The 56,371-nt window shown below is 69.2% G+C and carries 50 protein-coding genes, 1 tRNA gene and 6 pseudogenes (1 of these 57 only partly in view); 26 read left to right on the forward strand and 31 right to left on the reverse strand.

Annotated elements, in window-relative coordinates:
- Positions 1–266: pseudogene (locus P3H78_RS16290) on the reverse strand (ISAzo13 family transposase); its annotated part reaches 680 nt to the left of the window's first position; the annotation flags it as partial.
- 384 nt (positions 267–650) lie between these two features.
- Between P3H78_RS16290 and P3H78_RS16295 the strand changes: the two are divergent.
- Positions 651–1,229 (forward strand): GNAT family N-acetyltransferase, encoded by a 579-nt coding sequence (locus P3H78_RS16295; RefSeq protein ID WP_276109706.1) that lies wholly within the window; start codon positions 651–653, stop codon positions 1,227–1,229.
- A 136-nt stretch (positions 1,230–1,365) separates the two neighbouring features.
- Here the strand turns inward: P3H78_RS16295 and P3H78_RS16300 are convergent, their stop codons facing one another.
- From P3H78_RS16300 to P3H78_RS16310, 3 genes are all read right to left on the reverse strand, one after another.
- Positions 1,366–2,091, reverse strand: a complete 726-nt coding sequence (locus P3H78_RS16300; protein ID WP_276109707.1) for a dienelactone hydrolase family protein — start codon at positions 2,089–2,091, stop codon at positions 1,366–1,368.
- Between the two features lie 398 nt (positions 2,092–2,489).
- The gene (locus P3H78_RS16305; RefSeq protein ID WP_276109709.1) at positions 2,490–3,146 is read right to left on the reverse strand and encodes a class I SAM-dependent methyltransferase; all 657 of its coding nucleotides are present in this window, start codon (positions 3,144–3,146) and stop codon (positions 2,490–2,492) included.
- A 433-nt stretch (positions 3,147–3,579) separates the two neighbouring features.
- Entirely contained in the window at positions 3,580–4,461 is an 882-nt protein-coding gene (locus tag P3H78_RS16310) for a polysaccharide deacetylase family protein (protein WP_276109710.1), read from the reverse strand.
- A gap of 155 nt (positions 4,462–4,616) precedes the next feature.
- Between P3H78_RS16310 and P3H78_RS16315 the strand changes: the two are divergent.
- Both P3H78_RS16315 and P3H78_RS16320 read left to right on the forward strand, forming a co-directional pair.
- Positions 4,617–4,856 (forward strand): annotated as a pseudogene (locus tag P3H78_RS16315) (helix-turn-helix domain-containing protein); the annotation flags it as partial.
- 101 nt (positions 4,857–4,957) lie between these two features.
- Complete coding sequence (locus P3H78_RS16320) at positions 4,958–5,770, forward strand: IS5 family transposase (protein ID WP_438827981.1); 813 nt, start codon at positions 4,958–4,960, stop codon at positions 5,768–5,770.
- Positions 5,771–5,964: 194 nt separating this feature from the next.
- Here P3H78_RS16320 and P3H78_RS16325 read toward each other — a convergent pair whose 3' ends face one another.
- Positions 5,965–6,672 carry a hypothetical protein gene (locus tag P3H78_RS16325; protein ID WP_276109711.1) on the reverse strand — a complete coding sequence of 236 codons (708 nt, stop codon included), beginning with the start codon at positions 6,670–6,672 and terminating at the stop codon, positions 5,965–5,967.
- Positions 6,673–6,803: 131 nt separating this feature from the next.
- On the opposite strand from P3H78_RS16325, the gene P3H78_RS16330 reads away from it, so the two are divergent.
- From P3H78_RS16330 to P3H78_RS16350, 5 genes and pseudogenes are all read left to right on the forward strand, one after another.
- A complete protein-coding gene (locus tag P3H78_RS16330) occupies positions 6,804–7,403 on the forward strand; it encodes a hypothetical protein (protein WP_276109712.1) in 600 nt (199 codons plus the stop codon).
- Between the two features lie 410 nt (positions 7,404–7,813).
- Complete coding sequence (locus P3H78_RS16335; RefSeq protein WP_438827978.1) at positions 7,814–9,619, forward strand: PP2C family protein-serine/threonine phosphatase; 1,806 nt, start codon at positions 7,814–7,816, stop codon at positions 9,617–9,619.
- 183 nt (positions 9,620–9,802) lie between these two features.
- Positions 9,803–10,171: pseudogene (locus P3H78_RS33530) on the forward strand (MBL fold metallo-hydrolase); the annotation flags it as partial.
- Positions 10,172–10,297: 126 nt separating this feature from the next.
- Entirely contained in the window at positions 10,298–10,693 is a 396-nt protein-coding gene (locus P3H78_RS16345; protein ID WP_276109714.1) for a rhodanese-like domain-containing protein, read from the forward strand.
- Positions 10,690–10,953: pseudogene (locus P3H78_RS16350) on the forward strand (TSUP family transporter); the annotation flags it as partial. The gene P3H78_RS16345 and the pseudogene P3H78_RS16350, both read left to right, overlap by 4 nt.
- A 261-nt stretch (positions 10,954–11,214) precedes the next feature.
- Here P3H78_RS16350 and P3H78_RS16355 read toward each other — a convergent pair.
- From P3H78_RS16355 to P3H78_RS16380, 6 genes are all read right to left on the reverse strand, one after another.
- Positions 11,215–11,979, reverse strand: a complete 765-nt coding sequence (locus P3H78_RS16355) for a hypothetical protein (RefSeq protein WP_276109859.1) — start codon at positions 11,977–11,979, stop codon at positions 11,215–11,217.
- Between the two features lie 56 nt (positions 11,980–12,035).
- A complete protein-coding gene (locus P3H78_RS16360; protein ID WP_276109715.1) occupies positions 12,036–13,463 on the reverse strand; it encodes a selenium-binding protein SBP56-related protein in 1,428 nt (475 codons plus the stop codon).
- Positions 13,464–13,979: 516 nt separating this feature from the next.
- Positions 13,980–15,002, reverse strand: a complete 1,023-nt coding sequence (locus P3H78_RS16365) for a metallophosphoesterase (RefSeq protein WP_276109716.1) — start codon at positions 15,000–15,002, stop codon at positions 13,980–13,982.
- A gap of 726 nt (positions 15,003–15,728) precedes the next feature.
- Positions 15,729–16,151, reverse strand: coding sequence for a hypothetical protein (locus P3H78_RS16370; protein ID WP_276109717.1), 423 nt, complete (start codon positions 16,149–16,151; stop codon positions 15,729–15,731).
- Positions 16,152–16,339: 188 nt separating this feature from the next.
- Positions 16,340–16,753, reverse strand: a complete 414-nt coding sequence (locus P3H78_RS16375) for a hypothetical protein (RefSeq protein ID WP_276109718.1) — start codon at positions 16,751–16,753, stop codon at positions 16,340–16,342.
- A 678-nt stretch (positions 16,754–17,431) separates the two neighbouring features.
- Entirely contained in the window at positions 17,432–17,692 is a 261-nt protein-coding gene (locus P3H78_RS16380) for a YciI family protein (protein ID WP_276109719.1), read from the reverse strand.
- Between the two features lie 410 nt (positions 17,693–18,102).
- On the opposite strand from P3H78_RS16380, the gene P3H78_RS16385 reads away from it, so the two are divergent.
- The gene (locus tag P3H78_RS16385; protein WP_276109720.1) at positions 18,103–18,558 is read left to right on the forward strand and encodes a GNAT family N-acetyltransferase; all 456 of its coding nucleotides are present in this window, start codon (positions 18,103–18,105) and stop codon (positions 18,556–18,558) included.
- A gap of 105 nt (positions 18,559–18,663) precedes the next feature.
- On the opposite strand, the gene P3H78_RS16390 is transcribed toward P3H78_RS16385, so the two are convergent.
- Both P3H78_RS16390 and P3H78_RS16395 read right to left on the reverse strand, forming a co-directional pair.
- A complete protein-coding gene (locus P3H78_RS16390) occupies positions 18,664–19,881 on the reverse strand; it encodes a serine hydrolase domain-containing protein (protein ID WP_276109721.1) in 1,218 nt (405 codons plus the stop codon).
- Between the two features lie 256 nt (positions 19,882–20,137).
- On the reverse strand, positions 20,138–20,683 hold the full coding sequence (locus P3H78_RS16395; RefSeq protein ID WP_276109722.1) for a GNAT family N-acetyltransferase: 546 nt from the start codon (positions 20,681–20,683) through the stop codon (positions 20,138–20,140).
- A 227-nt stretch (positions 20,684–20,910) separates the two neighbouring features.
- Between P3H78_RS16395 and P3H78_RS16400 the strand changes: the two genes are divergently transcribed.
- Positions 20,911–21,540, forward strand: a complete 630-nt coding sequence (locus tag P3H78_RS16400) for a hypothetical protein (RefSeq protein ID WP_276109723.1) — start codon at positions 20,911–20,913, stop codon at positions 21,538–21,540.
- Here the strand turns inward: P3H78_RS16400 and P3H78_RS16405 are convergent.
- Positions 21,538–21,611, reverse strand: a tRNA-Met gene (locus P3H78_RS16405). The genes P3H78_RS16400 and P3H78_RS16405 overlap by 3 nt on opposite strands.
- 648 nt (positions 21,612–22,259) lie before the next feature.
- On the opposite strand from P3H78_RS16405, the gene P3H78_RS16410 reads away from it, so the two are divergent.
- Positions 22,260–23,018 (forward strand): MerR family transcriptional regulator, encoded by a 759-nt coding sequence (locus P3H78_RS16410; RefSeq protein WP_276109724.1) that lies wholly within the window; start codon positions 22,260–22,262, stop codon positions 23,016–23,018.
- 397 nt (positions 23,019–23,415) lie between these two features.
- The gene (locus P3H78_RS16415; protein WP_276109725.1) at positions 23,416–23,760 is read left to right on the forward strand and encodes a hypothetical protein; all 345 of its coding nucleotides are present in this window, start codon (positions 23,416–23,418) and stop codon (positions 23,758–23,760) included.
- Between the two features lie 373 nt (positions 23,761–24,133).
- On the opposite strand, the gene P3H78_RS16420 is transcribed toward P3H78_RS16415, so the two are convergent.
- Positions 24,134–24,493, reverse strand: a complete 360-nt coding sequence (locus P3H78_RS16420; protein WP_276109726.1) for a hypothetical protein — start codon at positions 24,491–24,493, stop codon at positions 24,134–24,136.
- 534 nt (positions 24,494–25,027) lie between these two features.
- On the opposite strand from P3H78_RS16420, the gene P3H78_RS16425 reads away from it, so the two are divergent.
- Positions 25,028–25,744: a polysaccharide deacetylase family protein gene (locus P3H78_RS16425; protein WP_276109727.1), complete on the forward strand. Its 717-nt coding sequence runs from the start codon at positions 25,028–25,030 to the stop codon at positions 25,742–25,744.
- Between the two features lie 529 nt (positions 25,745–26,273).
- Here P3H78_RS16425 and P3H78_RS16430 read toward each other — a convergent pair.
- Positions 26,274–26,804, reverse strand: coding sequence for a transglycosylase SLT domain-containing protein (locus P3H78_RS16430; protein WP_276109728.1), 531 nt, complete (start codon positions 26,802–26,804; stop codon positions 26,274–26,276).
- A gap of 1,216 nt (positions 26,805–28,020) precedes the next feature.
- On the opposite strand from P3H78_RS16430, the gene P3H78_RS16435 reads away from it, so the two are divergent.
- Positions 28,021–28,971, forward strand: a complete 951-nt coding sequence (locus P3H78_RS16435; RefSeq protein WP_276109729.1) for an SDR family NAD(P)-dependent oxidoreductase — start codon at positions 28,021–28,023, stop codon at positions 28,969–28,971.
- Positions 28,972–29,309: 338 nt separating this feature from the next.
- Here P3H78_RS16435 and P3H78_RS16440 read toward each other — a convergent pair whose 3' ends face one another.
- The 5 genes from P3H78_RS16440 to P3H78_RS16460 are packed head-to-tail and all read right to left on the reverse strand — an operon-like array spanning position 29,310 to position 34,678.
- On the reverse strand, positions 29,310–31,685 hold the full coding sequence (locus P3H78_RS16440; protein WP_276109730.1) for an NACHT domain-containing protein: 2,376 nt from the start codon (positions 31,683–31,685) through the stop codon (positions 29,310–29,312).
- A complete protein-coding gene (locus tag P3H78_RS16445; RefSeq protein ID WP_276109731.1) occupies positions 31,682–32,095 on the reverse strand; it encodes a hypothetical protein in 414 nt (137 codons plus the stop codon). The genes P3H78_RS16440 and P3H78_RS16445 overlap by 4 nt, the downstream gene beginning before the upstream one ends.
- A 26-nt stretch (positions 32,096–32,121) precedes the next feature.
- A complete protein-coding gene (locus P3H78_RS33535) occupies positions 32,122–32,682 on the reverse strand; it encodes a hypothetical protein (RefSeq protein ID WP_276109732.1) in 561 nt (186 codons plus the stop codon).
- Positions 32,679–34,016, reverse strand: a complete 1,338-nt coding sequence (locus P3H78_RS16455) for an MFS transporter (protein ID WP_276109733.1) — start codon at positions 34,014–34,016, stop codon at positions 32,679–32,681. Before P3H78_RS16455 ends, P3H78_RS33535 begins: the two co-directional genes overlap by 4 nt.
- Positions 34,013–34,678, reverse strand: a complete 666-nt coding sequence (locus P3H78_RS16460) for an ArsR/SmtB family transcription factor (RefSeq protein ID WP_276109734.1) — start codon at positions 34,676–34,678, stop codon at positions 34,013–34,015. Before P3H78_RS16460 ends, P3H78_RS16455 begins: the two co-directional genes overlap by 4 nt.
- A 192-nt stretch (positions 34,679–34,870) precedes the next feature.
- Here P3H78_RS16460 and P3H78_RS16465 point away from each other — a divergent pair, with 192 nt between their 5' ends.
- On the forward strand, positions 34,871–35,284 hold the full coding sequence (locus tag P3H78_RS16465) for a cytidine deaminase family protein (protein WP_276109735.1): 414 nt from the start codon (positions 34,871–34,873) through the stop codon (positions 35,282–35,284).
- 861 nt (positions 35,285–36,145) lie between these two features.
- Here the strand turns inward: P3H78_RS16465 and P3H78_RS16470 are convergent.
- A complete protein-coding gene (locus P3H78_RS16470; RefSeq protein ID WP_276109736.1) occupies positions 36,146–36,868 on the reverse strand; it encodes a dienelactone hydrolase family protein in 723 nt (240 codons plus the stop codon).
- A gap of 390 nt (positions 36,869–37,258) precedes the next feature.
- Here P3H78_RS16470 and P3H78_RS16475 point away from each other — a divergent pair, with 390 nt between their 5' ends.
- From P3H78_RS16475 to rodA, 3 genes are all read left to right on the forward strand, one after another.
- Positions 37,259–38,179 (forward strand): aminoglycoside phosphotransferase family protein, encoded by a 921-nt coding sequence (locus tag P3H78_RS16475; protein ID WP_276109737.1) that lies wholly within the window; start codon positions 37,259–37,261, stop codon positions 38,177–38,179.
- A 398-nt stretch (positions 38,180–38,577) separates the two neighbouring features.
- Positions 38,578–38,859: a Sec-independent protein translocase subunit TatA gene (gene tatA / locus P3H78_RS16480; RefSeq protein ID WP_276109738.1), complete on the forward strand. Its 282-nt coding sequence runs from the start codon at positions 38,578–38,580 to the stop codon at positions 38,857–38,859.
- A 113-nt stretch (positions 38,860–38,972) separates the two neighbouring features.
- Entirely contained in the window at positions 38,973–40,169 is a 1,197-nt protein-coding gene (gene rodA, locus P3H78_RS16485; protein ID WP_276109739.1) for a rod shape-determining protein RodA, read from the forward strand.
- Between the two features lie 569 nt (positions 40,170–40,738).
- Here rodA and P3H78_RS16490 read toward each other — a convergent pair.
- Entirely contained in the window at positions 40,739–42,043 is a 1,305-nt protein-coding gene (locus P3H78_RS16490; protein WP_276109740.1) for a peptidoglycan glycosyltransferase FtsW, read from the reverse strand.
- Positions 42,044–42,825: 782 nt separating this feature from the next.
- Between P3H78_RS16490 and P3H78_RS16495 the strand changes: the two genes are divergently transcribed.
- From P3H78_RS16495 to P3H78_RS16505, 3 genes are all read left to right on the forward strand, one after another.
- Complete coding sequence (locus tag P3H78_RS16495; protein ID WP_276109741.1) at positions 42,826–44,751, forward strand: ArnT family glycosyltransferase; 1,926 nt, start codon at positions 42,826–42,828, stop codon at positions 44,749–44,751.
- A 144-nt stretch (positions 44,752–44,895) separates the two neighbouring features.
- Complete coding sequence (locus P3H78_RS33540; RefSeq protein ID WP_498073046.1) at positions 44,896–45,411, forward strand: GNAT family N-acetyltransferase; 516 nt, start codon at positions 44,896–44,898, stop codon at positions 45,409–45,411.
- Positions 45,412–45,551: 140 nt separating this feature from the next.
- Positions 45,552–46,163, forward strand: a complete 612-nt coding sequence (locus P3H78_RS16505) for a hypothetical protein (RefSeq protein WP_276109742.1) — start codon at positions 45,552–45,554, stop codon at positions 46,161–46,163.
- 235 nt (positions 46,164–46,398) lie between these two features.
- On the opposite strand, the pseudogene P3H78_RS16510 reads toward P3H78_RS16505, so the two are convergent.
- Positions 46,399–46,586: pseudogene (locus tag P3H78_RS16510) on the reverse strand (mobile element transfer protein); the annotation flags it as partial.
- A 77-nt stretch (positions 46,587–46,663) separates the two neighbouring features.
- Positions 46,664–47,221, reverse strand: a complete 558-nt coding sequence (locus tag P3H78_RS16515; protein WP_276109743.1) for a DUF3291 domain-containing protein — start codon at positions 47,219–47,221, stop codon at positions 46,664–46,666.
- 305 nt (positions 47,222–47,526) lie between these two features.
- Between P3H78_RS16515 and P3H78_RS16520 the strand changes: the two genes are divergently transcribed.
- Positions 47,527–47,910, forward strand: a complete 384-nt coding sequence (locus P3H78_RS16520) for a helix-turn-helix domain-containing protein (protein ID WP_276109744.1) — start codon at positions 47,527–47,529, stop codon at positions 47,908–47,910.
- Between the two features lie 69 nt (positions 47,911–47,979).
- Here P3H78_RS16520 and P3H78_RS16525 read toward each other — a convergent pair whose 3' ends face one another.
- The 4 genes from P3H78_RS16525 to P3H78_RS16540 all read right to left on the reverse strand — a co-directional run bounded on the left by P3H78_RS16525 (position 47,980) and on the right by P3H78_RS16540 (position 51,501).
- Positions 47,980–48,738 (reverse strand): DUF899 family protein, encoded by a 759-nt coding sequence (locus P3H78_RS16525; protein ID WP_276109745.1) that lies wholly within the window; start codon positions 48,736–48,738, stop codon positions 47,980–47,982.
- Positions 48,739–48,975: 237 nt separating this feature from the next.
- Positions 48,976–49,845: an META domain-containing protein gene (locus tag P3H78_RS16530; RefSeq protein ID WP_276109746.1), complete on the reverse strand. Its 870-nt coding sequence runs from the start codon at positions 49,843–49,845 to the stop codon at positions 48,976–48,978.
- A 478-nt stretch (positions 49,846–50,323) separates the two neighbouring features.
- Positions 50,324–50,926: a hypothetical protein gene (locus P3H78_RS16535; protein ID WP_276109747.1), complete on the reverse strand. Its 603-nt coding sequence runs from the start codon at positions 50,924–50,926 to the stop codon at positions 50,324–50,326.
- A gap of 152 nt (positions 50,927–51,078) precedes the next feature.
- Positions 51,079–51,501 (reverse strand): hypothetical protein, encoded by a 423-nt coding sequence (locus P3H78_RS16540; RefSeq protein ID WP_276109748.1) that lies wholly within the window; start codon positions 51,499–51,501, stop codon positions 51,079–51,081.
- A 156-nt stretch (positions 51,502–51,657) separates the two neighbouring features.
- Between P3H78_RS16540 and P3H78_RS16545 the strand changes: the two genes are divergently transcribed.
- From P3H78_RS16545 to P3H78_RS16560, 4 genes and pseudogenes are all read left to right on the forward strand, one after another.
- A complete protein-coding gene (locus P3H78_RS16545) occupies positions 51,658–53,208 on the forward strand; it encodes a N,N-dimethylformamidase beta subunit family domain-containing protein (RefSeq protein WP_276109749.1) in 1,551 nt (516 codons plus the stop codon).
- A 199-nt stretch (positions 53,209–53,407) separates the two neighbouring features.
- Entirely contained in the window at positions 53,408–53,707 is a 300-nt protein-coding gene (locus P3H78_RS16550; RefSeq protein ID WP_276109750.1) for a type II toxin -antitoxin system TacA 1-like antitoxin, read from the forward strand.
- The gene (locus P3H78_RS16555) at positions 53,704–54,090 is read left to right on the forward strand and encodes a fic family toxin-antitoxin system, toxin component (RefSeq protein WP_276109751.1); all 387 of its coding nucleotides are present in this window, start codon (positions 53,704–53,706) and stop codon (positions 54,088–54,090) included. Before P3H78_RS16550 ends, P3H78_RS16555 begins: the two co-directional genes overlap by 4 nt.
- A gap of 41 nt (positions 54,091–54,131) precedes the next feature.
- Positions 54,132–54,254, forward strand: a pseudogene (locus P3H78_RS16560) (diacylglycerol kinase family lipid kinase); the annotation flags it as partial.
- 20 nt (positions 54,255–54,274) lie between these two features.
- Here P3H78_RS16560 and P3H78_RS16565 read toward each other — a convergent pair.
- The gene (locus tag P3H78_RS16565) at positions 54,275–54,844 is read right to left on the reverse strand and encodes a dihydrofolate reductase family protein (protein WP_276109752.1); all 570 of its coding nucleotides are present in this window, start codon (positions 54,842–54,844) and stop codon (positions 54,275–54,277) included.
- Positions 54,845–55,260: 416 nt separating this feature from the next.
- Positions 55,261–56,091 (reverse strand): ZIP family metal transporter, encoded by an 831-nt coding sequence (locus P3H78_RS16570; RefSeq protein WP_276109753.1) that lies wholly within the window; start codon positions 56,089–56,091, stop codon positions 55,261–55,263.
- Positions 56,092–56,371 lie beyond the last annotated feature (280 nt).

The raw sequence follows: 56,371 nt of genomic DNA on the forward strand, positions 1-56,371 counted from the left end.
GGATCGAGATCCGCGGCCTTCTTCCGACCACCACCGGGCCTGCGTACCCGGTCCGAAGGCTCCTGCCCGGCGTCCAACTAGTCCCCGCCCTTGCGGACCGTCGTCTCGCTGACCTGGGCCGCCCGCGCGACCGCCCGGATACCACCGTGTCCCAGGATCCGGGCCTCGGCCCCCATCATCAGCCGCCGCTGTCGCTCATCCAGATGTGAGAACAACACCCCCAATCTGACGGTGAGTTGACCACAAACTTCGTCGGAGACGCTCATACCACAACGACGAGCCGCATCAGGGGAAGCAACACCTTGATTCTCTGCGAGCCCTTAGGGTTGCTCGTGATCGCTGATTCGGGGGGTATGGATGGGGCGGGGACGGCTGTTGCGTTGGACTGCCTGTGCTGGGCTGATGGGTGTTCTTGTCGCGGGGACGGGATGCACGGACCGGCCTGATGGGGCGGAAGAGCCGGGCATGTCGGGCCATGCCCGGTCCTATCTGTCGAAGGTGTTGGACCTCATGGAGAAGAATGCTCTCGTTCGCCATCAGGTCAAATGGGCAGGGGTACGCCGCCAGGCGTTCTCAGCCCGCCGAGAAAACCCGTTGCGAGTGACCCGCACCGGATGTCTGATTGGTCGGCCACCGACCAGGGAGGGAACATGAGGGCGTCGCTGCCTACCCCCTCGTTGCACACCGCTCGCCTTCGACTGCGTGCCTTCGAAGACGCGGATGCGAACAACCTCTTCGCACTGCACAGCAGCGCCCACATCCTGCGTTACTGGGACTCACCACCGTGGACCGAACGCTCGCGCGCCGAGAAGTTCATCACCGCTTGCCGGCAGATGGAACAGGAAGGCACCGGGGCACGGTTGGTCGTGGATCGTGTCTCCGACGGGGCGTTCATCGGCTGGTGCACCCTGAACAGGTGGAATCCGGAGTACCACAGCGCGTCGCTCGGCTACTGCTACGACGATGCAGCGTGGGGCCACGGCTACGCGACCGAGGCCGCGCGTGCTCTGCTGCGGTGGGCGTTCGACACGCTGGACCTAAATCGCGTCCAAGCCGAGGCCGATACGCGCAATGTGGCTTCTGCCCGCGTGCTGGAGAAGCTCGGCTTCGTGCGGGAAGGGACGTTGCGGGAGGACTGCGTCGTCAACGGCGACGTCTCCGACTCGTGGGTCTACGGGCTGCTCAGGCGGGAGTGGCAGCCGTCGTCCGAGCCGGTTCCCACCCACTGAGTTCCGTCGCTCGGCACCCGGTATCGGCTAACCCCACCAACTGATCACTGCGCCTCATCCACACACAACGGCGAGCCGGACAAGGGCTTACATACCGTCCTCTCAGAGCCTGTATACAAACCCCAGGCTGCCCAGATCAGTCCGCTACGGGCAGGCACTCGACGAGCAGGTCGACGACGTCCCGCCAAGCTCGCTGAGCGTGCTGAGGGTGATAACCAACCCCGGGAAGCACGATGTGGTCGACCGGTGGGTGATGGAAGGCGTGCAAGGCGCCGCCGTAGACCACGAGGCGCCAGTCGACGCCCGCAGCCTGCATCTCGGCGATGAATGCGTCCCGTTGCGCGGGCGGCATGATCGGGTCTTCCGACCCGACCCCGGCCCACACCGGGCAGTGAATGCGCGCCGTCTCGCTTGGTCGGCCCGTAGTCAGTCCGTTGACTGTCGCGATCGCGCGCAGGTCGACGCCGTCGCGCCCGAGTTCCAGCGCGATTGCGCCCCCGGTGCCGTAGCCGACGGCGGCGATCCGGTCCGGGTCGGTCCGCGGCTCGGCGCGGAGCACGTCGAGCGCCGCGTGGCCGATTCCTCGCATCCGGTCGGGGTCGGCGAGCAGCGGCATGCAACGGGCCAACATCTCCTCAGGGTCACCCATATAACGCCCGCCGTGGAGGTCGAAGGCCAGCGCCACGTATCCCAGCTCGGCGAGCGCATCGGCCCGGCGGCGCTCGACGTCGCTGAGCCCCACCCCCTCGGGCCCGACCAAGACCACGGGCCGGCGATCGACACCGGCCGGGAGCGCGAGATGCCCGAACATCGTCAGGCCGTCGGCCGCGTATTCGATCGTGCGCGTCGTAACCGTCGTCATGAGCCTGGACTGTAGCGATCGTCGAGCCCGGTCGGGCCGGTGTTCTGCCGCTGGCAGAAGGCAGGTCTCTGGCACATTCCGGAACCACCCCGTCAGCGGTTCAGCTCAGAGCCTGCGAACAAGCCGCCCTCCGCCCGAAGGGCGGGCGCACCGGACGCCGCTGCACGCACACGGGTTTTGTTCACAAAGATCACCGCCAAGGGCGGGGCGACGGAGCGGATCCACTGACAGTCCGGCACCGCCCAGCTGCTGGCCAACCTGCTCGCCGCACCCGAGGACAATGAGCGTCTGGACGGCTGAACCCTGCGCTGACTGCGGCACGCCGCGCTTACGCACGACGCAGCGAACGGCACTTCGACCCCGATGTCCTGGCCGGCTTCGCCGACTCTCGTTCCCGGCTACACCGGCTTTCGGGCCAGGAGGTACGCCTGCTGACCTTGCCGGGGCTTCTCCTGCTCATTCGGCTCACGGATCAGCCGGGCGTCTACCGTCAGTCCGGTCTGACTCAGCAGCTCGGCGATGCGGTCGGGAGAGACCCAGTAGACGTCGAGGGACAGCTCATGCCCATATGCATTCTCCAGGTGTCGGAGCCTGTCACCGGCCTTGAAGGCGATCAGCAGATGGCCGCCTGGAGCCAGCACGCGGTGGAACTCTGCGAACACGACCGGCAGCAGCTCCGGAGGGGTGTGCACGATTGAGTACCAAGCGATGACGCCGCCAACGCTGCCGTCAGCCAGGTCCAGATCGGTCATCGACCCTTCGTCGAATCGCAGGTCCGGATGTCTGCGCCGGGCAACCGCAACCGTCTCGGGAGACAGGTCGATGCCGAACGCGGTCACCCCGAGGGACTGAAGGTGTGCTGTCACGTGACCGGGCCCGCAGCCGAGGTCAGCGACGGGCCCAGCGTCGAGGGCCCGCGTGAGTTCGGCGAACGTGCTTATCATCGCGCGACCGTACAGGTCGCCCCCGAATGCAGGGGGCACGAGCTTGGCGTAGTTTTCGGCAACGGTGTCGTAGGCCACCCGGGTGGTATGCAGGTAGGTCAGTTCGGTCACAGCTGGAGACACTAGTGGCCGCCTGCCCTGATTGGTTGTCCTGACCAAACGTCGGCTCGCTCCACTTCGTGGCACTGCGATGAAGACGGCGGCAGCGTGTCAGTCAGGGATTACGCAGGCGGGCCTTGATGCCGAGATGTGACGGTTCAGACCCGCAGTCGCTCCGCGAACGCCGCAGGACGCGGCTCCTTTGGAAGGACCACCGCACCCTTTTCCACCTGCGACTTCGCAATGAGCCGATCGTGCCGGGCTTATGGGGGCGTGATCCGCCCTGCTGCTCCTCCAACGTGATCTCTGCGCCATGACTCCGGCCACCTGCGAGGGCACCTCGGCAGGCGGTGAAGACTCAAGTGATCAAACTGGCGAACTCCCAGGTCACGGCGTCCGTGTGGAGGAGCCGCACCGAACCTGACAAGGAGGGCGGCCTACCACTTCAGCGACCGGCCGGCGGCTGGATGTAGTCCTCCAGCCGCGCCACGGCGAATCCCTGCTCCTGGATGTGCTTGAGCAGGTTCGCGAACATCTCCGTCATGGTGGTGCCTTTGAGTTCCTTTGGCCCGCGGAAGTGGGCGAGGATGATGTCGCCAGGGCGCAGCTTCCGGTCAGGTGCCTGGTACTGGAGGTTGCGGATCTCCATGGACTCCCGCCACCAGACGATCGCGTGGGGCCCGCACTCCCCCACCGCGATCTTGGTGTTGGCGTTGTACGCGCCATAGGGCGGACGAAACAGCAGCGGGGCGGTGCCGTACTCCTTGGTGAGGACCTTCTGGTCGCCACACACCTCCTCCTTCTGGCGGGCCAGAGGGATGGTGTTCATCGGGGGGTGGCTCAGAGTGTGGTTCTGGATATGGTTACCCATCGCCTGCAGCGCCTTGAAGTACCCGTAGTCCGACTTGATGGCGTTGTTCATCAGGAACATGGTGATCGGGATCTTCAGGTCCCGCATCATCCGGACGAACCTGGGGTCTTTCTCCAGTCCGTCGTCGACGGTGATGAAGACGACTTTCTGCGAGGTCGGTATGTGCGTGAAGACCGGGACCGGACCGGTGGTGGAGAGCTTGACGGGCTTGTCGGCCGGAGATTCAGGGGCCGGGCGCAGCGGCCTCAGGCTCCACCTGCGCCAGGCGGCAGCGTCGGCCGAGAGGCGCGAAACGCTTCGAGGAGCGCTGCCGGTGGAGGCGGCCTGGCTCGGCGAGGTTGCGGCCGGGCCGGATTCACTGCGATCGCTCGCCTGGCAGCCACCAACGGCCAGGGCCGCTATGACCGCACCGGCCAGTGGTATGTAGAACCCGCCACGCCCGTCGCGTCGCTTCACCGTACTGGTCTCCTCTGGCTGCCATGCCGTTCTTGACTCTGCTGGGAAACGTATCTCGCAAGCGCGAAGGCGCGTTCGATGCTGGGTAAGGATCGGGTGCGGCTCTTTCGGAGGGGTCAACGCCGCCACCAAGGCCACCGCTCGCTGACCAAATCATGTCGGTTCAGGAACGCAAGGGGCGTGAACGGGCGGTCCGCGAGCGCCTCATCGTGGCGACGGCCGGCGAACTCGCCGATCAGCAGGGCTGGGACGCGGTCACCACCCGCCAGCTCGCCGAGCGCACCGAATGCAGCCAGCCCGTCCTCTACAGTCACTTCCGTGGCAAGCGCGAGATCATCGGCGCCGTCGCCCTCGAGGGGCCCCACCCCGGAGCCGCTGAAGGACGCCTTACGACTCCTGACAAAAGACGGCTTGTGGATCTCCGGGGATGACGGCGTGTCAGTTTTCGTTGATACTGACCGAAGGGTGTGCGAGCCAGTCGAGACCAGGAAGACCGCTGCCAGGCCCTGGGAGATCGAAGGAGTTGTGGGCGCGCATCGAGCCGCTGCTGCCGGTCGTCCCGCGCAATCCGCGGCGTCCAGGTCGTAAGCGTCTGGATAGTCGCAAGGTGCTGTGCGGGATCCTTCTAGTGCTGCACACCGGGATCCGCTGGGAGTTTCTGCCCCAGGAGCTGGGCTTCGGCTCGCGGATGACCTGCTGGCGACGGCTGCGGGACTGGAACGAGGCCGGGGTCTGGCAGCGTCTGCACGACCTGCTGCTCGAGCTGCGAGCCGCAGACCTGCTGGACTTCTCCCGTGCAGCGGTCGACTCCAGCCACATCCGCGCGATGAAGGGCGGGCCGGCCACCGGTCCGTCCCCGGTGGACCGGAGCAAGACCGGCAGCAAGCACCACCTGATCGTCGAGACACACGGCATCCCGCTCGCGACGATCACCACCGGCGGCAACCGCAACGACAACACCCAACTGATCCCGCTGATCCAGGCCGTCCCGCCGATCCGCGGCAAGCGCGGCCAGCCACCGCGCCGCCCCAAGCACCTCTACGCCGACCGCGGCCATGACCACGAGGACTACCGGGACAAGGTTCGCCGCTTCCAGATCACCCCGCACATCGCCCGGCGCGGCACCGGGCACGGCTCCGGCCTGGGCGTCTACCGCTGGGTCGTGGAAGGAGCGATCGCGCTGCTGCACTGGTCCCGTCGCCTGCGTACCCGCTGGGAGATCCGCGACGACATCCACCACGCGTTCGTCACCCTCGGCTGCGCCGTCATCTGCCGGCGACGACTGCGCACCGCACTTTGCCGGGAGTGAGGGCAGGCGATGTGCTTGAGGAGATGGCCCGCGCGATGCGTCAGAACGCGCACTCGTAGCCGCCGAGCCCGCGCAGCCTCACAGCCTCACAGCCGGGATTTCAGCACGTCGACCTCACATCGTCCGCAGGGCCCGCTCGGACGCCGCGTCGCGGCCCGGTTTGCACTCGATGCATGCCGGCTCGGTGTTGCGCGTCAGCGGTGGTCGACGTAGGCGACGAATCCGCCTGCTGTCAGACCCACCGCGCATCCGCGGCGGAAGGCCTCGTAGCGCATGCTCGCGGTGTGCTGCGCCTCGGTCATCGCATACGGTGCACGGATCCCCAGTTCCACGCCGCACAGGCACACGACGTAGCCGTGACGCAGGGCGGCGGCCGCCCACTCGGGGTCGTGCGCGACCCAGGTCCGGGAGTAGATCTCACCGTCGGGCGTCCGCAGTTCCAGCCGGGAGTAGGTGTACCCAAGGCACCGATCCAGTTTTGGCTGTTCATCGGGTATCTCGTGAAGCTCCCATCCAGGGATCAAGCGCAGGTCGGAGAACTCGGGCGACAAGCGCCTCATGCCGAACAGGATGGCGCCTTCGGTCTGCGGTTCCTCGGGCATGTCGTCGCGCGAGGCTCCCCTCGGCATGACGAACCCGAAGTCGCCCACGCCCACGGCGCGACGGAACTCGAAGAGAGCAGTGGGCATGTGACGTGTCTGCATGTGATCGAGGGTGACCGTGCCCTCCGCGGTGTCCAGAACCATCAGCACGCGCTCGAGCCGCAGCGCGGGGTCGTCGCTGAACAGGATCCGCCCGTGGTCGTTGACCTGTTCGAACTGATGCCAGCTCATCTCCTGCAGCCCTCCGGTTGGTTGCCGCCGTTCCGTGTCCGCGAGGCAGACGATGGGATGTTGAATCATCCTATTGAAGGATTGTTCAACAATCCATACATTGGAACGCGTGCACCACCAGGCCGGCGGTTTCGTCGAAAGCAGGGGTGAGGGTGAGCGCGGACGAAGCAGGCAAAGGGCGGACAGGCGTGGGCCGGCGGGTGCTGGTAGGCGCCGCAAGCACCGGCGCGGCGTTGGCGCTGTGGACGGTCGTCCGTCTGATCGTGCGCATGGCCTTCGTCGCGCACGCCCTGTGGATCGACGAGCTGTGCGCGCTGGCGCTCCTCCTCGCCTGCGTGTTCCTGTGCACGTGCTGGTACTTGGACATCCGGTGGCTGCTGTGTGCGGTGTGCCTCCTCGGGGTGCTGTTCCTGCAGAACAAGGAGCTGGCTCAGCAGGTACTGCACCAGCACGGGCGTACCGAACACGTCAGGGTCCGACAGATTCAGTGGTCCGCCGGCGACGGCATGGGTGACAGCGCCCACCTCTACATGGTCACCGTCCTCGACGGCCCACCGCTGGCTCCGATCGAGGAGAAGGGGCTCACGGGCTGGAAGTGGGTGGTAGGCGGCACTTACACGGTGACCGTCGATCCGCAGGGCCGTGCCCCGCTCAGGCGGGGGGACAAGCCCGGGCCCCCGGTGATCCAGCAGTTCCTGCAGATCCCGCTCGGCCTCGGCCTGGCCTTCGCCCTGTGGCGGCCCACAGACCTAATCCTGCGCCGACAACGCCTCCCATCAGCCGGACCCGCCCAGCCATAGGGGGCTGTGATTGAGCAGCGCCAGGACGGCAACGATCTCACCGGCGGTGCCCTGCGGCGTCAGACAGGCCGCGATGTCGGCCCCTCGGTCGCCTGCCCCGCCCATTCCTCACCGAAGATAGGGGCGCCCGGTCCATAGGCCGAATGGCCGTCACGTCCACACCTCACATTAGATCGGCTGTTCGTATGCCGACCACCTCGCCACGGCGAGGCCGACGGACTCATGGTCCCGACGCCCTGAGCCCCAGGACAAACTCTCCGCTTCTTTGCGGGACGCGCCGTCTCGGTCACCACACGTCACCAGCCCCGGAGCAGAAGAACGGCACCCCTGCTCGCCGACAACGTGATCAACGTCTTGGCAACAGCTGGAGCGCCCACCTGCGTCCCGGTTAAGTTGAATCGAGAATCATAATGCTCCTCCTCACTGCGGATATCACCTGTGACGGCAGGGAACCCAGAAAGCAGGCATGGTCAGGCATTCCCTTCGGTGTCGGGAGGCATGCCGTGACGGGTTCGTGTGGTCCTCCGGAGGCGGTTGCCAAAGCCCTGGATGCCCTCGGCACGGGTGCCTACCTGGTGGACGAGCGGGGCTCGATCGTCGCCGTCAACACACACGGCGCACAGCTCCTGGGCCGTCCGGCCTCGGATCTGGTCGGCCAGGACGCACACGACCTGATGCATCGCAACAAGTGTGGCGAACCCGTGCCCAGGGCTCAGTGCCGGATGCGGGAGAGCATCCTCGCCGGGCGCACCGAACAGGGCGGCGACGAATGGTTCGAGCGCGGCGACGGCACGCTGCTACCGGTGGCATGGCTGGTCACCCCCTGCGACATCGGCATGCGCCCCTCAGCCACGCTCGTCCTCTTTCACTCCGCCGGACACTCCAGGCAGCCCGCCCAACGATCACCGGCCGGCGGGCGGATGTCGGAACTGGAACGGCTCGCGCTGCTCGCCGAGACGACCACCCTGCTCACCTCCACCCTGGACATCCACGAGGCACTGCGCCGCCTGATCGACCTCGTCCTGCCCCGTGTCGCCGACTGGGCGGTCATCGACCTGATCCGCGAACGGGACGAGGTGCATCGCTTCGCTGTCGCCCACGCCGAGGGCGGCACCGTGATCTTCCGGGAGGACCTCCAGGGGCCCATGCCACCAGTGCCGCAAGAGTCCCCTCTCCCCCTCTCCCGCGCCCTGCGAGGCGTCGCATCCTCCTTTGCCGGTCCCGAGACCTATCAGGGATCGCCCGACTCCGGCATCGCGGTGGAGCAACAACACCTGTTCGAGGTGACCGGCATGCACTCTGCGGTCATGGTCCCCCTCCGCAGCCTGCACGAGGTACTGGGCGCCCTCACCCTCGGCCGTGCCGACCAGCCCGAACCGTTCACCGGGAGTGAGGTCGCCCTCCTGGAGGACATCGCCCGGCGAGCCAGCTTCGCCCTGGAGAACGCCCGCCTCTACCAGCGCCAGCGCACGGTCGCAGAGACCATGCAACGCCATCTGCTGCCCACGCTCCCGCGCACACCCGGCCGCGACATGACCGCCCGCTACCTGCCCGCCCCGGACGCCTCCCAGGTCGGCGGCGACTGGTACGACGCCTTCACCCTGGCCGACGGCGCCACCGCCCTCGCCATCGGCGACGTCGTCGGCCACGACCTGGACGCAGCCGCCGGCATGGCCCAGCTGCGCAACATGCTCCGCGCGTACGCCCTCTCCGAACAGAAACCGCCCAGCAAGATTGTGCAATGGCTCGACCAGGCGACGGAGGACATCGCAGAGGTCTCCCTGGCCACACTGGTCTTCGCCCGCATGAGGGAGAACGACACTGGCGGATGCGAGCTGTCCTGGACCAACGCAGGCCATCCTCCTCCGCTGCTGGTCACCCGCGACGGCGTGACACGCTTTCTCACCGAAGGCCACGGAGTCTTGCTGGGCGTCACGCCCGACCAGCCCCGCCCCGACGCGACCGTTGAACTGCCGCCCGGCGCGACCCTGCTCCTCTACACCGACGGCCTCATCGAGTCTCCCGGCCATGCTCTGGACGAGGGCCTGGAGCGCCTGCGCCGACACGCCGCCTCCCTGGCCCACCGCCCCCTGGAACCCTTCACTGACCAACTGCTGGCACGGGCACGCCCCCCGGACAACGACGACGACGTCGCCCTCCTGGCCGTGCGATACGTGCCTGGCTCCCCACCCTGCGGCAAGCGCAGAAGGCGGTAAAGGATTTCGCGGCAGTGTGGCGGCGCGGCTTTGGCCGGGGACGTCATTTGCGTATCTGGCCTCACGGGCGCGACGTCCCCGACTCCCGCGTCCTGCTTGCACCACCAAAATACCCTGGGGGGTAACTGTGTTACGTTGACTCCAGATACCCCGGGGGGTAAAAATCTGCGAAGGGAACCGAGCGTGTTCTTCATCGACGCCATCCAGCTCACGGGTCTGGGAAACCACAGTTACCTGGCCGGCGGCGCCCCAGCACGGCGGTGGCGGTGGACCCGCCGCGGGACATGGACCAGGTGATCGCGGCGGCTGCTCGCCGGGGCGTGCGGATCTCGCACGTGGTGGAGACACACCTGCACAACGACTACGTCACCAGCGGCCTCGATCGAGCCGTCGGAGGGCGCTCAACGACGGCCAGCACTGACAGCCGTCGACAGCTCAACCGCCGGTCGCAACGCTGCCGAGGCCTCCTTCCCGCGCCTTCCCATCGCCGGCGGTGACACGCTCTTCGTCGGCCAGGGCCTGGTGCCCAGGGCCATCTCCACACCCGGGCACGCGGTGGGCCGCGAGGTAGTGGCCATCGATGACGGCTTCGACGCCGCAGAGGACGCCAGCCTGCCCCTCACCACCGACCGCTGATCTCAACTGCCCTCGTCGGCGACCACACCTGGAGTGCTCCTGATGTTCTCCCGCTTCTTCTCCCGCTCGTCCGACCGCTCGTCCCGCCCCGGCCGGGTCAGCGCAGCCGAGGCCCACCGGCGTACCAGCGCTTCCTCCCCCGAGAGCCCCGTGCTGCTCGACGTGCGGGAACCGCGCGAATGGGTGATCGGACACGCGCCCGATGCCGTGCACGTCCCGCTGTCCCAGCTGATCTCCGGTGCATCCCCGCTGCCCGAAGTCGTGCAGGGGCGCCCGGTGGTAGCCATCTGCCGCTCCGGAAACCGCTCGCAGAAGGCAGCACAGTTGCTGGCCGAACAGGGAATCGACGCGGTCGACGTCAAGGGCGGCATGGAGGCCTGGCAATACGCCGGCCTGCCGATCGTCAACGGCCGTGGCGGACGCGGCATGGTGGCGTGACCCCGCTGACCCTCGCGCTCGTCGCGGGTGCCGTGGTGGGCCTGGCACTCGGCGGCTTGGGCGGCGGCGTACTGGCCGTCCCGGCGCTGCTCTACCTGCTGCACTTCAGGCCGCTCGCCGCGACGACGGCCAGCCTTCTGATCGTCACCGCCACCTCGATGACGGCGCTGACCACCCACGCCCGCGCCGGGAATATCCACTGGAAGTTCGGAGCCGCCTTCGGCGCCGCCGCCGTTTGGTTGCCGCAGAACATTCTGACCACCGGCGTTCGCGGCGAGGAAGTCAAAAGCCACCGATCCGATGCCGACTCCCCCGGGCCACCGATGAAGCGGTCGGCGGCGGTGGCCCAAGCCTCCGAGGACGCGTCTCGCCTTGCTGGCGCGTTCGACGCACGCGCCAGGCCGGCGAGGCAGGCTCCACCACTTCGCCGGCCCGGGGCATGGCGCCATGGTGCCGCGCCCGCCGCCTGCCGCGCCCGCCGCCTGCTGCGGCCTTCGTCGCCCTCGTGCGACCGGTCGGGTTCAGCGGTTGACCGGCTCGAGAAGGAGGACGAGCGAGGTGAGGACGGCCGCGAGAGTCATCGCCGTCGCCGCCGGCACCGCGAGGACGCGCCGGTGAGCGGGCTGAAGCTGATGGGCGAGTCTCAGTGCAACCCACGCGGCCTGCGCGAGTACGCCGCCGACGCAGGCGAGCAGCAGTGGCATGAGGGTGTCCGGAATGGGCAGGGCGCCCGTGAGAAGGGCTCCCGCGACCGGGCTCAGGCAGGCCAGTGCGATCCATGGAGCTACGCGCCTCCCCGGTTGCACCGCCAGCAGGGCGGCCAGAGCCAGGCCCTCGCCGGCTGCGTGTACCAGCAGTGCCGTCAGCACGGCGAGTGAGGCGGTCAGCGCCAGGGTCGCCCCTTCCAGAAAGCGGTGCACGGCGAGCGCGGATGCCGCGCCGATGCCGCCCGCACGGCTGCGGTCGCACGGGCAGCCGATACGCATCACGGCCCCCATCACCCCGTACGAGGCGAGAGCGGTGAGCGGAACTGCCCAAGGTGGCACGCCGGCCTCATGGGCCCCCTCCCACGCGCCGGGCAGAAGATCGAGGACCGCGATGACCAGCAAGATGCCTGACGCGGCGGCCAGCATGAGCGTCGACCGGCCGGATCCGCGCCGCGCCAGCCAGGCGCCCACCACAGTGGCCACGGCGACCAGGGCCACAGCCACCAGCGTTTCGGTGGAGGGCAACTGCCAGCCGGTCCCGTGAGGGTGCGCGCCTGCTGCGCAGAGCACGGAGAGCATGTTCCCTCCCCGCGGGGTGGCGGGCCATGGTGTCGTGGCCGGGTGAACCGGCTGTGTCAGCGGCGGTAGCAGTACGAATCGGAGGAGGCGTCGCCCCCTTGCAGGTGCGTCTGGTGCACGCGCAGGCCGAGGAAGTCCGGGCCGTGGGGGAAGAAGCGGCTGTCGACCGTGAGCCCGCCGTGCGAGATGTCGGCGTCGAGTTTGACCATCCACGGGTCGATGCCCGCGGGGTAGAACTGTGCGTCCCAGGCGGCGTACAGGGAGTTCGTCAGGTAGGCGCGGCGCCCGTCGCGGCTGAGCTCGACCATCTGCGCTCCGCCGGTCAGGGGAGTGTCCGGCTCGGCGGGGTGCGGCTGCCGGCCGACGATGCCGCCGAGGCGTACGGACGCGGTCTGCCTGGGATGGAACGGGTCGCTGACGTCGTACTGGAGCAGGTCGCCGGTCCCCCATGCGGATACGTACAGCCACTGGTCGTCCACCGACAGGTCGATGTCGGTGATCAGTGGAGGCACGGCGCCGAACGGCTGCAGCAACGGGGGCAGGTCCTCCGTTTCCGCGGGCTCGGCCGGGACGGTGATCACCTTGCGGACCACGAAGTTCTCGCCCTCCCGGTTCCACAGCCAGATCGATGCCGAAAGGTCCTCCACGCTGACCACGGTGTTGGTGAAGCCCCACGTGGCCTCGGGGTCGTGCGCGGGGCGCAGCTCCAGCACCATCTGGTTCTCGTCCCCCAGGTCGACGCGTTGCAGGTGCCGGCCGGAGTCCAGCTCCCAGAAGTGCAGTGAGTGGCCGTACTGGCGGTCGAGCAGCCGTTCGGGGACCAGGCCGTCCTCGATCAGCGCAGGGGTCCCCCACTCGCTGGTCACGGCGATGTTCTGGCGCAGATGCCACCAGACGTCGTAGGCCATCCGCTGGGGTCCGTGGTCGCTCTCCCAGGACCGCAGCACTTCGAAGCTGTCGTGGTCCAGCAGGGCGACGCCGCCCGGCCCTTCCGCGCCGTCCGCGCCGCCCAGGCAGGACAGGAACATTCCGTCGGGGCCGCAGTGGAGTGTGTGCGGACGCGAGTATCCGGCCTTGGCGGCCAGCTCCTCGGGCTCGACCACCTTGACCAGGCGGGGGCGGGCGGGGTCGGGGCCGGTGTCGAAGACGTGCAGCCGGGAGGAGCGCAGGCCCGGGACGATGAGGTAGCGCCGCGCCGCGTGGTGACCGGCATGGGCCAGCGCGCTCGAGCAGGCGTTCCAGCCGAAGTGGTGCAGTTCGTTGCCCAGGTCGGGCAGCTCCGCGTGGGAGATCACTCGGCCGTATTCGGGGGATTCGGGGTCCGTGCAGACCGTGAACAAGGCGTCCGCGCGCTGTGCGGTCGGGTCGAAGCCGACGACGTAGGCGAGGTTCTCCGGGGGCGCGGCGACGGCGTCCGCCGGGGTGCGGTACAAGGTGGGATCACTGGGCTCGTCGCGGTCGAGAGCGTGCTCGGTCGTCGTCATGGCTGTTCCTCACTCCCGAACGGGAGCCTGGATCCGGGTGGACTTCCGACGGGCAGCCGGGCTCACTCGTTCGAGATCAGCGTGCAGACGGGAGACGGACATGCCATAGGACGAGCGTTTCACAACCCCTGGAGCCGTGCCAGGGCGACAGCGCGGCGGTGCGGTCGGCCGCCGCGTCGGAGCGGGCGTCGGCCGTGATCGATCGGCTGGAATCCGCGGTCGGGGTATCCAGGTGGTGCGGTCGCAGAAGAAGTCGCTTGATCGACTGCCGGTGGGTCGTTGCCGCGCGGTGGGTCCGGTGCCGGCCTCCGGGTTCGATCCGGTTTCCGAGCGCTGCGCGAAGTCCAGGTGGCAGGGCCCGTAGCGGCGGCTCCCCGACGTGGGCGGGCTCCCTGGGCTCGGGGACGGCCGCGCCACCGAAGCACTGTGGCTGTCCGATGGCGCGGCCGTGTTCCCCGGCTTGCCGGGGAACACGGCTTCCTCGGTGAGGAAGTCAGCGTTCGCGGGGGACGAAGCTCACTGCGCGGGGGCGAAGGGCACCCGGGTCCAGCTCAGGACCTGCTTGCTGCCGGGGTCGACCGTGACCTTCAGCCAGTCGTCGACGTTGGTCGAGCCGTCGATGGTGACCCGGGTGAGGTTCGGCGCGGCGGTCTTGACGCCGTAGAAGGACAGCCACTTGGAACCGGTGTCCAGCGGCTTGTCGCTGTTGTAGACGTGACTGTCGCCGTTGAACAGGTACACCGAGCCGTGGAACCCGGCCGACTCCTCGGCGATCGCCTTGACGATCGGCTGGAAGGCGTAGTTGTCCGCGTACGACGGGTCGGTGACCGTCGGGTCGAACATGTCGGCCTGAGTGAGCAGGACGACGGACTTGTTGCGGTCGTGCTCGGCGGCCGCGAAGGTGTCGCGGATCTCCTGCACCACCGCGGCCGTACGGCCGACGACCTCGGCCGCCTGTTCCGGCGTGGCCGAGGTGTTGCCGGTCCACGGCGCCATGCTGTTGTTGCTGCCGACGATGTGCAGTGCGGCGAAGGCGACGTCCGCCCGGGTGTACCGGACGTCCTCCGGGTATCCCTGGTCGGCCTGCGAGGTCACCCGGACGCTGTTGCGGCCCAGGGTCCGGTCCGGCTGGGGGAAGAAGACCTTGCGGATGGCGGCCAGACGCTCCAGCGGGTTGTAGCTTCCGTTGTTGGGCCGGTGGCAGTCGGTCCACTCGTTGTCGCCCACCGTGTAGACCAGCGGGTCCTCGAACGTGTCGAAGTCCGACTTGATCTTCTGGAAGTAGGCGTCGCTGCAGACGGTGGAGCCGTTCTTGATGTCGCCGAGATGGTCGACGAACCGCACGTCGGGGTCGGCGTTGATCTGGCGGATGACGTTCGGGAAATCGGCGATCTGGGAGTCGCCGTAGGGAATGTCGCCGATCACGGCGAAGCTGAAGGGGCTGCTCCCGGAGTCGGCCGTCGCCGACTGGTCCGTCAGCGCGAAGCTGAGGGCGCTCAAGGACACCGCGACGGATGCCGCGCGACGCCAATTTCTCATGGAAACCTCCTGTGGTGTGCGGGAGCACTGTTCTGCTCACGTGTGAATTTCACGCCGAACCGGGACGAGTCAGGGGTGAACAGCCGCTGTCCACCCAGGGCTTCCGGTGACCTTCCGTCAACCTTCCTGCGGGAGGCCGCCATACGCACTTCCGTGAGCGCTGCGGACAGACGCTCGGCCACGCTCCGCTCGAGCTCGAGAACGCCGGGACGCACGCAGTGCCCCCGGCAGCCGCAGGAGGTCAGGCGAGGGCGAGGGCATCACGGAACCCCTACGTTTGAACTGGCCGTTCACCAGGCGGAGTTGGACGGTGATCTGCCTCGTGGGCAGGGAGGAGCCGCCACCGGTCGTGGAAGCAGGCATTGCACGGGGTCCGGCTCGTACGGTGCACCGGCATCCTTTGGTGACGGCAGCGTCAGGTTCAGCATGTCCGATCCGTCAGTAGACCACCGTCCGCATGGCCATGCGGTGCTGACATATCCACGTAGAGCACACCAAAGGCGAGTACAAGCAGTGGCGGTCGCTGCAGCGGTTCACCGGACGGCGCGAGACCTACCCCGAAACCCACCTCGCCATCGCCGGCCTCGTCTTCGGCCAATCCGCCAAGAGGACGACCCGACGCCGCACGAGCATCGCACTGGTGCTCGTCCGACCGGCCGCCTGCTGATCGCCCAACAGCCGGTCCGCCGAGCCGGCACGCTCAGACCTCAATCGCTCGCAAGGTCGTTAGCCCGGGTGAGGGTCTTCCTCAACACCGTCCACGTTGGTGACGCCGTGGGGGTGCCTGCTGAGAGCTTGGGCGAGGGCGACGACCGCGATGAGTCCGGGGACGAAGAGGAGCAGCTGGGCCGCGCTGTAACGGCGAATTTCCGTGGGGGTATCCACGCCTTCCAGCTCGGCCTCCAGACGGTGCGAGGGGTAGAGCCCGACCGCGTGTACGGCAAGGGCGCCGTAGCTCAGGCCGCACCCGAGCAACCACGCTCCCCAAAACCAGCCGCCGTGCATCGTGAAGACCACACCGAGCACGACGAAGCAGGCAGTTCCCAGGACGAACTCCGCCAGGACGAGCCTGCGTCGCCTCAGCGTGCCGGTTGTTCCATACATGTCGATGGCCGCGAACCTGCGGACACTCCATCTCGCTCCCGCCATCCCGTCAGGATGCATCCGTCTGGCGACGGGAGTCCCAGCAAATCGTCGGGAACACGGTCTGTCAGCGGGGACCCGGAGCCAACCTTGCGCAGGCAGTAAGTGATGCGAACCGGGGATGCGGGTCGTGGTCGCCGGCCCGGATCTGTGGAGTCCGTCCTCCGCTCGCCCCCACCGCGACCGGCGGAGCATCACAGCGAGGTGTCGCCCTCAGCGGCTCCTGGCGGCGCGGCCGTCCTCCGGTCCCTCATGCGTGTGCGGAAGAGCCACCAGAGGAACAGGATCGCCGCCAGAGCATTGAGGTAACCCAAGAGCGAGGCCACGAACAACACGAAGTCGTCGGTGGGAAGGTCGCGCCCAGCAGCCCCGGACAGATTGTGCACGAGGTAGAAGAGCGCCTCGACCACGAGGAAGGACGCCATGACTAGGACCCCGCCGCGGCGTCGAGTCACCAGGAGCGCTGTGCCAACGAGGAACCAGACGAAGGTCAGCAGAAGGAGCACGGTCAGGCCGCCCGGACCCCGGCCGAAGCGTCCGTAGAAGTGCAGGTAGTACGGGACCTGCCACACATAGTTGGCTACCGTGACCACGATCAGGGCCGCCACCTGCCACGGCGCCCAGCACGACGCCCCCCTGAACTGAGCGCCCTCGACCGGGCGTATGCGCCTGGCAAACCCCATGTGTCCCCCTATCTCCGCGGCCCTTTCAGACAGCCAATGCGCGCGACGATGCGCGCGTGGAGCGCAGCCTCGGACTGACAAGTCGCAGCCGGCGGTGCTGGTGTTGAACTGGAGCCAACCGATGAGAGCGCGAGCGCCTCCGCGTGGGAGGTTCCTCTGTATTAGGCCACAGTCCTGATGACCTCGCACCTCAATTGCCAGGCCGCGTAAGTTGGGCAGGACAGATTCGCGCGCATCCAGCGTTGGTCGGCATGAGCTGGGCCAGATGGTGTGCGACAGATTTGCGCCACCCGACGCGCGCCACTCGGGCGAATGTGAACCAAAGCCCGGTCACCGCTCCGCGTCTTGAGCGGATGTCTCATCGAGGCAAGGGCCTGCCAGCCGGCTGGCGGAGTTGATACCGACGGGGAGCTTGGTTCGTCCGGGGCGAGCACGACCTGGACAGCGGTGACCCTGTCATACCAGTCCGCGCGCAGCGGTCACCCACCCGTCGTCGTGCACGACCAGACCCTATGCATGCCCACCGACCCTGCCCAGGACGGACTTATCGACGTGTGCGTGCACTTCGCATCCCGTGTGCCGCGTGCAAAGGACGTGGCTCGGTCATGCGCACCAGGCCACCGGTTCACTCGGCTTCACCAGACCCTCGGTGACGAACGGGTCTCCAGCGACGAATCGTTGAGCGGCATCAAGCGTGGCAAAGATCGCCATTGACCCATTGGTGAGCGGGTCTTCGAAGGTGCCGATGCCGACGATGTCCGAGGGCGGCTCGAACGCGTCAAGGTACGCCTTGTGAAGGGCGTAGACCTTGTGCAGGTCAGCCGCCCGCTCGGGGACGGTCGAATAACGTACTACGAACTTCATGCGTCGACTCTAAGGGACCGGCTGAACGGAAACGGTCAAGTCCCGCGGAGTGGTGTACGGCGGTGATTCGTCTGGCTTGCCTGGAGGGCGGCCTGGAGAGATGTTGCTGTGCCTGTTCCCTGCCCGAAGAGTTGGCCGGTCTCGGATCAGACTCGCGGGACTGGCATTGATCAGGGAATATCACGGTGGACCGGCTGTGGGGCGCCGATCTGGCTCCTCGGCGCGGACACAGCCCGGGGTGCCAGTCCCGCTCCAGATCCTCTGCGTCGAATACTCTGCGGAGACGTCCGACCTGACATCCTTAGCTATTGCATGCACATAACGGTCTGTCGCACGGCGGCGGCTCTTCACGTCGGCCCGGATGGCGCTGCCGCCGGATGAGGAAGGGGTGTGGCATGAGGTCCCCAGACGTGCACCTGCGGGAGATCACCGACGCCAACCGGGATGCCGTTCGTGCCCTCCGCGTCCGACGCGACCAGAAACAGTTCGTCGCCTCGGTGTCCAAGTCGCTCAAGGATGCGACGAAGAGCCCGGAGGCCAATCCCTGGTACCGCGCCGTGTACCGCGGCGACGAGCCCGTCGGCTTCGTAATGCTGTCGTGGAAGCCGCCGGCTGGTCCTTACCAAGGGTGCCATTTCATCTGGCGCCTCCTCGTCGACAAGCGGCACCAGGGGCAAGGGATCGGCCGAGAAGCTCTCACGCAGATCGCCGCGCTGGTTCGCGCGGACGGCGCCACCGAATTGCTGACCAGCTACGATCCCGGCGACGGCGAACCATGGCCCTTCTACCAGAAGTTCGGATTCGAACCCACCGGCGAGATCGACGACGGCGAGATCGTTCTGCGGCTCGCCTTCCCCAGTCAGTGATCTCACACGGGGGATCTGTGTGTCGGCCCAGCCCCTGGCGCGGCAGGTCAGGGCTATCCGGTGCTCGGCGCCGCCATGAGGTGAGGTGTGGTGCGCCGCGGGGGATCAGCGCTGGCCGGCGGCGGGTGCTACGACCGCCGTCAGCAGACGGTTGGCCAAGGCGGCCGGAGCTCCGAAGTCGAGGCTCAGGTTGGAGACCGAGTAGACACCGCGTACGGACAGGTCACGAGTCGCGAACATGCCATTTGCGTAGCCGAAGTCGTGACCGGTCTTGCCCCAGAGCACGCCCCCGTTGAGCAGCGGGGTGGACATCAGGGCGGCGCCGAAGCAGGCCACCTTGTTGCAACTGGTGCCGATGAACGGTACGAGCTTGCCCTCCGCGTCCCTGGGCAAGGTGAACATCTCGTTCAGCTGCGCGGGGGGCAGCAGGCGGCCCTGGAACAGAGCGTTGATGAAGCGGTCGAGGTCCGCCGGGGTGGAGATCATGTTGGATGGGTCACCGCCCTGCTCGCTGACGTCCACTGCCGTGCCGCGGCTGTCGGTCACGTAGCCGTGGAGATAGGGCCGGGGCATCACGGGGTCGCCCTCGGGAACCGAGGTCTGTTCGAGGCGCAGTGGTTTCAGGATGCGTTCGATGACCTCCTCCTTGAACGAGTGGCCGGTGATCTGCTCGATGAGCCTGCCCGCGATCCGGAAACCGAGGGAGTTGTACTCCTGCTCGGTGCCGGGCGCGAAGTGCGGACCGGGCCAGGGACGACCGACGGGCCGAAGGGTGGAACGGATGATGTCGTCGAAGGTGCGGTAGTCGTAGCGGTTGGCGATCGTCTCGTCGGGGCTCTGGGCCGGCTTGCCTTCGTCCACGTCCGGGAGCCCGCTGCTGTAGTTGATCAGCTCACGGACGGTGATCGGCTGGAACGTGTCCGGGAGCAGGCCCGGTATGTACTGCTGGACGGTCCGGTCGAGGTCGATCCGGCCCTCGGCTGCGAGTTGCAGGACGACGGTGGTCTCGAAGACCTTGGAGATGCTGCCGATGTGGAAGTGCGCATTCGCCGGGATCTTCCGCCCTGTCTGGCTGTCGATGGTCGACCCCTTCCACAATTGGCCCGGCTCTCCGACCCGGGCGATCGCACCTGAGACGCCGTCGGCCGGCCGGGTCTCGATGGCGGCTTGGAGCGCAGGCGGGTCCAGCGCCGGCAGGACACCCGAGGTGCCCGGACGAGCGCCGCTCGCGGCGAAGGCCTGCGCGCCCGAACCGGCGCCGAGTGCGACAAGGGCGGCGCCGACGAGGCCGAGGGCGGCGACACGGCGAGCTATCAGCTTCATATGAGACTCCGTGAGATCCGTTGTGCTGAGCGGCCCGTATCAACGTGATCAATCCTGCTCGTCAACCGACCGCCGAGGCATGGGGATCAACCCTGATCCGACCCCGAGCGCATCCCGGAGCCGTCCCGGAGCCGGCGCCTCGCATCCCGCGCGGCCTGCACCATGACCCCGCACTGTTGTCACGGGTCAGCCGTCGCGGCCGGCTTGCTGTCCCTGTCGTCGTGCCCTACCTGTGCCAAGATCAGGTTGCTGGGTGTCACAAGGGCGACAACATCATGAGGACCTCATCGCGATCGTCGTCGGAGGCCAGCCGCAGAGCGCCGGGCCACCTGCCGATCTCCTTCCAGCCGAGTCGCCCATAGAACTCTTCGAGACCGACACCGCCGCGGGCGGCAAGGTGCAGCTGCTCCAGGCCCATCTCGTCGCGGGCGACCTCACGGACCCGGCTCATCAATGCCGCGCCGACCCCCTGGCCCCGGACACCGAGACGGGTTTGCACGTGGTGAATCGTGCCCCAGTGCGCGACGGGCGGGTGGGGATCGCAGCGGATATTCAGCCAGCCCGCGACGGTGCCATGGGCCAGGGCGACCAGAAGGCGGCTGGCCGTTGGGGCAAGCTTCTCGATGATGCGGTCAAGGACAGCGGTGACCTCGACGGCGTCCACCGGCGGAAAGGGGAACCCGGCCGCCCCACCCGCATTGCTCACCTCGGTCCAGCAGTCCACGAGGGTCTGCTTCAACTCGTCAGTGATCTCGTGCGGGTCAACGATCTGGGTGAAGCCAAGGGCGTTGCTGCTGGTCATGGGGACGAGTGTCACAAACGAGCCGCGCTCGTCGACACTCGGGAGCATCCACCCGAACTTCGCTGGTGCAGACAATGATCCACAGGATTTGACGCTTACTCGGCCCGGCCATGTGGACGGCCCTGATCGTGAGCAGTGTCCTGTGACTGCTGACCCTGCCGATCCGCCAGGCGGACTGGCGGTTCGCGCTGGCACTCCTGCTGAACAGTCTCGGGTGGGTCAGCTTCATGACCTACAAGATCTCCAGCGTCAGCATGCGGCAACGGCTCTGCCCGAAATCGCTCCTCGGCCGTATGACCGCGCCCGTCCGCTTCGTGGTGTGGGGTCTGATGCCGGTGGGCGCACTGATGGGCGGAGTCCTCGGCCAGACCCTCGGACCCCGGCAAGCAATGTGGATCGGCGTGCTCGGCGAGCTCGCCGCATCCCTCCCCATCCTGCTGTCACCGGTGCGGATCATGCACGATCTGCCTCCCACCCTCGACGACGCACCCGAGCAGGCCGACGACATGGCTGCGGCGGCCTGGACAGGCCACCGCGACCGCATGGTGCGCACACGGGTCCGGCGCCGGGCCTTCCGACCCGCGCCCAGGCGCACACCCTCCCCCGGACCGGGAGCAGCCGGCGGCCCCAGCGAGGCTTGTACGCCTTCCGATCGGCGCGAGCACCGGCCGACCGGCATACACGTGACGCGGGGAACGGCGACCAGCACCCGCAGACGTACCACCGGATCCCCGCCATCAAGTGGCGCACGCGGCCGGCCCTGCAAAGGCGAGCTCATCGCAGTGGACGGTCAGCTGCTCGCTGGACGGAATCCCACGCAGAAGGGGCCCGCAATTGCGGGCCCCTTCTTCTCGTAGCGGGGACAGGATTTGAACCTGCGACCTCTGGGTTATGAGCCCAGCGAGCTACCGAGCTGCTCCACCCCGCGTCGACAAACATCACTGTACACGATGGATCACTCGGGACTTCTCACGGTCAGAGACCGTTGACGCATTCGTCGGGCCAGACAGACGGCATCTCTGCGGTGTCCCCGTCGAGGAGCATGATCAGGGCGCTGGGGATACTGCCGTACCCGCCGACCCAGCGCCGGAACATGCCCTGGGCCCTTCTCCTCGCGCACCCGCCCGCCATGCAGCGCTGAACAACCATCGGATGCGAGTCGCTGCGAATCCACCCAGCTCGCGCCGGGTCGATCGACGACCTGCCCGCTCAACGCATCGAGCGCTCCGGGGATCCGGGGATCCGGGGATCCGGGGATCCGGGCACATCGTCGCCGGCCGGATCAGTTACGAGAGAAGGCAGCGTTACGACGGTGGGTCGGGAGGCACCGGGAAGTCAGGGGAGATCGTCATGTTCACGTCTTCCGACAGCAGCCGCCCGCCACATGAACCGATCACGGAGGGACATGCGTGTGGTGCGTGGGCTACGCGCGTGTGTGGTGCGTGCGGTGCGCGTCGTCGAGAGTCTGAAGTCCGGTGAGACGGATTCGGGGTTGAAGTTGCCGCTGCGGCAGCTTCTACCGTCCTGAACAGGGCCGGAGAGTCCGGCCCGGTGACGCGCTCGTGAGGGGGCGGCAATGGAGTGGCCGATCGCGAAAGTCGCCCGCATGTCTGGTGTGACCGCCCGAACGCTCCGGTACTACGACGAGATCGGCCTGCTGGCACCGGCCCGGATCGGTGCAGGCGGCCACCGCTACTACGGGGAGCACCAGCTCTTGCTGCTGCAACAGGTCCTCGTACTGCGAGCGCTGGGGGTGGGCCTGCCCGAGATCGGCCGGATCCTGGCCGATGAGGTCGACACGGTGGAGGCCCTGCACGGCCACCACCAGCGCCTGCTCGCCGAGCGCGACCGGCTCGACACTCTGGCCGCCACCGTCTCCCGCACGATCGCCGAAATGGAACAGTCCAGGAAGGACGGCCGTCCCATGACCATCAACCGACCGGAGAACCTCTTCGAGGGCGCGCAGCCCGCCCAGTACGCAGAGAGCCTGCGTGACTTTCCCGAGCACGCGGAAGAAGTCGCCCGGAAGACCGCGACGATGAGCCCGGCCGAGATCGAGGCCGGGCAGCGGGAGCGCACGGCCTGGATGATCCGGCTGGCCGAGCTGATGACCGCCGGACTCCCCGCCGACGCCGGACCCGTCCAGGCCGAGATCGACGCCCAGTACCGTACGCTCACCGCACTGCGCCATGTCTCCACCGACGAGTACCGCGCGATGGGGCGTTCCTGCGTGGACAACGAGACCTGGCGCACGGCGTACGAGGCAATCGCCCCGGGCCTGGCCGCCTACCAGCACGATGCCATCGAGGCCTACGCCACATCCCGACTGAGCTGAACCACAGCAGGGTCGCCGCGGGACGCACCACGTCGGCCCTGCCCCGTTCGTCGGTTCAGAGGCCGGCGCATCGAGGGAAGCTCGCCCCGGCCTGCCCAGCAGCGGTGTCCCCCGAGGCCGCTGTCTTTTCTCGCGACCATCGGCGTCGGCCTGCCACCAGCGCCTCCCCGCCCGGTGGAACAACTACTGCCGGAGCTCGTGAAGCAAGGGCAGAACCCCGACACCACCGCGACCAAGTCCGGCGTCGAACGTCGGAGCGACAGCGTTCCCCTTGAACTACACCATTCAGCGACTTATATGCGACATCACAGCTCTTATGCTATGAAAGTCCTACTCATTCCATTATCCAGGTGTTGGAGCTGCCCTCATCGGAGACGGGCGTCCCAAGCCGAGGAGAGTGGAAACGATGACGGCATCACCTCGATGGCGATCTGTCGCGGCGTCAGCAGCCGCGACCGCTGCATTTTTCGCCGCAACCCTGGCAGGCGCAGCGACCGCCTACGCCGACAGCCGCCCCCACACCCCACAGCAGACACACACGCCCGACCGCGACCACGGCTCGGACGAACACGGCTGCGACGAGGAGGGCTGCAGCAACGACCACAAGCGCCCGGAGAAGCCGCAACTCGCCCACACCGGCGCAGACCACACGAAGGAGGTGGTCCTGGGCGGCGCAGCAGCCGCTCTGGTCGCAGCAGGCGCCGGCACCATGCTGATGGCGCGCCGCCGCACTGACTCATAACCCCATCCCGGGCACATCCGTCGCCCCCAGAGCGTCGCGGTCGACACCGCGCCCCCAGGCACAACAGCGCCTCGACAGCTCTCTGGACACGAACACGCAGCCGTCCGCCGCCATTCCAGCGGCGGCGGACGGCTGCACCGGCCTCACCCGCTTACTCACCGCTCACCCCTCACCCACGTGGCACCCGACCATGGGCCCACCGCGGCTATGTGATCCGCGACCCCTGCACCGCCGCGTGATCGCACACCCCTGTCGGCATGTGCACGTGGATATCGCAGCGTTCGCGCCACTCGCGCGGTTGGGCGCAGCCGGGGCGAGACCATGCGGATGGTGTCGCACACCGTCGCGCGTACATGCCGTCCGTGTGCGCCGGTCATCTGCACGAACGTGCCGTAGTCGGTGCGTGCCGGGTGCGGTGGCTGCACCAGATCCTCGGCTCCTCATCGACCGGTATGGCGCAGTAGCCGTCGCGGGCAGGGGACGCAGGATAGAAGAGCGGGACCTCGACCGTGGGACCGTGGTGCAGCAGCGGTCGGACGAGGGTCGTGGTCTTCGACTCTGCCTCCGCCGACGGCCCCTTGCCCAGATAGACCTGCAGATCCGGGTAGCCGTCGAAGGCGCAGGGCGTGGTGCTGGCGTTGGACGCGCTGAGCAGGGCCGTCGGCTCCTTGGCCGACGTGGCGGCGAGACGTGCCAGCCGTCTGCGTGAGGGTTCCTGTGGAGCGCCATCCACGTCTGTGCTCACGCGAGCCGTCGGGCTGGGCTCGTGGGCGTCCTGCCGGTACAGCGGGATGACGGCTGCTGAGCATCCGGCCGTGGAACACCGCCCGCGGCCTGCACAGAATGTGGTCCGGGGTGCTTCCCGCCAGGCGGAAGGACATCACCGGCTGAGCGGGCCTCACGAGGGCACCGTTGTCCGCTCGTCCACACGTCACGCCGCGTGTGATCGCTGCCCTGAGCCTCGGGAGCGCATGGTCCACGAAGGATTGTTGGCGATCCCTTACCACTCTCTTCCCGGGTGTGATCATCCTCCCACGTACGGTTGCCGTGCCGGCGGCGGCTGCGTCTCGGTACCTTCGATCAGACGGGGCAGCGGATGAAAACCAGTCGCCGGGCCGTACTGGCGGCCATGACGGGAGGCATTCTCGCCGGCTGCGCGGGCCCGCGGACCGGGCCGAGCAGCACGACAAGCCTCTCGCCCTCACCGACACCGGCGACCGCCACGGGCACCCCTGCATCCCGCCCCGCGACCACGGCACGCCCGGCTGTGCCCGCTGCCACCCGCGCCGACATCGTGGCCCGCTACGGCCACGCCACGCCGCACACCTGGGGCTTCGACGCACCAGGAGTGGTACACGCGCTGCCCAGCGCGGAGAAACGCCAGATCGCACTGACCTTCGACGCCTGCGGCGGCCCGGGCGGCAGCGGCTACGACCGGGCGCTCATCGACTTCCTGCGCACGCGGGAGGTACCGGCAACCCTGTTCATCAACTCCCGCTGGATCGAAGCCAACCCGGCCATCTTCCGCCGGCTGGCCGCCGAGCCGCTGTTCGAGATCGCGAACCACGGCACCCGGCACCGCCCCCTGTCCGTCACAGGCCGCTCCGCCTACCGGATCCGCGGCACCCGCAGCGCCGCCGAGGTCTACGACGAGGTCGCCGGCAATCGGGCCGAGCTCACCCGGCTGCTCGGCACCCCGCCCCGCTTCTTCCGTTCCGGAACCGCGTACTGCGACGACGTGGCAGCCCGGATCGTCACCGACTTGGGCGAGCGGTTCGTCAGCTTCTCCGTCAACGGCGACGGCGGCGCGACCTTCACCCACGAACAGGTCCGCACGACCGTCGCGTCCGCGCCCGCCGGTTCCATCGTCATCTGCCACATGAACCACCCCGAAGGCGGCACGGCCCCAGGTATCACCGCCGCCGTCCCCCTTCTCCAGGCCACCGGCCATACCTTCGTCCGCCTCTCGGACGCACTGCACTGACCGCACAACTGGCGCCCCCAGCCTGCCCAGTGCCCGGCCACCGGCCTCCCCCAGCAGGCGAGTGGGGAAAGAGCCACGCGGAGAGCGGAGAAGAGTGCGGTGCTGCCCCCCGCGGGGAGTGAGGCAGCGGTGGTGAGGCGACGGGCGGCTGAGAAGCCCTCAGACGCTGCATCGCAAGTCCACGGCGATGCCCCGCAGCCCTGATGCGTGGCCCTGACCGGCCGAGAGGCCCAACGGTCCTTGGGCTCCGGTGCCTCGGGCAGCGGATGCGCGGCGCGCTTGGCCTCGATGATCACGCGCCGGCGATCCGGTCGTCCGCGAACGCTTCCGACGCGCCGGCCTCGGGCGAGACGCGGGCCGCCGGGCACGGGCCATCGACAACGATTCCGACCATCACGCGCCGTTTCATCGGCGATGGCTCCGACGTCGGCACTTCAGCGGCACTGCACGCACCGGACGTGCCGGAAAGGTGTCCTGGCACAGCATTCGCACGTCACCGTCAGGGCTGGTCATTACAGTCAGGGCCGGGTCAGTATGCGGAGTTGACGTTGTCGATGGAGCCGTAGCGGTGGGCTGCGTAGTTGGCGGCAGCGGTGATGTTGGCCACCGGGTCGGTGACGCTCTGAGCGGTACCGGCGACGTGGTAGGCGTGGAAGGTCGGGTCGATCACCTGCAGGAGGCCCTTGGAGGGGATGCCCTTCTGCGCGTTGACGTCCCAGTCGTTCTCGGCGTTGGGGTTGCCGCTGGACTCACGCATGATGTTGCGGTGCAGGCCCTCGTAGCTGCCGGGGATGCCCTTCGCCTTCATGATGGCCAGGGACTGCCTGATCCAGCCGTCGAGGTTCCCCGACGCAGCCCCCGCACCCGTAGCGCCGGTGGAGTCGGTGTGGCCGGCGCGGGCGGGAGCGGTGACGCGGTGAGCGCTCTGCGGGGCCTCGGCGGCCTGCGCGGAGGCCGGCGTCAGCGTCAGGACGGCGGCCGCGGCGCCGGTGGTGGCCACAGCGCTCAGCGCAAGGGGACGCAGGCGGGAAGAACGGCGGATGGCAGGGATCGCAGTCATGAAAAAGGCACTCTCCTGTGAGACGTCTTCAAGGTCGCCGGCCGATGCCGGTCACGGCCCGTAGGGCGTCGGGGCGAGGCCCCGCGCTGCACAGGAGGGCATCGGGCACGAGCCGGGCGCTGCACACCCGGCCGGCCTCGTGGCTCCCGGCAACGACGGACATGGTTAGCCGCGGCCGGAAACCCACGCAAGAATGTGACGTACTACCCACATACGGAGAAGTACCCGAAATCTGCACCATTGGGGGCTTTCGGGCTGTTCACGACGCAACCCACCTACGATGCACGATAGGACGTGACCCACACCCTATGAGCGGCATCACGCACCCACCCCGATTCCCGCTCTCCAGTCCCGCCTCCTCCGAGACCACCACCCGCCCCACACCGGCCCTCCGCCGACCAGGGCAGACCCGGCGAGACCCGCACCTCGGACCCGCACACGGACAGTCCGGCTGACCGCTGGTCGGCCGCCCCTTCCCGCACCGGGCGGCGGCGCCCGGTCGAGCGGGTCGGCGCAGCGGGCCCAGTACGCGGCAGCGCATCGGTCCCGTGCTGCCGCGGGACCTACCGGGCGCAGGCCCACTCCTACATGGCCAGCCGTCGCAACGCGTCGCGGGATGCCGCTCGAGCCGGCCTTGCTCGGCCCAGCACGACCCGGCGGTGGGCCGGGTCCCGAGCGGCACGAAGCCCTGCGGGAGACAGCCCGCGAGGTGCACTCGGCGTGCTCCCTCTTCGTCCGGCAGCGGCGTGAAAGACCCCTCGGCCCCGCGAGCAAAGCCCCAGAAGTCAGCGTCGTCCTCATCCGAGGTCGGCGTACTTCTCCCCCTCACCACCCCGCCCTGATGTTCGCATCGCACTCCCCCATGACAGCGCTGGTCCTACCGGCGCACACAGACGGGCCGCCGACCGGCCCACGCCCTGACCATGCGGAGGCCCTTTGACGAGTCACGGATCCCCCTTGACCCGGGAGAGTGAAGCCCGGAGAAGTGCCGTTGTGTGCAAGCAGTGTGACCGTGCGTCCGAGTGGGCCACCGAGTGCCTTTCCTGTCCGCGCTCGCTCTCGGTTCTGTGCCGGCCTGGCGTAGGGCTGTCTTGTTCTCGGCAGTTCTCCGGATTGGTGTCGGAATCCTGTCGGCGGGATGTCGGTGGAGGTTGCGACCTTGGGTGGGTTGGCGCTTCCCGTGAGCCACGACCCTGAGCGTTAGGAGCCTGTCATCGTGACTTCCGCATCGCAGAGCCGACCGTGGGACGTTCACCGGTTGCCGTGTGCCGAGGGCAGGATCTTCCTGGTCACCGGAGGTAACGCCGGGATCGGCTACTTTGCTGCGGAGCAGCTTGCCGGCACCGGCGCCGTCGTCATCCTCGGCAGCCGGGACCGTGCGAAGGCCGATGCCGCCATGGTCTCGATCCGCTCACGAGTCCCCGGCGCGCATGTGCGGCACCTTCAGCTGGACCTCGCCGACCTGTCGTCCCTGAGGACCGCCGTGGACAGGCTGGAGCTCGATCATCTCGACGCGGTGGTCTACAACGCTGGGGTCGCGCTGGACGATCCGCCGCGTCGAGAGACCGAGGACGGCCACGAGTTGATGTTTGGCACCAACCACCTCGGCCACTTCGCGCTGACCCAGTGGCTGGCTCCCCTGCTGTCCGCGGCGCCTGCGGCCCGCATCGTGACGGTCGGAAGCTTCGCTGCGCGGTCCGAGCGACTGGACCTCGGCGATCTGCAGTCCACCCAGGACTACCGGCCCAAGCGCAGCTACGGCCGATCCAAGCTGGCGCAGATGTGCTTCGGCTTTGAACTCGATCGCCGCTTGCGTACTGCCGGCAGCACGGTGCTCAGTGTGGTGGCCCACCCTGGCGGCGCACTGGACTCCCTCACCCCGTCCCGCCCGCCGGTGGGCGGGACGACCCTCGGCGAGCGGCTGCGCGCCGTGCCCCTCGCGGTCGTGGTGCAGGGCAAGGATGCCGGAGCATGGCCCGTCGTCCGTGCCGTCCTCGACTCGGCGGTGCAGGGAGGGCAGTTGTGGGGGCCGAGGGTCTTCGGTCTGCGTGGCATACCGCGGCGTGAGCCCGTCCCCTCTCATATGGCCGATGCGGCGGTCGCCGCACGCCTGTGGGCCGTCAGCGGTGAGCTGGTGGAGGCCGATCCGGACCTCGGTTTTCGGTAGGCCCGCAGCCGCGATCAGCGGGACATCGGGTGGTCGACTGTCGTGTTCTGCCCGGCCAACGCCGGCGGCGACCCTCAGTGTCTCAGCAACCGACTACCAGCGACGCGCCGGCGTCGATCGTGTCGGCCAGCGGGGTGGCTGTGCCCTCCCTGCGCAGTTGCCGGTCCGGTCCAGCCGGGCGCTCACCCGAAGCAAGCGGGCGGCCCGGAGCGGTTCTTTGCGCTGCTGATGCCGTTCATTCAGTAGTACTCACGCATGATCTCGGTGGACCATGCGGGCGGGCACACCTCGCCCGTCGGGCCGAACTCGGCCATATCTTGGATGCCCCTGTGCCGGCGTCAGCTCCTCGATCCGTCAGGAAAGCGGGCTGTGGTGCAATCCGTAGGGCGGTGATGCGCCGGCTTCCTTCCATCAGGCGGATGGGCTGACCCTGGGCCAGGGCGGGAGCCTTCGAGACGCTTCTGGTAGACATCGCCCAGGCGATCCCGGAGCTGGGCATGGCGGAATTGGTAGACCGCGCCGACCCGGCGCAGGACGCCTCGCTCGTAGGCATCCTGGAGGAAGGCATCCAGGTCCCTCGGCAACCTTCCCGTCAGGGGCAACCACATTCGGGCCAGGACCGCCCAACGCCCCCAGGCGGTCATGGTGCCGGTCCCGAGCGCGATCACGGACCCGGCCACCCATCCGGCCCCGAGTCCGGCCACGGCACTGCTCGCGAGCCCGAACACGATCCCGTATCCGGAACCGATCACGAGCGCGATAGTGAGTAGCTGTTTGAGAACGGTGGTGCGGCTCGTGTGCAACAGAATCGAGGGGTTGACGAGCTTCTCTCTCGGGATGACCGTCTCGAACCCGGCTCCGAGCGCGGCGATGAGCCCCATCGCGAAGCCCAGGCCGATCCCGCCCACGAGGTTCTCCCCCGATGTCAGCGCGATCACGGACCCGGGACACCCCAGGAGGGCCGTGAAGGCCGCGCTTCCGAGCGCCCACAGGAGCCCGAACAGGAGACCACCGGCGAGCCCGCGCGTGACTCTGGGGCGGAAGCTCTCCCGGAGTCTTGCCTTCGTCCCGTTCTCTCTCCAGCCCTGAAGCGTGACCTCCATGAGCGACGGTTCGAACATCGGTCCACCGACGTCCATCTTCGTGACGAACCCGTGCATGAGCCCGAAGGTCAGACCCACCGCGAGGCCGTTCGTCGGGCCGGTGAGGCTTGCCACCACGAGCCCGTTCACGGGTCCGTACAAGAGCCCGCTTTCAGCCCCGTAAACGAGCCCGGCCACAAGGCCGGACGCGATTCCGACCGTCACGCCGACCCACAGCATGCGCCAGCGCAGTTTCACGGTGGCCCCCAGCCGCCACCATTCGATGTCCTGCGTTTCGAGCTCGGTCAGATGTGCTGCGAGGTAGCCGAGCCAGTGCTGGGCGCGTTCGGGATCCCAGCGCCGGTTTTCCTCTGCTTCGGGTTCTGCTTCGGGCTCGTTGGGGAGAGAGCGGTCGTAGGCAGTGCGGATGTAGCTGTCCAGGAGGTGCTTCTCAAGGGCTTCTCGGGTGTCGAGCTTCTTGGAATTCAGCAGGTCCGACGGGTCACGGTCGGACAGTTCCGATGGGTCAGAATCGGATTCGTAGACGAACCGGGCAAGTGTGACCATCAAGGGGGTGGTGAGCACGGCGGCGAGATTGGCACTGGCCTGTGTGCGGCGGCTCAACTCACTCAGGACGTAAGCCCACCCGGCCTGGGGGGCAGCGTCCACACCGTCGGAGGGAGGTGTGCCGGTGGCCTTGTGCAGGTATGCGACCGAGTCGTCCAGTTTGAGGTCGATCAATTCGATGGCGGCCGCGGAGGGCACCACATTGGTTGCTTTCGTGGCAGCTTCGAATTCCAGGGGGCGACTGGTCACGAGCAGCGGCAAGGTGCTGCTGTTGAGCGCTTTCAGCGCGCGTACGTGCAGACCGACGGCGATCTCATCGAACCCGTCCAGGATCGGGAGCACCAAATTGGCACCCACCAGCGCGGCGGCCCACGTCTTACCGCTGGGACCGGCCTCGGCGAGAAAGGGATAGTCCCGCTTCAGCCGGCCGGTCAACCAGCGTCGCAGCGTAGTGCTGGGATTCCATGATCCGAGACTGAAGACCACCGGCACCGGCGCTTTGCCGGCGCGGGAACGCGCTTTCAGGCGGTTCAATGCGAATTGAAGGGCCAGAACGCTCTTCCCTGAGCCTTCCCGTCCCAGCACCATCAGCGAGCGGGGCTCTGCCCGCTCATGAACGGCCATGATCTCGTCCAGTTGACCGGCCAGGTGCAGCGGAGGAGCATCCGCATCCTCACCCGTGGCGCCGCGGATGCCTTCCCCGCTGCCGGGCCCTGTGCCGGGCACCGGTTGCCAGTGCACAGTCAGCGGGCTCCCATCCTGTAGCCGCAGCTGTTCCTCCTCATGCTGCAGGCGCGCGCGGACCTCGTTCGCGAGCAGATCGGCCTTGTAGGCCAGCTCCTCATCGACGGAGGGGCGCCCGGTGCGCACTGCCCGCACGAGTCGATCGGCCAGCTCGGCCAGCGCGCCCTCGGCAGAGACCCCTCCGGCGAAGAGCACGTTGACCGCGTAGTCGCCGGTACTCGAAATACCCGAGTTGTCACGCCCAACCGAGATCGACCGTTCACCGTCAGCCTGGTCAGGGGCGCGAACGGAGTGGTCCTGTGGATCGGGCCCGGCGTTCATCGGTGCAGATTGTTCCGTGCACCCTCGCCGGTGGAGATGATCCCCGTGTTGTCCCTGCCGACTGCCACGCTACGCGTGCCGGTGGCCTGCACGGCAGGGCGCTCAGTCAGCATCGCCGACAACTCGCCGGCAAGCTGGGGGTCGTCCCTCAGGACCTTTTTGATCTGCCAACGCAGTGCGCTCAGTACGTCCGGATCCTCACTGCTCTCCGCCAGGTCGGTGACGGCGGCCTCGATCGACGCTGTGTTGGTGTCACGGTGCAGGATGCGGGCGAGCAGCCGCTGTCCAAGCCGCACCGTTGCTCCGGCCGCTTCGTCCTCGGCCCTGGTCAGCACGCCGACGCCGTACGCGCCCGCCGCCGCTTCAACTACGGGCATGATCTGGCCAAGCAAAATGTCGATCTCAGCCAACAGAGGCCCCCCCTTTTTCGCGCAACCTAGTCGGCTTTTAGAGTAACCACACCTGTGTTGACGGTCAGTCGGTTCGGCCGGCGATACGCCCCCGTGACGTGATCGGCAGTGCCCACACCGGAGTTGCCGCGTAGCGCCTCCTTCGGTCCCTCGCCCAGCACGCCGGGTTCCCACAGCACGGCACGCACGGCATCAAGGTCGACGCCGCCACCCACGCCCTGGCGAAATAGGACGCCCGGCCGGACACGGTGCAGCGGTGGGCTGAACAGGCCATGCGAGAAGAGCCTCTCCCGTGTCTGAAACGGCTCGCTCGACGGTGGTGCATGTCTTGTACCGATCTTCGTCGAAGCCGGAAGGGTGGGCCGCTGGGTCGGGCCAGGCAATGGTCGGCACAGCGTCACGCAAGTGACATCGCCATCCGGATCGCGAACGCCGCCTTCGCCGCCCGGAGCACCGAACTGTGGGGCCAGGGCCAGACCGCGGGCGCCTCCGACGCCGTCCATGTGCGCGCCTACGACCAGAACCCGTTCACCGAGTGGCACTCGCGCTGCGGCGGCCGCGTCCCACCGCCCTTCCGTAATCGTCATGTCGCTGCACTGGCACTGCCTTGTGAGGTGTCTTCCTCGGAGTGCGGCTTCAGGGCGCCCCGCCCGCGCGTACGGTCCATCTCGCGCCACTCCCGCCGTAGTCCAGCCAGGTTCGTGGTGAGGAAGTACGCGGTGCCGCAGGCGAGCAGCACCGGCACGAGTCCGGCAGCGGTCACGGCCGCCCCGGCGAGCAGCCCGCCGAGAGGGATACCGGCCCAGGCCAGCGAGTCACTGAGCGCGTTGACCCGGCCCAGCATCCGGCGCGGCACCCGTTCGACGAGGACGGCCCCCAGCACTGGGTTGACGAAGCCGGCACCGAACCCGCTGACCGCGAAGACTGCCAGTACCACCCCCAACGGGGCGCCGAAGGCCAGGACCAGGAACCTCGGCGCTCCGGCCAGCAGGAACCCGGTGAGAACCACCACCCGCCGCCGCAGCCGGTGCGCGACCACCGCGGCGATCAGGCTCCCACCGACCGCCGCGGCGCCCATGACGCTGCCCATCAGGCCGATCGCGGTCGGCCCGTTGCCGGACTCCCTGGCCCAGACGGGTACGAGCACCGAGGTGGAGGCCGCGTCCAGCAGGTTGGTGATGCCGACCATGACGACCACGGTGAGCAGCAGCGGCTGTCCGCGCAGAAAGGTGAAGCCCTCGCCGAACCGCCGCCAGTAGCCCGGTTCCGTCTCCCCGGCCTGCAAGGGGGCTTCCTCGACCGCGTGCCCCATGCCACGAGGCAGCGCGAGTTTGATGATCACCGATCCGAGGGCGAAGCAGCCCGCGTTGGCGGCGAGCCCCGTCAGGGGACCGAGCAGCGCCACCAGGGATCCGCCGAGCGCCAGGCCGACGGTGGAGGCGAGCCGCTCGATCACGCCGGAGAGACCGGTGGCCCGCTCCAGCGGCACCCGACCGCGCTCGGCCGCCTCCGGGACCATCACGTCCTTGGCCAGGTCGCCGGGTCCCCGGGCCGCGCCGATCAGCGCGACCAGGGCCAGCAGAAGGGGAAAGGAGAGCAGGTCCAGGGCGTGGAGCAGGGGAACCGCGGCGGCGGCGGCCGCGCTGGCAAGATCGGTGGTCCAGGAGACGGCCCGCGGGCCGATCCGGTCCACCAGCGGGCCGGTGAACGCCTTGACCACCACGTAGGGAGTCATCTCGCAGAAGGCGGCCAATCCGGTCTGGGTGGCGCTGCCGGTGGTGACGAGGACGAACCAGGGCAGCGCCACGACGGAGATCCGCGTGCCGGTCAGCGACACGGCCATGGCCGCCAGCACTCCGCCCAGCGGCCGTAAGGACCTCCTGCCGGGTATGCCGCCGGCCTCCGAGGCGTCGTCGGTCATGACGTCGCGCCTCCTTCCTCATCGTGAGGGCCGGACGGGAGCGACGACGCGGCAGGCGCATCCAGTTCGGGCAAGATCTGCGTGATCACGGCGACCCGTTCGGCTCCCTCGGGGGCACTTGCCGCCGTCTCCGGCGCGTCTCGCCGGTAGCGCGCGATGACCTCCGTCAGCTCCCGGTACAGGGCGGTGGCTTCCTCGGACGTGAGCCGCAAGGCCCAGTCGCTCATGTCGAAGGTGTTCCGCCATGCGCGGGGCATCGTCTGAAGCTCGCTCAAGGTCTGCTGGGTGCGCAGGGTGTAGGTGGCGGCGACGGACTGCTGGTAGGCCAGTGCGGCCGCGGGCTCCCGCTCGGCCAGCTCCGGATCGTTGAACCAGGTGGTTCGGTGCACCGAACGCCACCAGCGCTCTCGCGCGTTGCCGCGTTCGGTGTCCTCCTCGACGAAGCCGGCCGCGCCGAGCTGCCGGAGGTGGTAGCTGGCCGTACCGGAGTTCACGCCCAGCCGCTCCGCGAGGCGGGTGGCCGTCGAAGGGCCGTACTTCCGCAACAGCCCGACCAACTGCACGCGCACCGGATGCGCCAGGGCACGCAGCCCCTTGGCATCCAGGACAACCGAGTCCCCTTCAACGTTCAGGCCGTCCGGCCTCTGTGCTGCATCAGCCATGCGACACACGGTAGTCCACGAAGAGTTCTTCGCAAAGAGTCCTTCGCGAAGAACCGTTTGCGGTCCAGCTCGCCGGCAAGGCGCCACTGCTCATCCGGGGTGTGTCCGGATTTTGGCCCACAAGAAGATATTCGCTTGCGTACCCTCGTCGCTCGGGTCAACGTCGCGTGACACCTGACGAAGGCAGAGAAGATGACCACGCAGACCCACCCCGTCGACCACGACCTCATCCGGGCGGCGGAGCACGTTGCCCGCACTCGCTGCCGGGGCGACAACCACACCATGGCAGCCGCGGCCCGCGCCCAGGACGGCCGGATCGTCAGCGCCGTGAACACCTACCACTTCACGGGAGGTCCCTGCGCCGAACTGGTCCTCATCGGCGCGGCAGCCGCCCAGGGTGTCTACGAGCTCGACACGATCGTCGCGGTGGGAGACCGTGACCGAGGAGTTGTTCCCCCATGCGGCCGGTGCCGTCAGGTCCTCCTCGACTACTTCCCGTCCCTCAAGGTCATCGTCGGCGAAGGCGACCGCATCCGGACCGTCCTCATCACCGACCTGCTGCCCGAAAGCTACGTCTGGGCCGACCACCAGCTCGACGCTGAGTGAACCGCTCCACCCGGCACGATCTGGCACCACTGGCCGACAACCGGGCGAACCCTGCCCGGACGCGGCGCTCGAAACCGCCCGTGGAGGGGCCATGGAGGGGCCGGGGCCCCGGGTGGTTGTTTCTCAGTGTGCTTCGGGCGGTCCGCCGCAGACGGTGCAGACGCCGGGGCGCAGGAGCACCTCGCAGCAGGTGTCTCGCAGAACTCTCGCGTCCGGACATGTGTGAGAGGCCGAGGGTGCGGTGCGCAGTGCCGTGGCAGCGGTGGTGCGGCGGAACGTACCCGCCGTGCGGCTCCGTGAGTCAGCAGGCTGCGGGCGCAGTCGGTGTCGGTCTCAGGGGCCGGGAGCGGCTGCCGGCCCGGAGTGTTGTGTGCCTTGGCCGTGCTGTGCCGGTTGCGGGGTCCGAGGGCCGGGGCGATCCCGCTCATGGCCCGGGTTGCTGCGGACGGCGGCGTCGGGGATCCGGTGGGTGGAGACTCGCCGGCCGTCCTCGCCGATTTCTTCCTTGAGCGTGCGGGCCGTGTCCAGCATCCGGGTGAACTCTCCTGTGGCGAGCAGGCGTTCGCCTGCGGCCTGGGGGGAGGTCATGGCTCGGATGTGTATGTCGGCGAGGTCGCGGACATCCGCGATCTCCCGGCCGATGCGCGGCACTGTCCGGCCGCTTCGGAAGCCGTCAGCTTCCCCGCCGTGATCGTCACGCCGCCACCAGTGACGGCCTGCCCCGACCGGCCGGTACGGGCGCGATCGGGGCGGTTGTGCATCTGCCGGCCACCGCCGTCGAGGAGGGCCGGGACCTGTCCTCGATGCGGGGCGTCCCGGCCGACACCGCCTACCGTCCACTGCCGGCCTGACGGCCCGGCCTCACTTCAGGTGCCGGGTGAAGAACCGGGCTCCGTCGTCCACCTCGAACCACGGGGTACCGGCGTGCCCGCCCAGATTGGCGTGCAGCGTCTTCTCCCTGGCGCCGAAGGCGTCGAACAGGTCCAGGACCGGCTGTCGTTCCATCCCCTCGTCGTCCCACTGCAGCAGGAACTGCAGCGGAATGGCGACCTGCCGGGCCTCCTCGCGCAGGGTGTCGGGCACGAAACCCTGGCCGAAGAAGACGGCGGCCGAGATGCGCGGCTCGACCAGCGTCAGCCGGATGCCGATGGCGGTCATTCCGTCGTACCCGACCGGGCCGTCGATCTCGGGCAGCGAAAGGAGGGCGTCCAGGGTGGTCCGCCACTCCGGGACCGCCTTTTCGACCAGCGGGAGGATGAACGCATCGACGATCTCGTCGACCGGCTCGCCGGCTTCCAACGCCCGGCGGAGGTCGGCGCGGGCCTGCTCGTCGACGGCGGAACGGGGCCGGTCACCGTGCCCGGGTGCGTCGATGGCGGCCACCGCGAAGCCGTACTCCGCCGCGTAGTGCCGGGCTCGGGCCACCAGTCGCGGGAGCCGCTTGTGCAAGCCGCCGTTGTGGCCGATCAGGATCAGCGGGGCCGGTGCGGATCCCGGCGTCCACAGGACGCCGGGGATCTCACCGAGGGTGAATTCGCGTTCGAGGACGCCGCTGTCGAGGCGCTGTTCGGAAGTCGTGTGCATGGTCGTGCCTTTCGGGAGTGCTCGTGAACGGCGCTCCCGGACGACCTATCGCCCGACCGTGACCCCTGAGGGGAGCACCCATGTTGATACTGCGTTCACGGGTACCACCTCCTCGTCCTCTCGCACGGCCTCCAGAAAGCTAGCAATGGTCGCCGAGGTCCTCCAACAGGTTTTTCGGAAGCTGCCCGGCCGGATGCCACATGGCTCCGTTCACGAGAACCGACGGCGCCCGTCCACGAGTTCGGGAGCGGGGGGCGTCCGCCGGGAATCGACGTATTCCCCGGCTCGGACAGCACCGACTCCCGGCCCCGTCCGGGCCCGGGAGTCGGTCGGCGGACGGTGCTGGACGTCAGGAGACGGGCGGCCTGCCGGCGACTACCGTGGCTCCGCATGACCCCCACCGAGATCGAGATCACCGCAGAGCTGGTCCGGGATCTGCTGCACGACCAGCATCCTGACCTGGCAGGTCTCCCTGTGAGGCTCGGCGCGCGCGGCTGGGACAACCAGCTGTGGCGACTCGGCGACGACCTCGCCGTCCGGCTGCCCTGGGCGACGCTGTCCGCGGACGCGCTGCTGCGTAAGGAGCACGAGTGGCTTCCCGCACTCGCTCCGACTCTTCCCTTGCCGGTCCCCGTCCCGCAACGCCTCAGCGAGCCCTCCGAGCGGTTTCCGCGGCCTTGGATCATCACCACCTGGGTGCCGGGAACGCCGGCCGACCGCGCCCCCGCTACCCGCGCTGCGGATGCAGCCGACATCTTGGCAGCCTTCCTGACCGCTCTTCACCGGCCTGCCCCCGACGGGGCGCCGGCCGGCCGCGACCGTGGAGGGCCGCTGGCCGACCGGGCCGAGGGGTTCGCTCAGGCGTTGACCTGGGCCACCGAGTCGGGTCTGATTCCCGACCCGGACGCCATCCGCGCCGTCTGGGAAGACGCCGTTGCCGCGCCCGACTGGACGGGGCCGCCGCTGTGGCTCCACGGCGACCTGCACCCGGCCAACGTCCTCACCGCGGACGGCACCTTCTGCGGCGTGATCGACTTCGGCGACCTCTTCGCGGGCGACCCGGCCTGCGACCTCGCCGCCGCGTGGATCCTGCTGCCGGACGGCGTCGCCGACCGCTTCCACGCCGCGTATCGACCGCTCCCAGACCCGGCGGCCCTTCGCCGCGCCCGTGGATGGGCGGTGCTGAAGGCCCTCGCCTGCATCTCCATCGGAGAGGCAGGCGTTCGCGGCCGTCCGGGCGGCAAGCGCACCTGGGGCCCACCCGGGCACGCCGCACTGCGCCGCCTCACCGCTGCCCAGCACCGAGGATGACCTGCCGTCCCGGCGACGTCCGGCGCCCGCGAGCTGCTCCCCCCCTGGAGCCCGGGTTTCCTGCGCGCATCGCTCCCGTTGAGGACACCCTCCGCCCCGGCCGGCTCGCCCTGGGATCCGAGTCGCCGGCCGGGTCCGCCGTGTCCCGCCACCTCGGCGAGGAGCCACCGGCGCGCTCCTCGCCGCCCACCGGCGGATCCCGGCGGCCCCGCTTCCGGCCCCTGGCTCGGGGAGAGGTACCCGTACGAGCGCCCGGTCGTGACCCAGATGGCCCGACCTGGCGGGTCCGACGCGGCGACCGAACGAGCCAGGGCTTGTACAGTTGCGCAAGGAAGCAATAGTGACGGCAGGTCCGGCATGCCCGGCCCGCACCGCCGTCTGCGTGGAGGGTGGGCGGAGTGCTCCGCAACGGTTTGGAACCCTGGCACCTACTGGTCGTCGCGATCGTCATCATCGTGCTCTTCGGCTCGAAGAAGCTGCCCGAGGCCGCACGGGGGCTGGGCAAGTCCATGCGCATCCTCAAGAGCGAGGCCAAGGCCATGAAGGAGGAAGGGAGCGCCCCTTCCACTGCCGCCCCAGCCGAGAGCGCCACCGGCGAGCCCGCGGGGCGGGCCATCCGGGCCGCTCCCGGTGAGACCACGACGGCCCGTCCGGCAGCCGAAACCAACCCGGCCGGCTGAGTCGTACCGGTGTGGCCAGGCCGTGTTCGAGGCGGCCTGGGGTGAGTGACGACGGTGTCCGGGAGCACGACACGCAGGCGGCCGCGTAGCCGCGGAAGCCGGAGGATCCCCATATGACCGGTGCGAACAGCTTCACCGTCTCGGGATACGGCCCCGAGCGCCCCGCGTGGATGCGGCTCCTCGCGCGCGATTCCACAGCGCGCCGGCTGGACTGGCCGATACTGCTGTCGGCCCTTGCCCTGTCGCTCATCGGTTCGCTACTGGTGTACTCCGCCACGCGCAACCGCACCGCGATCAACCAGGGCGACCCGTACTACTTCCTGGTCCGGCACCTGATGAACCTCGGCATCGGGCTCGTCCTGATGATCGGCACGATCTGGCTGGGCCACCGCGCCCTGCGCAACGTGGTGCCAGTTCTGTACGGCCTTTCACTCCTCGGCGTGCTTCTGGTGCTCACCCCACTCGGTGCCACCATCAACGGCAACCGCAACTGGATCGTCCTGGGCGGCGGATTCTCGCTGCAGCCCTCGGAGTTCGTGAAGGTCACCATCATCCTGGGCATGGCGCTGCTTCTCGCGGCGCAGGTCGATGCAGGTGACAGGAAGCATCCGGCCGGCCGTACCGTGATCCAGGCCCTGGGTCTGGCCGCCGTGCCGATGACGGTCGTCATGCTGATGCCCGATCTCGGCTCCACGATGGTCATGACGGTCACCATCCTGGGCGTGCTTCTCGCTGCCGGCGCCTCCAACCGCTGGGTCTTCGGCCTGCTCGGCGTGGGTGTCCTCGGTGCCATCGCCGTGTGGCAGATGCATGTCCTGGACCAGTACCAGATCAACCGCTTCGCCGCCTTCGCCGACCCGAGCCTGGACCCGTCCGGAGTCGGCTACAACACCAACCAGGCCCGCATCGCCATCGGCTCCGGCGGCCTGACGGGAGAGGGTCTCTTCCACGGTGCGCAGACCACCGGCCAGTTCGTTCCGGAGCAGCAGACCGATTTCGTGTTCACGGTCGCCGGCGAGGAACTGGGCTTCGTCGGCGGGATGCTGATCCTCTCCCTGATCGGAGTGATCCTGTGGCGGGCATGCCGCATCGCCCGCGAGACCACGGAGCTGTACGGCACGATCATCGCCACCGGGATCGTCGCGTGGTTCGCCTTCCAGTCCTTCGAGAACATCGGCATGTCGCTCGGCATCATGCCGGTGGCGGGCATTCCGCTGCCGTTCGTCTCCTACGGCGGTTCCTCGATGTTCGCGGTGTGGCTGGCGGTCGGCCTGCTGCAGTCCATCCGGGTACAGCAGACGAGGCTGTGACGCGACCGCCCTCGCGACGATCGCGACACGTACGGGTTCGTCGCCGGCGGCCGCTGCCTCGCGCACCTGCGGCTCAACCAGCACCTGCTGACCTACGGAGTCGGGAACGTCCTGTGCCGCAAGTCGGCCGACCGGCGGATCGCGAGGAGGGCCTTCCGGCCGGTGGAGATGTGGTGATCCACACCGAACCGAAAGGCCCTCCGCCACTCGGGATCCCTCAGCCGAGATCCGGCTCGCCCGTCCACGACCTCGCCGGACAGAACACCTAGCTCACCCTCACGGCCACCGTCGAAGACTCCGCCGACGCGGGCGGGATGCGCGTCCAAAGGTCAGCGACACCGCCCGCCGTCCGCCGCCGATGCCGGCCGCGGACGTCAGCGCTGCCGAGACCCAGTTCGTACGGCCGTGAGACCCCTCGTTCACGGGCGTGGCCGGCAGGCATGCACAGCGGGCGGAGGCCTCGTGGGTGAGGCCCTTGAAGATGGCGGCGCCGAAGGTGGAGCCGGACCGGCTGACGACGGGCGGCCGGGCGGGGATCCGGGCCGCCTCCCTGGCGGCAGCCGGACGCCTCAGTGTCGTCGGGTGCGCAGGGACCCGGCGGCTGTCGCACCTGGGCGATGACGTCGCCCCGCCGGGTGCCCGGTCCCCCACGGGCGGCGCGCCACGCCGGCCAGGACTCCGGGACCTCGGCGAGCGGCCAGCGCGGTGCGGACAGAGGGCTCGTTCCGAGCCAGGGAGAGCAGAAGGCCCACGGCGTACAGGGCCGAGATGAGCGCGCTGCCGCCGAAGGAGAACAAGGGCAGGGGCACACCCGCGATCGGCACCAGTCCCAGGACACCGCCGATGTTGATGGACGCCTGCACGGCGATCCAGGTGACAACCCCTCCGGAGGCGAACCGGACGAAGGGATCGGCGGTGCGGGCGGCGATCTGCAGCCCGCCCGCGCACAGCGCGGCGAGCAGACCCAGCACGGACAGCGTGCCCAACAGACCGAGTTCCTCTCCGGTGACAGCGAAGATGAAGTCGGTGTGGGGCTCCGGCAGTTGCCCCCACTTCTCCACACTCGCTCCGATGCCGTCGCCGAACAGCCCGCCGGTGGACAGCGCGTACAGGCCGTGCACCACCTGCCAGCACTGGTCACCGGGGCCTGGGTCGCTCGCCCCGAGGCAGGCGAAGCGGGACACCCGGTGCCCGCTGGTGGTGATGAGCACGCCGGCGAGCACTCCTGCCCCCGCCAGCACGGTGACGAACAGCCGCAGTGGCGCTCCGCCGATCCACAACAGGCCCAACAGCACCGCGCACAGGATGACCGCGGTACCCATGTCCCCGCCCAGCAGCACCAGGCCGACCAGCAACAGCCCCCCGGGTACCAGCGGCACCAGCAGGTGTTTCCACTCGCCCAACAGGTGATGGCGTTGCTTGCGGGCCAACAGGTCCGCGCCCCACAGAACGAAGGCGAGCTTGCCGAACTCGCTGGGCTGGAGCACGAACGGCCCGCCGAGAGCGAGCCAGTTGGTACTTCCGTTGACCGTCCGCCCCAGCCCCGGCACCTGCACCAGCCCCAGCAGCAGCATGACTGCGGCCGAAAGCGGATAGGTCAGCAAGCGATGCCATCGCACCGGCATCCGCCCCACCGACAGGAGGAGCACCAGGCCAATCGCCGCCGCCAGAACCTGCCGACGCAGGTAGAACGTCGACGGCAGCCCGTAGCGCAGGGCCTGGATCTGGGATGCCGAGTACACCATCACCAGCCCCAGCCCCGCGATCAGAGCCGCGCTGCCGGCCACCAGGTAATACGCCGTCATGGGGCGGTCCCAGACCCGCCCCGCCTGCAGCGCCCCGCGATGCAGCACGCCTCGCCACGGGCCGGGCATTCCTCGCGCGCGCCCACGGTGCGGCCACTCCCCTGCGTTCCCTGCCCGTTCAGCCCCTCGGGCTTCGGGTGTCACCGTGTCGCCCCGGGAACGAGGTGTTCGCCTCTCCACGCGGACACTTTAAGAGTTGCGCATCTGTTTAACCTTCGCGGCGCGCGAGCGGATCGCGATCGCCGTGACGCCGGCGACCGCGAGCACGCTGACCGCCGACCACAGCGGCGACCCGGCGTGCCCGCCCGTTGCCTCCTGCGCCGCCGAGACGGTCGAGCCCGCCTTCTTCGGCGGTCCGACCGTGGAGCGAGGCGGGCAGCGCGGCAGCGCCTGCAGCAGGATCGAGACCGCGTGGACAAGCCCCGCTCGTGTCCGGCGGCAGGGGGGTGCAGCTGGGCGGTGAGCGCCGGGACCACCGGGCGGCCAGGAATGCCGCCGCGCGCCCTTTCAGCGTGGAAAGCAGGGGCATCCAGTCCATGCGCCGCAGCTTGTCCGAGACGACACGACCGCGCCAGAGCTTCTCGGCAGGCTGTGTGAACTGCACGGAATGCGACAGCGGAAGAGCGGGTGTCGGCGCTGCCACTCGTGTCACCACGGACGGTGGTACGGCCGCGACGGACGGGCCACGGTGAGCAAAGCCCGGGTGCGGAGGGAGTGAGAGGCCAGTAAGACCTCCATCGGGTTCAGTTCCGGTTCAAACTGCGTACATGTCGGGCGGCGGATACTCCGCAAGATCCGGTATGCGCGCTGCGCCCGGATCACTCCGTTTCCCGGAGCCCGAGAGGCCGTTCATGCTGAGCACCCCCACGAAATCAGCGGTCAGGGACGGCGGCCCGCCGTCCGTCGCCCCGCCCCGCCCGCGCACCGACCGGTACGAGCGTCCGGTGCTGTCGGGCATAGCCGTCCTCGCGGCCTTCCTGACCCTGTGGGGACTCGACCACAGCTCGTACCACGGGTTCTACGCCGCCGCGGTCCGCAGCATGACGGACAATCCGGTCGCGTTCTTCTACGGCTCCTTCGACCCCGGCAACTCCCTCACGATCGACAAGCTGCCCGGCTTCCTGTGGCCTCAGGCCCTGTCGGCGCTGGTGTTCGGCTTCCACCCGTGGGCCCTGGTGGTTCCGCAGGCCCTGGAGACCGTGGCCTCGGTGATCCTGCTCCATGTGCTGGTGCGCCGCTGGGCAGGAGTGCCGGCCGGACTGCTGGCGGCGGCCTTCCTGGCCCTCACCCCGGTGATGGTCGGCCTCGGCCGGTCCGTCACCGAGGACGCGCCGTTCGTCCTGCTGCTGCTCCTGGCCGCCGAGGCCGTGCAGCGGGCGGCCGAGCGGGGCAGGACGGGCCCGCTGCTGCTCGCCGGCTTCTGGGTGGGCGTGGCCTTCCAGTGCAAGATGCTGGAGGCCTGGGCGGTGCTGCCCGCCCTCGCCGGCACGTATCTCGTCGCCGCTCCCCGGAGCCTGCGCCGCCGGCTCCGCGATCTCGCGTGGGCCGCCGTGGTGACGTTCGCGGTGTCGGTCTCGTGGATGCTGGTGGCCACCCTCACCCCGGGCTCCGCGCGTCCCTATCTCGACGGCACCACCGACGACTCGGCCTTCGGCCTGGTCGTCGGCTACAACTTCCTCACCCGCTTCCACGCGGTGGGCATCGACGCGGCCGGCACCGGAAGCGTGGTGCCGAACGAGATCCTGCGGGTGGCCGGGACCAGCCCCGGCATGGGCAACAGCACGTGGAAGATGTTCAGCCCCGGGCTCGCCACGCAGACGGGGTGGCTGTACCCGCTGGCCGCGTTCGGGCTGGCCGGGGGCGCGGCGGCCCTGTGGCGGCGGCGCGCGGCCCGTACGGACCGCGCGCTCGCGGGCCAGGTGCTGTGGGGCGTCTGGCTGGCCACGTTCTTCCTGGTCTTCAGCTTCGGCAGCGTGACGGGGCACACCTACTACATGGGCGTGGTCGCGGTGCCGCTCGCCGCGTTCGCCGCGGTCGGCGTCGTGCGGGCCCGGCGGGCGGGCCTGCGGGGCGGCCGGCGGATCTGGGTGCTGCCGGGGGCGCTCGCCGTGAACACGGCCTGGTGCGTGGCGCTGACCCTGTGGTACCCGCGGTTCTTCCCCTGGTCGGCACCGATCGCCGCCGCCCTCGCAGTGGCCGCCCTGGCGCTGACCGCGATCCGCCGCCGGCCTCGTCTCGTCACCGCGGGCCTGGCCGTGGGACTGACCGCGGTCCTGTGCGTGCCCGCCGTGTGGTCGGCGTCGGCGCTGTCACAGCGCTACAACCAGCCCGGCTCCCTGGCCCGCGTCGGCCCCAGCAGCCACCGTCCGGGCAACCCGCTCGCACGGCTCGACCCCGACCGGCGGCGGCTGCTGGCCTACCTCACCGCACACCGCCACGGCGCCGAGTACCTGGCCGCGATCCCCGGATGGTGGTCCGCCGCGCCCTTCATCATCAGCGCCGACGCGCACGTCCTGCCCATGGGCGGCTTCACCGGGCAGGTCCCGTACCCCTCGTCCGCCCGCTTCCACCGGCTGCTCGACACCGGCCGGCTGCGGTACGTCGTCCTGAGTGCCACCGACATCCACCGCGGCCGCCGGCACCGGGACACCACCCTCGTCGGCGGCCTGGAGCGCTGGACGGCCGGACACTGCGCGCTCGTGCCCGCGGCCGCCTACGGGTCCCGCGGCCGGTCGCGGGTGGTGCTGTACGACTGCGGCGGGCACCTGCGGAGGTGAACCGGGCCCCGGCGGCCGCCGGGGCCGGGCTGGACCCGGTGGACGGCCGAGGACCGTGGTGCTGCGGGAGGGTGGCCTCCTGCAGGGAGGCGTACCGGGCGAACGGGGGAGGCCGCGATCGCCCGGGAGGCCGAGCTCGGTCACATGTTCCTGCCGGAAGGGTGGGGACGGGGGTGCGCCACCGAGGCGTGCGCAGCGGCACTCGACCGGTTCACCGGCGTGCTGTCCGGCGAACCGAAGGTGCTCTGCACCCAGATCGCCAACGACCGCTCGATGCGCCTCGCGGCGAAACCGGGATTCACCGAGGTCGAGCGACTCGCGGAGAACAGCTCCGGGCAGCGGCTCGGCGTGTGGTCCTCGGGTCGCGCCGTCCGGCCGAGTCCCGGCCCGCCCCGGGGCCGTCGGAGGGCACTCACCGACGGCCGGCACCGGCAGCCGCCGGCAGCTCAGCCGCCGGTCGCCGCGTTGATCAATTGCACGGGCGCAGGTCGAAGACTGGCGTGCCGCTTCACCCCGATACGGATCGCACGTGGCGGGTTCGACCTCGCCCATAAAGGCTCCGCCGACCGTGCGACCATCGCCGCCTCACTGCTTGATGAACTCCTTGACACATGGGCGCCGGGCCAGTCCACTGACACTGGCGATCGGCGGGGGGCCTGATGGACTCGGATGCGGACGTGACGCAGCAGAACTCGGTCCCGCCCCCGGAGGGACCACCCGGCGCATCCCGCAGTCCCGACGGGTCGGGCCTGCGAACTCTCCGCCACGGTGCATGGGCAGGAGTCACGGGCCCCATCCTGTTGATCACCTATTTCACCGTCCCGGCACTGACCGGCTGGCCCTACGCCGGCGCTTCCCCGCAGCGGCTGATCATCTACGCGAACAGCCACGGTCTGCTGTTCTACGCAGGCGGATGGCTTCAGGCCACCGGCGCGACGCTGTGCATCCTGTTCTTCCTGACTCTGCTGAACCGCAGCGGCACCGCCCTGCACATGGCCGGGCTCGTCACCCTCGTCGGCTGTGCCCTGCTGCTCGCGGTGGTACTCGTCGAGGCCGTGCTCCTGGAAGCGATCCCCGCAGCCGCTCACGCGAAGGACACCGCCACGGTCGCGACCGCCTTCGCCCTGAGCAACGGCGTTTTCGCGCGCATCTTCCCGCTGGCACCCGCCCCGCTGCTCTTCATCGGCATCGGGTACGCACTACGGCCCGTTGTGCTGCACAGGAGGTATGCCGACTCCGCCAAGGTCATCGCGGCCCTGTTCGTCGTCGCGGGTGTCGCAGCCGTCTTCGGCACCCCCGGGCTTGTCTTCGCCATCATCATGTCGGTCGTACAGGCCATCTGGATCCTGACCGCCGCTGCCGCCCTCGGCCTCTCCTCACGCAGAACTGTGCAGGCTGACCTCCACGAGTGACGTCGACGACGCCGCGCACCCGCGCCCCCAGGCGGTCCAGCACGGCCGATGCGACCGTGTCGGTCCACGGCGGTAACGGGCAACCACCGAAACCCTGAAACGGGTGTCGCAGGTGCGAATCCTGCCGGGGGCACAGCAAGAAGGGCCGGCTCAGGAGGGTTTCCCTCCCAAGCCGGCCATGCGTCGTTCCGGGCGCCGTGCCGCACGCGTGCCACCACGTCCGCTCGACGCCCTCTCGGACGGGGCAGCGGTGGGTACGGGCAGCCGGCTCGGCGGCGGCGCATCCGTCGTGGTCGCCGGAGAAGCCGCAGCGCGGGGGCGTGCAGGCGGCGGTGTGCTTCTCCCGGCCGCGTCCGTCGTAGGGGTGCCGAGCTGGACGGAGCCGATACGGGTGGCGCATCGGAAGCGGCGGATTGACGGCAGGAGCGGTGTCGTTCCATCGGTTCGCCGTCATTCGATCGAGGCGTTTGACGGCGAATCCAGTCGTTCAGGCTTCCTTGTCAGCGAACCTGGTCGCTCTTCGGCCCGATTCCTTTGATCCTGGTCGGAGTTCCGTCCGGGGCGAACGAATCGTGGAAGGTGAAGGCGTGCGGCGCGGGGCCGTGCTCGTGGAGGTGCTCAAGCCTGGAAACCCCGTCCTGCCAGGTGGGTGTCACGCCGTCGGAGACCCACCAGAACACGTAATTCGGGTGTCCTGTCCTCTCGAACCAGTCGTAACGCCTGTTCAGCGCCTCACGGTGCAGACCGCCGTAGACGGCGTCGAAGGCGGGGCGGAGGTCGGTCCAGAGTGAGAGGGTCGCGGCCAGGGCGGTGGTTTCCCGCGCACGGCCCTTGGCGTACCAGGTCGGTACGGCGAACTCTCCCCATGTACCCCAGTCCGCCTCGAAGAGCACGCCCCGGTCACCGTCTGCCGCTTCAGCATGAGCAAGATATCCGGGGTGCTGACTGATCTTCCGGTAGACGGCCTCACCAATGTCGTAGAACTCGCGCGTGAGAGGTGCCGGATCGGCGAGAGGTGTCTTCAGGACGCCGAATGTGTACAGAGCAAGATGGGGCATGCGTCTCTCCCTGGTCGGGGGTGCCTGGCGTGGACCCGGTTCGGTGGCCTACGCAGGGGGCGAGGGTTCGTGGGCCGTGACCGACTCGTCCCGTCGCGGCCGGCCCAGCCTGAAGGAACCCCTGTGCGACCGTGGGCGACCACCGAGGACCGGATGAAGGTAGCTGCCTCTGCGAGCCCTGTCGAAGTTGCGTTTCCCTTGTCCAAGTGGCCTCTTGCACCGGCCATTGCGGGGGCTGGGGCGCTGACGGGCGGGGCAGGGAGCGGGGTGCCAGTGATCCACTCCGGCCGATCGGTCCGCCCACCATGCCCGTCCGCGCCCCCTGTCCGACAACGCCGGGTGCCGCCGGACACGTGCGGTTGAAGAGGACGGCTCACGACCAGAAGACCGAACACCGGCTGCGGGTGCGTGCACAGACGGCGCTGCACGCCGCGCATGGACACTCCAGCGCATGCATCGCCCGGAAGACGGGGCTGCATGTGGACACCGTGCGCCGCCGGCGTGGCCGGTTCGACCAGGCGGGCCTGCCCGGGCTCAAAGACCGTCAACGCTGCGGCTCGAGGGGGCCGAGCAGCAGGAAGCGGCAGCGGCCCCGGGGAGATCCCCGGGGCCGCCTCGGGGTCGTCGAACGGTGTTCGACGACCAATGCTGACAACCGCCGACAGTTGGGTCGCGGTTCGCAGCGTTGATCGACTGCACGGCCGCAGATCAGAGACCCGGCTCTTCACTTCTTCGGCTGCCGAGCGCCCTTCGGAGGTTCAGGAGCAGCAGCCTGAGCGGTCCGTGCCGGGCTGTCCGCTGTGGAGGTCGTCGTCGTGGCCTGCGGCGATCCGTGCCCATTGCGCGGTCGGTCGTCCGTCCTTGCGGAACTGCTGACCGCGGGTCTCGTACGGTTGCGGCCAGCCCGGTGGAGAGTCCTCCCAGGTCTCCTGCCGCCCGTGGACGGTCATGTCGAGGATGCCGTAGGACGACGCCAGCGGTTCGACGCCCCGGCCGGTGGTCCAGTAGGTCTCGTAGACCCGCTCGCCGTCGCGGAGGTAGCTCGCCTTCATCCCGAAACAACGGCCTGCGAGGAGCCGTTCGTAGGACTCGGCGGGCACCGAGTACCAGGGCACGTCCCAGCCCATGAAGCGTCGGTAGCGATCGGACTCCTCGAAGGGGCCCTGGCAGAAGGCCGCGAAGGTGACGTCACGCTGATGCAGATAGGACAGCTCGCGGACCTGGCCGGTGAAGAAGGTGCAGCCCTCACACTGGTCGGCGGCGGGACGGCCGTCGTGCCACATGTGATACGAGACGAACAGCTGAGCGCGGCCCTCGAAAGCGGCGATCAGGGGGACGGCCCCGTCGCCCGTGACGAGCGGGGCAGACGGGTCCACCTCCGTCATGGGCAGGCGTCGTCGTGCGGCGGCAATCGCGTCGCCTTCCCTGGTGTGTGCCTTCTCCCGGGCACGCAGGGTGTCGATGGCGGCCAGCCACTCCCGGCGGGAGACGACCGGCGGCGTATTCACAGCAGTCATGCCCGTACTGACCCGGCAGCCCGCGAGAACTCATCGGTCGAGCCCGAGGCGGGCGAGGAGACGTCGCGGTACAGCAGCGAAGTGCAGCAACCCCAGCAGCCGGCAGCCGCAGCCGCAGCCGCAGCCGCAGCCGCAGCCAGCAGCATCGTCCAGCATGGCCGTCGCGGCGGCCTGCATGACCTCCGACGACCGATCTCCACTGAGCCGACCGGGTTCCGATCGTCCGGGCTGTCGCCGTCAGCGGTCGAGTGCCTGGAAGCCGTAGCCGAATTCCGGAAAACCCTGCGTGGGGTCGTGGTCGCACTCCCAACTGTCGGTCATGGCTGAGAAGCGGGTCGAGCGTGGATCGGTTGTGGGCGACAGCATGATCCGCTCGTCACGCATGACGTCTTTCGAGCAGGTACGGTGCGTCGTCGGCGTGAGCCGGTACAGCGTGAAGAGGTCGCCCGAGAAGGTGGCGCGGCCGGTGAAGTCGTTGCAGCCCAGGTTGCCGGTGACCGTCCCGTCGCGGTGGAAGACGAAGTAGACGGCCCTGCCGGCCGCAAGCGGGTGGATCGTGTCCGCCACGCCCAGGTGGTCCACCTGCCAGCGCCTGCCGAAGAGACCTTTGGGCCACAGGAGTTTCAGGGCAAGATAGTCGCCCCGCGAATTCTTGAGGTCGATGGTGAGATCGTCGACTCGCCGTGTGATCGTCAGCCGCCCGCTGAAGATCGTGCGGAATTCCTCCTCGAAGGCACGATTCTTCGCCGCACACCGGATCCCGGCCGTCGGCTGCGCCACCGGAGCGCCGAGGGTGAGCGTGCCGGCGGTGACATGGGTGGTCCGGCGGAACGAGGTGCAGCCGTAACTGCCCGCGACCGTGCCGTCATGGCCGAAGTCGACCCAGGCGCCGGCATGTGCAGGGGCAGCGGTGGTCCGTCCGCCGACGGTGATCCACTGTCCCAGCCAGCGCGCCCCTACCAGCAGACCGCCGGCTCCGCCCGGCCCCTTCGGAGGGGACCAGGCCGTGGCCGGCCCGGCGTGCCCCGATTCTCGACCATCGGTCCCCATGCGCGGGGCGCCGCACGCCGCAAGGGTGATCACGGCTGCAAGCAGGTGGCCGACCACGGCTCCCGTCCGGCGACTGTCCACGCCTGGTCAGACGCCGGAGAGCATGTCCCGGTTCCGCATTTCGGATCGGCGACGACCTGAGTCTCACGCTCGGCTTCTGTGCATCCCCGAGCGAGGGGATGCGGGCAGGGAGGGCGCGGTGGCAGCGTCGAAGGCTTCTGACATCCAGCGCTGACATCGACGGCACCCTACGGCGGCGTACGCCGGCGTCTCCATCGGGCTGCCCCACCAGACGACAGCAGCAGCCGGAACGGGCCCGGATCGAACTCCTCAAGCGGGTGTCGCAGGTTCGAATCCTGCCGGGGGCACAGAGAGAGGGGCCGGCTCAGGAGGGTCTTCCTCCCCGGCTGGCCCTTCGTCGTTCCAGGCTCCGTGCCACACGCGTGCCCGTCCACCCGGCGTCCTCTCCCGAGGAGCCGGAGACCGCTCCCCCACCGCCCCGGATCATGGCCCCGAGCCGACCGCGATGGCCCGATCACGGTCGCTGGTCATGTGCTGATAGATCAGCGCGGCGCGCGAAGGGATTGCCGCCAGACGTCCTGCCAGGCGTGGAAGGGGGTGTCTCCAAGATGCTGCGCGCGTCCCTCACGAAGTCCCGATAGGCCAACTGAACCCTGCCCTGCACGTCATGAAGCTGACTGCTCGTCTCTGACACGTCACCTCCGGACGCTTGAGCCTCGCCCCACGCCTGGAGGGATTTCAGTGTCTGCGAGAAGAGGACGGCAATCCTCCCGGCACTTTGCGAGGCAAAGTGAGGCCCAGCCACCGCGACTCGAACCCGAGCACTGCCAAAGGCATCCATCGCGTCCTTGAGTGCCGCCACGTAATCTTCGTAGCCTTCGGTCCGTGGCCCCTGTAGGGCGTCCTCCACGGCTGTCGCGGCCGCCGCAAAACGGTCATACGCGATGAGGAAGTTCTCATAGGCCTGCTGACGCTGCTGACGCAACCACTGCCCATGCTCCACGCGTTCGCGGTCTCGCGTTTGCTGACGTGTCGCCAAATAGGTGAAGCACGCGGTGCCCAGTGTGCCCACTACGCCAACAGCCGCGCCGAGCACCGCAGCCAAGCCTTGATCCACGGCTCCATGCTGCCGGACAGCGCGTAGCCCGACAACGGGCACGCGCGTGTCGAACCTGTGCCGAAGTCCGCTTGAGCGTCGGCCAACCGGTCCTTCACGCCGTCTTGACGACTCCGCAGACCTGCACCGGGGACACGGTGCGAGGCGCCACGTCAGGCGCGGCCGAGCCCGGCTGTGGCGAGCAGAGGTGCGGTGATGGCATGCTCGGCGGGATCGTGCTCGGTGTCGGCCGCCTCCTCCAAGGTCTCGGCAGACGCTCTCCTCGACTGAATCGACCACAAGTCCCAGCCTGGTGGGCGTCCGGCACGTTCGGTCACACTGGAAGCGGCACCGGTTCGTCTTCCCCAGCCGAAGCCTTGGCGGCCCTGCCGCCGGAGCTGCTCGTCCGGATCGGCGGACGGCGCCGCCTTCCCGGCCCTGGGCCGCCATCGGCCCGGCTGGGAAGGGGGCCGCGGCGCGAAGTCCGCGGTGGTCGGAATCCCGCAGCATCCGCTCACGCAGGTGGCGAGGTCGATGACCGGATCGGCGGCGACGCGCTCGTATGTCGCCCCGGGCATGGACTCGTACAGGGCCACGGCATCGGCCTTGAACTCGTATGTCGCCGGGGAGAGCGCTGGGCAGTACCCCTGCCCTGCAGGAAGTGCTCCCCGATTTGATGTCGTCCTGGTCCGGTTGCGCTGAGCGAGGAGGTGTCGGGACGCTGGGGTGGACAGCACCCCGTGGGAGGCGAAGTGGCTCCGATTCCTGGCACCCCGTCGTTCGACGGTCTGGGCCGGCGGCGTTTCCTCGGCCTGTGCGCCGGGGTAAGCCTCGGTGCCGCCGCCTGCAGCTCAGCGCCCGTCCGGCCGCACGCCGCGGACACGCACGCCGGGCGGCTCCGTCCGGAGACGGAACGCGGCGCCCAGGGTGACGCCGACTGGCGGCTGACCGCCACCGGTCCGGCCGACGCCGTCACCGGCTACGCCGACCGGGTGAGTGTTCGGCCGGGGGAGGAGCTCGCCCTGCACGTGTCCACCAGCGCCGCGTCCTTCCGGGTCTGCGCGTTCAGGGTCGGCTGGTACGGCGGACGGCAGGCCCGCCGGGTCTGGACCTCCGACTCCGTACCCGGCCGCGTCCAGAGCGCGCCGCAGGTGCTGCCCGCCACCCGCACCGTGCGCGCCGCTTGGCCGGCGACTCTGTCCGTCGACACTGGCGGCTGGCCCGAGGGTGCCTATCTGCTGCGGCTGGAGACGGACGGCGGTCACCAGCGGTACGTCCCGCTGATCGTCCGCTCCGCCGAGAGCCTGGGCCGTACCGTCCTGATGCACGCCCCTGCCACCTGGCAGGCCTACAACTGCTGGGGCGGCAGCAGCCTCTACAGCGGCGCGTCCGGAGCGTATGCCACGCGCTCCCTCGCGGTCAGCTTCGACCGCCCCTACGACGGTAGCGGTGCCGACAAGTTCCTGGTGTACGAGCGGGCGCTGGTGGTGCTGGCCGAGCGACTCGGCGTTCCGCTGGCATACACCACAGGCGTCGACGTGCACCGGAACCCCGACGTGCTGCGGGGAGCACACACCGTCGTGTGCCTCGGGCACGACGAGTACTGGACACCGGAGCAACGCGCCCATGTCACCGCCGCCCGGGACGCGGGCACGAACGTGGCCTTCCTCGGCGCCAACACGTGCTTCCGCCGCATCCGGCTGGAGACCGGCGAGCGGGCGGAACAGCGCACCGTCGTCTGCTACAAGACGTCCTACCGGTCCGACCCGTACTACGGCTCCGACCCAGCCCTGGTCACCAGCGACTACCGCCAGGCGCCTGCGCCGGACCCCGAGTCCTCCCTCACCGGGGTGCTGTACGAGGGCTATCCGGTCGACGCGCCCTATGTCATCCACGCGGCCGACCACTGGCTCTACGAGGGCACCGGTGTGCGCTCCGGCGACGGCTTCCCGCACCTCGTCGGCGTCGAGTACGACCGGGTCACCCCGGGGATGCCGACCCCGGGCCAGATGGAGATCACCTCGCACTCCCCCCTGGTGTGCGACGGCCGGCCGAGCCACAGCGACTCGGCCTACTACGTTTCGGCGAGCGGGGCCGGCGTCTTCGCGAGCGGCACTATGCGCTGGGTGGAGGCCCTGACGGCCGCAACAGGCGAATTCGGCCGCGACCACGGCATGGACGCCGGCGCCCGCACCTTCGTGACCCGTACCACGGAGAACCTCCTGCGCACGTTCGCGCAGGGCCCCGCGGTCCGGCACGCCCCGCCACCGCGCGCGAACGTGAGCGCGGTGTACGAGGCCTGACGGCACAGCGTGGAGGTGCCACCGGTCGCTTTGGAGGTCTCCACGAGAGTGCCACGCGCCTGCGGGAGGCCAGGGCCTCCCAGCACCACCCCACGGGCTCCGGCGACGCGCCTCCGCCTGCCCCGGCGGTAGCTGCCCCCTTGCCCTTCCTGGGTCACACCCTGGCCGATTCCGTGGTATCAGCGATATCATCGCTACCATGTCTGGACCCAAGGCAATGAGTCTTCGTTTCCCCGATCCGGCCCAGCGTGCGGCGATCGAGGCCGCTGCGCGGCAGGAGGGCGTCAGCCTGCAGGAGTACATCCTGTCGGCTGCCTATGCCCGTGCCACTGCCGTGGAGAAGCGCTTCCTCGACGCGTTCGGCGAGTCGATGGCCTGCAGCGGCGAGGCGTTCTCCGAGGAGGCCGGCGCAGCCGATCCCAGCCGGGACCAGCGCGCAGCAGAGCTGCAGGCGCGGCGCGAGCTCGAGGAGCAGCGGGAGCGGGGTCACGCCGCGTGACCCGGAACGACCCGCTCCAGCCTCTTGAGGTGACCTTCCTCCTGCACGCGGCCGAGTTGCTGCCCGGCGACCCCCAGGTGGACGACTTCGGCCCGCTCTACGCGGCGGTGGCCCGGGTCAATGCCCGGGCGATGGAGCACGACATCTACGGCTCCCTGCACCTCAGGGCGGCAGCCCTGCTCCAGACGCTGGCGAGGCTGCCGTGTCTGGAGCACTCCAACGAGGCTTATGCCTGGCACTCGACGGTGGCGTATCTGGCTCTGAACGGGTGTCGGCTCGACTGTCCGCCGAAGGAAGCGGTGGCTCTGGCGCGGGATGCGGCCTCCGGGGCGGCGGGAGTGGGCCTGATCGGCCGACAGCTGCATGCATGGACGGCTGCCTGACCCGCCGTCGCGGCACAGTCCGGGGCGGTGTGGCCTGCCGGCGCACCGCCGTGCTCGGCAGCGTGTACGCGGGCGTCGACGCGCTCGCCAACCTGCACGCCAACCGCGCCCGTCTGCTGCGCGGCGCCGCCTCCTACTACGCGGGCGGACTGCGCGCCGTCACCGCGCCCCCGCGCTGCGGCACTCAACCAGAGCGCGCCACGCGGTGGCGGAGGTAGACGACTCCCGAGCTGAAGGTGCGGGCCTCCACGAGTTCGAGAGCCACCCGGCGCCCTCGCCGGGGGAAGAACGGAATGCCACCGCCAACCAGCACCGGGTAGACCCTGGCCCGGTACTCGTCGATCAGATCCAACGCGGCCGCCTCGGCGGCGAGGGTGGCGCCGCCGATCGCGATGTCGCCCTCCCCCGGCTCGGCTCGCAACCGCTCGATCTCCTCCGCCAGGCCGCCGGAGGCCGGGCGGGCGTTACCCTGCACCGTCGACAGCGTGGTGGAGAACACCACCTTGGGGAGCGACTTCCAGATCGCGGCGAACTCGAGCGTGGAGAAGTCGAGCGATGGATTCTGGTCGACGGTCTCCCAGTACAGCATCGTCTCGTACAGCCGTCGTCCCAACAGGTGGCAGCCGGCGTCTCGAATCTCGTCGGTGGCGAGGCGAAAGACCTCCTCGTCGGGCACCGTCCAGTCGAAGTCACCGGCCGGCCCGACGATGTAGCCGTCAAGTGAAACGCCCATCGAATAGGTCACCCTGCGCATCAGAAGTCCTCCTCGGCAACGGGCTCGACCGTACGACCGCCGGCGCGGCAGGAGCCATCGCGGCTCGCGGGATCCGCTGGACCGAGTCGCCTCACGAGGTCGTTCCGTTGAGAGAACCTCAAGGGCAGGGGGTTGCTCCCGGGCCGCCTCGGTTTCGGCCTGTGCTCGTCGACGATCACTCGTGCAGTGCAGGACGCAGGCAGCCATACCAGGGCGGCAGCCATCGGCTCACGCCAGTCCGCTCATGTCACCCGGTCGTCTTCGCCCGGCTTCTCGCCGTACGGCCGGGGCCACACCCCGGTCTCGGCCCGCTCGGCTGCCCGGCACCGGCACCGGCACCGGCACCGGCACCGGCAGGCCATGCCCGGGGAAGATCAACTCCGAGGAGCCGATGCCGGGGCGTAGCGCGGGACGGTTCAGGCGCCGGCAGCCGTGACCACGGCGTCCGTGGCGAAGCCGAGCAGGAGGCCGAGCAGGACGCACCAGGTGGTGAGTGTCTTGAGTCCCGTTTTGCGGGCGACGGCCAGCAGTTCGATGACCACGTAGAGGATCGACCCGGCGGCGAGGCCGAGGAAGGCGATCGACAGGGTGTCGTTGACCAGGTACTGGCCGAGGAGCGTGCCGAGGAAGGTGGGACCGCCGCCGATCAGGCCGAGCCACAGCAGCGTCAGCCAGGAGGGGCGCTCGCCTTCGGCGGCGAGAGGGGCGACGATCCCGAAGCCCTCGGTGGCGTTGTGCAGGCCGAAGCCGATGATCAACAGAACGGCGAGGGACAGTTCACCCTGGGCGGCGGAATTGCCGATGGCCAGTCCCTCGGCGAAGTTGTGCAGGCCAATGCCCGTGGCGATCATCAGCGCGAGTGAGCCTGCCTGGCTGCGCGTCTTCGGCGCCAGTTCGGTGGTCGCGGCGGCACCAGGGCCCGCGGGCCGTGCGGCTGCGGCCCGGCGGCGCCGACCGATCCAACCGTCGTAGTGCACGAGTCCGGCCAGGCCGACCGTCAGGCCCACAGCCAGGGTGATACCTCCAGAGGCGACGGTTCCCCACGTGTGGGTGCCCAGAGCCTCGTCGATCGGCTCCCAGGCGTGCGTCAGCACGTCCCACACGAGGAAGGTCAGGATCCCGACGGCGACAGCGTTCAGGGCCGCCCTGATGCGGGGCGCGGGCGTGCGCAGGCGGCCTATGGGGAGGCCGAGGTAGATGGTGAAACCCGCAAGGGCACCGAGCAGGGCGATGTTCACGCTGGGCATGGGGACTCCGGTCTGACGTGCAGGGATGCGCACAGAACCTAAAACAGGGAAGGCTTACCTAACAAGTCACGCCGGGCGGGATCACGGAAGCTTGGTCAAGTCATTGCCCGGCGGGCCGGTGCGCCCGCTTGCACCCCCGCCCGACCGCCGGGGGGCCACAGGGGCCGCATCCCGGCCCGTCCACCGTTCCACCGGCCGGCCGCCCAGGTCCCCCACCGGACACAGCGACGCCTCGAGGTGTCGCTGAGCTCGATGCTGCACATCTCACACGCGTCCACCG

Origin of the sequence: Streptomyces tropicalis (assembly GCF_029269835.1) — a bacterium.
GTDB classification, from domain to species: domain Bacteria; phylum Actinomycetota; class Actinomycetes; order Streptomycetales; family Streptomycetaceae; genus Streptomyces; species Streptomyces tropicalis.

Coding starts and splice junctions, on each gene's coding strand:
- P3H78_RS16515 (WP_276109743.1), bottom strand. CDS start 47,221: ATGCCCCATCTTGCTCTGTACACATTCGGCGTCCTGAAGACACCTCTC.
- P3H78_RS16565 (WP_276109752.1), bottom strand. CDS start 54,844: ATGCGCAGGGTGACCTATTCGATGGGCGTTTCACTTGACGGCTACATC.
- P3H78_RS16570 (WP_276109753.1), bottom strand. CDS start 56,091: ATGCCCAGCGTGAACATCGCCCTGCTCGGTGCCCTTGCGGGTTTCACC.
- P3H78_RS16440 (WP_276109730.1), bottom strand. CDS start 31,685: ATGAACGCCGGGCCCGATCCACAGGACCACTCCGTTCGCGCCCCTGAC.
- P3H78_RS16295 (WP_276109706.1), top strand. CDS start 651: ATGAGGGCGTCGCTGCCTACCCCCTCGTTGCACACCGCTCGCCTTCGA.
- P3H78_RS16410 (WP_276109724.1), top strand. CDS start 22,260: ATGGAGTGGCCGATCGCGAAAGTCGCCCGCATGTCTGGTGTGACCGCC.
- P3H78_RS16365 (WP_276109716.1), bottom strand. CDS start 15,002: ATGAGAAATTGGCGTCGCGCGGCATCCGTCGCGGTGTCCTTGAGCGCC.
- P3H78_RS33540 (WP_498073046.1), top strand. CDS start 44,896: ATGTTCCTGCCGGAAGGGTGGGGACGGGGGTGCGCCACCGAGGCGTGC.
- P3H78_RS16460 (WP_276109734.1), bottom strand. CDS start 34,678: ATGGCTGATGCAGCACAGAGGCCGGACGGCCTGAACGTTGAAGGGGAC.
- P3H78_RS16360 (WP_276109715.1), bottom strand. CDS start 13,463: ATGACGACGACCGAGCACGCTCTCGACCGCGACGAGCCCAGTGATCCC.
- P3H78_RS16325 (WP_276109711.1), bottom strand. CDS start 6,672: ATGATTCAACATCCCATCGTCTGCCTCGCGGACACGGAACGGCGGCAA.
- P3H78_RS16355 (WP_276109859.1), bottom strand. CDS start 11,979: ATGCTCTCCGTGCTCTGCGCAGCAGGCGCGCACCCTCACGGGACCGGC.
- P3H78_RS16465 (WP_276109735.1), top strand. CDS start 34,871: ATGACCACGCAGACCCACCCCGTCGACCACGACCTCATCCGGGCGGCG.
- P3H78_RS16475 (WP_276109737.1), top strand. CDS start 37,259: ATGACCCCCACCGAGATCGAGATCACCGCAGAGCTGGTCCGGGATCTG.
- P3H78_RS16380 (WP_276109719.1), bottom strand. CDS start 17,692: ATGAAGTTCGTAGTACGTTATTCGACCGTCCCCGAGCGGGCGGCTGAC.
- P3H78_RS16335 (WP_438827978.1), top strand. CDS start 7,814: ATGCTCCTCCTCACTGCGGATATCACCTGTGACGGCAGGGAACCCAGA.
- P3H78_RS16525 (WP_276109745.1), bottom strand. CDS start 48,738: ATGACTGCTGTGAATACGCCGCCGGTCGTCTCCCGCCGGGAGTGGCTG.
- P3H78_RS16550 (WP_276109750.1), top strand. CDS start 53,408: ATGTCTGGACCCAAGGCAATGAGTCTTCGTTTCCCCGATCCGGCCCAG.
- P3H78_RS16495 (WP_276109741.1), top strand. CDS start 42,826: ATGCTGAGCACCCCCACGAAATCAGCGGTCAGGGACGGCGGCCCGCCG.
- P3H78_RS16470 (WP_276109736.1), bottom strand. CDS start 36,868: ATGCACACGACTTCCGAACAGCGCCTCGACAGCGGCGTCCTCGAACGC.
- P3H78_RS16400 (WP_276109723.1), top strand. CDS start 20,911: ATGACCTACAAGATCTCCAGCGTCAGCATGCGGCAACGGCTCTGCCCG.
- P3H78_RS16370 (WP_276109717.1), bottom strand. CDS start 16,151: ATGGCGGGAGCGAGATGGAGTGTCCGCAGGTTCGCGGCCATCGACATG.
- P3H78_RS16520 (WP_276109744.1), top strand. CDS start 47,527: ATGCCCGTCCGCGCCCCCTGTCCGACAACGCCGGGTGCCGCCGGACAC.
- P3H78_RS16345 (WP_276109714.1), top strand. CDS start 10,298: ATGTTCTCCCGCTTCTTCTCCCGCTCGTCCGACCGCTCGTCCCGCCCC.
- P3H78_RS16395 (WP_276109722.1), bottom strand. CDS start 20,683: ATGACCAGCAGCAACGCCCTTGGCTTCACCCAGATCGTTGACCCGCAC.
- P3H78_RS16300 (WP_276109707.1), bottom strand. CDS start 2,091: ATGACGACGGTTACGACGCGCACGATCGAATACGCGGCCGACGGCCTG.
- P3H78_RS16455 (WP_276109733.1), bottom strand. CDS start 34,016: ATGACCGACGACGCCTCGGAGGCCGGCGGCATACCCGGCAGGAGGTCC.
- P3H78_RS16490 (WP_276109740.1), bottom strand. CDS start 42,043: ATGCCCGGCCCGTGGCGAGGCGTGCTGCATCGCGGGGCGCTGCAGGCG.
- P3H78_RS16430 (WP_276109728.1), bottom strand. CDS start 26,804: ATGACTGCGATCCCTGCCATCCGCCGTTCTTCCCGCCTGCGTCCCCTT.
- P3H78_RS16390 (WP_276109721.1), bottom strand. CDS start 19,881: ATGAAGCTGATAGCTCGCCGTGTCGCCGCCCTCGGCCTCGTCGGCGCC.
- rodA (WP_276109739.1), top strand. CDS start 38,973: ATGACCGGTGCGAACAGCTTCACCGTCTCGGGATACGGCCCCGAGCGC.
- P3H78_RS33535 (WP_276109732.1), bottom strand. CDS start 32,682: ATGACGATTACGGAAGGGCGGTGGGACGCGGCCGCCGCAGCGCGAGTG.